The sequence below is a fragment of the Verrucomicrobiia bacterium genome (genome assembly GCA_035577545.1).
Classification (GTDB): domain Bacteria; phylum Verrucomicrobiota; class Verrucomicrobiia; order Palsa-1439; family Palsa-1439; genus Palsa-1439.
In genome coordinates this window covers 1-49,716 of the sequence record DATLVI010000016.1, presented here as the reverse complement: position 1 = coordinate 49,716, position 49,716 = coordinate 1, and the positions used below count along the sequence as shown (strand labels likewise).

The window sequence follows — 49,716 nt, the reverse complement described above, 5'->3', positions numbered from 1 at the left end:
CGCGGCTTCGTACGCAGTGATGTCGTTTGTGTAGTAGCCATCGAATTGTACCAGCCCGATCGATTGTCCCGAACCAGTAAGCGCGACACCGGGAGCGTAGGCGTTTCGGAAGTCGTACCCCATGTAGGTGCCGTCCGTTCCCGAGCCATCGGCCGGGCGGACATGGGCTGTCTTCTGACGCGGCGCCATTTTCAGATTGGCGGGATGTGGCCGCGTAAAATCGTTGAGGCCGTTGATTGCCAGGACCGGGATACCCAGTTCGACGGATGGCCCGATGTCGGGCGCGTAGAACCGGCGGGCTTCCTTCGGGTGCTGATAGACGCGCATCGTCACATGGAAGGCTCTCTCGATGTCGGCCACCGTCGCGCTTACGTCCAGCAGCACGCGATTGGGGTGGGTTGCCCTGATCTGGAAACCGTTCCGCTGGGCGAAATCCATCACCGCCTGATAATCCTGCTCGGTCGGGCCGAATTTTTCCGTGAACTGCTCCGGCGTCAGGTAGTGGCGATACTGGGGACTGGCGGGATCGTAAATCTGCTGGAGCAACTTTGTGAGTCCTTCCTGGTTGTGCAATGGGAGGCCGATCGCCAGGTTCAGCCGCGTCGATCCCGGCAGGCGGTCGACGGGTTGCGATCGCGCCACTGCCGCCGGCACGTGGCCTGGCAAAGTCCGCCGTTGCTGAGCGTGGGCCGGCGTTACCAACAACCAGAGGAGCAGATGGACTGCGGCAACGTACCTGATGACGCAGCGGAGTGCTGTGGGAATGCGTGTGACATGTTTGTGGAAGGGCGGCCTGCGAAGCCACAGTACGTGGTGCCGATTTCCCAGCCGGAATCCCATGCCAAGACCAATGTGCTACATGATGTCTCGGTCAGCAACTCAAATCGGGTCGTCGCTGTGTTTCGGGGATTCACATGCGTGCGGCAGTCCGATGTGGGGCGTCCCGCTAACTCGACACCACTTCGCGGATGCAACGCTCGGCTTGAAAAACTTGTTTCAGGGACAGCGACACGGTATAAGCGCTGGAGAGCACGGGTATCGACTTGAACGAACGAAAAGTCCTGGTGGTCGAAGACGATGCGGGGATGCGGGAAGTGCTGGAAAGCATTCTTGTGTTCGAAAACGCGCAGGTCTATACGGCGGTCGACGGTAAGGATGCGGTCCAGAAGACGCTGGCGTTGAAGCCGGATTTGATCCTACTCGACATCGACATGCCCAAGCTGAACGGGTTGACGTTTTGCAAGGCGATTCGGGCGGGCAGGGAAACCCGGAACATCCCGATCATTGTTGTCACCTCCCTGACGGCTGCGGGCCGACTCGAAGAATGCATGGAAGCGGGAGCGGATGATTTTCTGGGCAAACCGTTCGCGATGGAGGAGTTGTTGATTCGCGTTCGCGCCATGTTCAAGACGGCCCATGTCCCCGACCATGTGGAGCGTCTGAACCAATACATCGTCGCCGTTCGGGACATGCGTGAGCGCGCTTCCCGCGAGGCAAAACCGTAACGTCGGCAGGCCGTTTGATATTTTGTTTGGAGACGAATGCCACAATCGCTGAGAGATCGATACCCGCGGCGCATTGAAGTACCGTTGCTGATCCTGCTATCCTTCGTACTGCTGCTGATCGCGTTATCGCTGCCCTTGATGAAGGTAGAGAAGATGGTGCTCTGGAAAAATGAGTACTCGGTGATCGCCGGGGTGCACAGCTTGTGGGAGCAGGGTCAATATGCGCTGGCGATTATCCTGTTCTTCTTTTCGATCGTCTTCCCCATTTTCAAGCTGGCGACGCTGGCCTTTGTCTGGACCATCCGCTTGGCGGAGCAGAAGCGGCAGACGGTGCTCCATTGGTTGGGCATCCTCGGCAAATGGTCGATGCTCGATGTGTTCGTGGTCGCGATCCTGATCGTGCTCGTCAAGCTCGGGCCGCTGGCGAAGGTCGAGCCGCAATGGGGGCTGTACTGGTTTGCCGCTGCCATCCTGCTCTCGATGATCACCAGCCTCTACGTGGACAGCCTCGCGGGAAAGAGCGGCTGAACCCGTCACGCTTTGGGTGCGGCGGGCCTGGCAGTAGAGTACTTCGCCACCACCTTCGCTACCGCCTCGCGCAGGCCAAGGATGGTAACGGGCTTCCCGACGATCAGGTCCACGCCGGGGGGTTGTTCGCCGGAGGCCTGCATCATGGAGCCAAACCCGGTGAGCAGAATGACAGGTGTTCGTGGCTTGAGTTGCTTGATGGACACGGCGACCTGGTCGCCGTTCATGTCCGGCATCGCGCGGTCAAGAATCACAACGTCGAACTCCATGCGCTGGAATTTGTCGAGGGCCTCCTGTCCGTTCGCGGCGGTCTCCACGATGTGCTTGTCGCCCAGCAGAAACTCATTCAAAATCCGACGCACGAGTTCCTCGTCATCCACCAACAACACGCGCAACGGGTGGAGTACGCACGGCGCAGAATCATCTTCCTTTGGCGATTGTGGTTCGACGGCGACGGGCAATGAAAGAATGAATGTCGTGCCTTCCCCGAGCTTCGATTGGATATCAACCGTGCCCTGGTGACGCTGGAGAATACCGTAGACCATCGATAAGCCGAGGCCTGTGCCGTGCGCGCCCTTGGTGGTGAAGAACGGTTCGAGACAACGGCTTCGCACTTCCTCCGTCATGCCCGTGCCGGTGTCGACGACCTCGAGGGTGACGCGGGAGTTGTCGAGATGGGTGCGTAACGTGATCGTCCCGCCTTGTGGCATGGCGTCAACGGCATTGAAAATAAGGTTGGTGAGCGCTTCTCGCAGGTCCGCGGCGTTGCCGACGACCGCTGGAATGTTGCCCAACTCGGTGGCCAGGTGAATCGCAATGCCTTTGGCCTCCGCCTGGTTCTTCCATTTCGGCTGTGTGAGGGAGACAGCTTCCTCCACGAGGTGGTTGAGATCGACCGGGACAAAGACTTCGCCTTCCTCGCGCTGGCGGTAAAACTCACGAAGACGGTTGACGACATTACCCGCGTCCTTGGCCGCCGTGTTCATCATCTGCAGAAAACGCAGCGTCTTTTCCCTGTCGGCAAGGGTTTCCGGGCGATAAATCAAGAGTTCGGAAAAACCGAGGATCGCGGCCAGCGCGTTGTTGAAATCGTGGGCAATGCCGCTGGCCATGGTGCCCAGCGCCCGCAGGCGCTCTTGCTGGATGACTTGCTGTTGCGCCGCCTGCAACTCTGCCAGCGCCTGCTCCAATCGCTGTTTGCTTTCCCGCAGATCGTCTTCTGACCGTTTGCGGACCGTAACATCCTCAATCGTCCCGACGAAACCCATCGACTCGCTGTGGTCCGACTGCATGCGGGCGGCCCGCACATGGACGCACAGGACGTTGCCGTTGCGATGACAGACGCGATACTCGGCAGAATAATCGATTCCGTCGGTGATGAACGCCTGCCACTTCCGGGTGACCCATTCGCGGTCGTCGGCATGAATGAACTGCGTCCACCCGTCGTTCTGGCTCTCCATCAGCGTGAAACCGTAGAGTTCGCGGCAGCGCGGGTTGGCGTATGTCAACCGGCCCTGGGCGTCGGTGAGAAAAATACCCAACGGTGAGGAGACGCTCAGCGATCGGAATAATTCTTCACTCTCGCGCAGCGACGCTTCCGCCTGCTTGCGGTCCGTGATGTCCTGCTTCATCGCGATGAAATAGGTGATTTCACCGCGCTCGTCGCACACCGGCGTGATCGTCATCTCTTCATTGTAGAGGCTGCCGTCTTTGCGGCGGTTGATCATGTCGCCCTGCCAGACCTTGCCCGAATTTACCGTCTGCCAAAGGTTGCGATAAAAACTCTCATCGTGCTTGCCCGATTTCAGGAGGCGCGTGTTCTGCCCGATGGCTTCTGCGGCGGTGTAGCCTGTCAACTTCGTGAAGGCCGGGTTGACCCAGAGGATCGTCCCCCTGCTGTCCGTGAGAACGATGCCGTTGGCGGCGGACTCCAGGGCCGTGCTTTGGAGGTGAAGGCGCTCCTCGATCCGCTTGCGCTCGGTGACGTCCGAGAAGATCGCGGCAAACTGGCCGCGTTTCGGGCTGAAAGCAGCCACTTCAAAGTGTTTGTCAACGGCCCGCAAATAATTCTCGAATCGGGCTGGCTGGCTGGTGAGGGCGACCTTGCCGTAGATATCGATCCAATAATCTTCCACGTCCGGAAAGATTTCTCGCACGGTTTTGCCGACCGCTTGGCCGTGTGTGACACCCAGCATCTTCTCAAACGCCGGGTTGACTTCCAGATAGCGGTAATCACAAGGCTTGCCATCGGCATCCCAGATGATCTCGCACAGGGCGAATCCTTCCCGCATCGTCGCGAACAGGGTGCGGTACCGCTCTTCGCTCGCGCGCAGCGCCTGGTCCATTTGCTTGCGCTCGGTGATGTCGCGGGCGACGCCGGTCGTCCCGGCCACCTCTCCCTGGTCGTTCAGGAAGGCGGACTTGATGGTTTCCACCCAGGTGCGTTTCCCCGCCGCGTCCACAAAAGGTTCTTCGATGCGCCGGCGTTGGCGCAGCTCCATGACTTGTTTGTCATCGGCGACATAGCGTTCCGCCAGTTCGCGCGGCACAAAGTCAAAGTCGGTCTTGCCGACGATTTCCCCGGAGGCGTGGCCAAAGGCCTTCGCAAACGCTTCATTCACGGCGATGAAGCGGCTCTGTTTGTCTTTCACCCAGGCGATGTCAGGAATACTGTCCAGCAGCGCGCGGTGCTGTTGCTGTATCTTGCGCAACGCTTCGTCCATCCGTTCGCGCTCCGTGATGTCGCGGGAGTTGATGATGATCCCCCGTACTGCGGGATCTTCCAGAAGGTTCTTGCCGATCCCTTCGAGAACTCGCCACGAGCCATCCTTGTGGCGGAAGCGATACTCGCCGGATTCCACACAGCCCGGTCGGATCAGCCCCTCCGCAAAAACCTTTTGGATCCGGTCAAGATCGTCCGGGTGGATAAACTCGAAGGCGTTACGCCCGACCAATTCCTCAGGCCGATAACCGAGGATACGTTCGATGGACGGACTTTCATAGCGGATGCTGCCGTCTGCCTCCAGGATGGTGATAATATCGGTGGTGTTTTCAATCAGCGAACGAAAGTGCGCCTCGGTCTGGCGGGTCACGTCACCCATCAGCTTGGGCGTCTGGGTTTGGGCACCGTTCATCTGCCTGTCCGTGGCGCAACTCGTGTGCCACGCCGGAGACCGGGTGATTTTAACCTCTGCATTCATTGATTTGCCCCTCCGGTATACATAAAACAGTGTCATTTTGTCGCTAAATGGGTCAAGGGTGATTGAACCTGAGTTTGGCAGAAATCGCTTCGCAACCATGCGACGATTTGGCTATTGTCCCCACGTGATTCGGCTGCTCTACACGATCGCGTATTCGCTGGGCTTCATCCTCCTGAGCCCGCTGTTCCTCTACAAGATGTGGAAGCGCGGCAAGTACCGGGAAAACTTCTGGCAACGCTTCGGCTTTTACTCCGCGGACGCGCGCGAACGACTCGCTCACAAGAAGGGACCCCGTTGCTGGATCCAAGCGGTGAGCGTTGGCGAGGTCAACGTCGCGCTCCTGTTCATCGGCGCATTGCAGCGTAAGTTCCCCGACCTGCGCATTATCGTGACCACTACGACCTCGACTGGCTATGCGCTCGCCTACGAACGCCTCCCGCAGGAAGTCGAGCTGCTCTATTTTCCACAGGACTTCCCCTGGTCTGTCCACCGTGCGTACGATTTGATTCAACCCGATTTCATCGTCCTCATGGAATCCGAATTGTGGCCCAACCACATCTGGATGGCCGCGCGCCGTAACGTGCCCTTGTTTCTCGTGAACGGCCGCATGTCCCTCCGTTCCGAGCAGCGCTACAAACGCCTGCGCGGACTCTCCTCCCAGGTTTTCGACAAGCTCGCGCTCGTCTGTGCGCAGAGCCCGGAGGATGCCGATAACTTCGCGGCCCTCGGTGTGCCGCGCGACCGCGTACACATGACGGGCAACATGAAGTATGACGTCTCGATGCCTCATGCCGATGTGCAGAAAGTCGACCCCGTCCAGTTGCTCAAGCAAATCGGCATCTCGCCGGCACAACCAATTCTGGTCGCGGGCAGCACCCATCCCGGCGAGGAGGAGATTCTGTTCGATGTTTTCACGGACTTGCAGGCAAGATTCCCGCGCCTGTTCCTCGTCCTCGTGCCGCGGCACGTCGAACGCACGCGTGAAGTCACGGACATCGCCCGACGCAAACAAATCAAATTCGTGCTCCGTTCTGAGATCAACTCGCGGCTCGAACAGACCGCCAAGCCGTACGATTGCCTCATCGTCAACACCACGGGCGAACTGAAATGGTTTTACAAGATCGCGACCGCCATCTTCGTCGGCAAAAGCCTCGTGGGGCAGGGCGGCCAGAACATCGTCGAGGCCGCCGCCAGTGGTCATCCCGTCATCTTCGGGCCCAACATGCAGAATTTCCGAGCGATTGCCGGCGAGTTCGTCGCCGCCGGCGCTTGCGTTCAGGTCGCGGACGCCGAAGCTCTCCGCCGCGCCGTGGAGGAACTCCTGAAAAATCCCGATCGCCGTCAATCGATCGTCGCCACCGCCCACCGTGTCATCCAAGCCAACGTTGGCGCCACCACCCGCAGCGTCGAACTGATCGAAAAGGCGCTCAAAAAGTAGGGTCGAAATCCCCGCGGAATCGTTCCAAACGAACCGGATTGGAATTTCCACTGCTTTGCTTCGCATCCGATTCCACCACAATAGATTACCCCCTGTTTTCACGCTGAAATGAATCCGGTTCGTTTCGCAGAAACGCATGTTCTCTGCGGCCGCTTCTCCGTAGTGGCGCGGGCGTCCCGCCTGTTTTTTCCTGCCACCGCCGTGGGGTTGGTTGCGACTCACTCTCATATTCTCAGGTTCAGAGAACATGGCCGCACTATACAACTATCGGAAATCGATGTCCAGAAGAAATATCCCTATCATCACCCGATTCCGCGCCTGTCACCCTGAGCGAAGTCGGAGCCGAGTTGGACGAGACGCGCTTCAGCGATCTGAAGCGCAATGGTCTCTGTCGTTGCCGTGGAATCCGCCCATACCGTAGTCGCAGGCTTTAGCCTGCGTTCGACTCCTTGCTCCGCCCGGCTCCAATCCGATGGTGGGGCAAGCCGCCGTTCAAATCTGACCCTGTTTCCTCAATGACCTTGAGCCGGATAGCGCAACAGCTTAAGATGGGGCCGTTGGTTCGGTCGTCAACTGGCTGGGCAACGCTCAATGACTGCAAATACACGATTATGCGGGACTGGCCCCTTTTCTGGTAATGGCATTAGGTTCTATGCCGAATAAACCGCTCAGTATCATTTTGCTCTGCGCTGTAGTGACGATGCTTGTTCACAACGGCTCCGCAGCGACGGAAGAAGCGCGCAAGCAAGATACGAAATCGAAGGACAAAGTGGAAGTATGCCTGGCTAAAGGAGAGAAAGACGCTCATTCCTCAACGAATGTTCCACTTTCACAAATCGAGTTGGAAGATGTACCCTTATTCACTTCCGACGACGTTTTACATTATGATATCGATTCAGACCGTTTCATCTTAAATGACACAGCATACGAAGCAATCCGTCGACTCAGGTTGCCTGATGGAAGGTCGTTTGTTCTTATGGTCGGCAAGAGACGTGTCTTCAGGGGTGCTTTGTGGTGGGATTGGTCTTCCATGCCTTTCGACGGAGTAGTAATCGTCAAGCCCACACACGTGGTAAATACGGAATTGCAACTGCAATTAGGTTTCCCCAGGGAATACTTCACCGGTCAAGATCCTCGGCATGATCCAGAAGTACTGAGCATTCTGAAGGACGCTGGAAAAACCTCAGGGCTACGCTGACAGTTGGGTTTCGGGCCAAACCCTCCGGAGATACGAGGCAGTAATTGAACTCACCTCTCCGCCAATGCGAAGAGCGTTAGCGCTTTCGGGGAAAAATGCTGTTGAACCGGCATTCCACCCTGCTATAATCACGACGCTAACGGAGAGTGGGGAACATGGCTGTATTTGCAAATCGGTATCCGGAAAACGTGCCCGGGAAGTTCTACGTGGACGACCAGTGCATCGATTGTGATCTGTGCCGCGAAACGGCCCCGGATAATTTCACGCGGAACGAAGATGGTGGCTACAGCTACGTCTACAAGCAGCCGACTTCGCCCGACGAGGACGCCCTTTGCAAGGAAGCGATGGAAGGCTGTCCTGTCGAGGCCATCGGCAGCGATGGCGTGGAAGCCGCCGCCGTGACCCCCGCGCAACCATCTTCGCAGCCGCACGCGCAATGACGCCCGCGCTGCGAGCCAAAGTCCTCCACGAATGGCGGCCATCCTTCGGCGATGGCGACGCGCATGGCCAAAAGTCGGCGAATTCCGCGAACCAACTCGTCCCGCTCGTGATGAAGCAACTCGGTCTCGGAGAGCGGCTCCAGCAATCGCAGGTTTTCTTCCTTTGGCCCACCATCGTGGGCAGCGACATCGCCCGCCACGCGCAGCCGGTCAGCCTTAAGAACGGCCTGCTGATCGTCGCCTGCGATCACCCCATGTGGCTGCAGGAAATTACGCGCTACTCCAAGCCGCTCATTCTACAAAAAGTCCAGGAGCGTCTCGGCAAAAAGGCTGTCCGCGACATTTCCTTCCGCATCGGCTGATGCTCAATACTCGCTATTCTCTTTGGTTGGTAAGTTTCTTTATCTTCCTCTCAGCCGCGCCCTTTGCTCAAGCGGCGGACGACGTCCTCGATGTCCCATTCATCGCCCAGAAACCAAGCTATTGCGGCCCTGCGGCGCTGGCGATGCTCGCGAATTACTACGGCCATCCCGTTACCCAGGATGAAATCGCCGACGCGATCTATTTGCCCGACATCGGCGGCACGCTCACCAGTGAACTCGGCGAGTACGCCCGCCGCTTCAACCTTTGGGTGCGTCAGTACCGCGGCTCACTCGACGACCTCCGCGAGAAACTGGACGCCGGTGTCCCGCTTCTCGTGCTCGGAAAATTCGGTGACCAACCGCACTACTTCCTGGTGCTCGGTTGGGACAGGTTCCGGCAGGTCGTGATCGTGCATTCCGACACGCGAGCGCGGTATGAAATGCACCTGGAGGATTTTCAGCGGCATTGGGACCGCGCGGGGAATTGGACCCTGTTGGTCTGCCCGCCCGAGAAGGCGACGTGGCGTTTGTCGGCGGAGGAGCACAACGATCTGGGCCTGTTCTACGAACGCACCGACCAGTTGGGGGCGGCGACCGAGCACTATGTCGCAGCCATTCAGTTGCATCCCGAGAACTCCTACTTCCGCATGAATCTCGGGAATGTGCTGCTCAAGCAGCGGCGGCTGCGCGAAGCGGTCGGTGCTTTCATCCGTGCCCTGGAACTCGATGCGCAAAACGCGGACGCCATGAACAATCTCGCCTACACGTACTCGGAACTGGGCAGTAACCTTGATGAAGCGGCCAGGCTGTGCCAACAGGCCGTCACCTTGCGGCCAGCGCGCCAGGCCTATTACCTCGATACGTTGGGGACTATTTACCTCAAGGAAGGCAGGTTGCAGACCGCCATCACGACCTTCGAGTCCGCGTTGGCCGCGACAACGGAACGCCAGGCCTCACTTCGCACCAGCATCGAGCAGCGCCTGACCGCGGCGCGAGCGCTGCTGGCCCAACGACCGCTCACTGAAAAATAGGTACTGTTGCGCCCAACCGGCGTACGGGCCGAAATGGGTGCGCGCGAATTCCCGAAGTTCACGGGCTGTCACGGGTCTCTTGCCGTCGAAATAGATTCGTCGCAGCGCCCGCTCAATCCATACATCGATCGGGAAGGCCTGGTTGAACCCGCACGCGAACAGCAGCGTGCAATTTGCGATCTTCTCGCCCACGCCGGGCAATTTGACCAACTCTTCCAGTGCCTGTCCGTATTCCAGCGACGACAACCCGTCGAGATCGAGTTTGCCGCTATCGATCAAGCGCGCTGCCGCGAGCAGGTTCTTGGCGCGAAACCCCAGTTTGCAATCCCAAAGCTGTTGATGCGACGCGCGGGCGACGGCCGCAACGGTTGGGAAAGCGTGATGGGTGTCGCTGACCGGCTCACCGAAGCGTCGCGCCAATAGGTCAACGATCTGCCGAATCTGCACGATCTGCTTTGACGAGCTGGCAATGAACGAAGCGAGACATTCCCACGGTTCCTGGCGAATGACGCGCAGCCCATGGTGATTCTTCACCGCTTGGCGCAAGAGCGGATCGCCGGGGAACGTCGCGAGAATTTCCGGGAGCGAAACATCCAACGCGAGATACCGCGCCACGATTTTCTTCTCGGCCTGCGGGCGTGATTCCCATTCCACGGACTGGGGATGTTGCCGTAGCCGTATCACCTGCCGCCCCACAACGCCCTCAAACCAACCGTCCGCTGTCCGTGACCAGCGAAAGGCCTGCCCGCATTCCACCGTGCTGGCTAGGGCAAAATCAGAAACGTTGATTAAATTCGGCATCTCTGCTACAAGCTCGCACGGGGAACCCTAGTGATGTTCGCGAAGGAGGTCAACACCATCCATTTCGTGGGTGTTTGTGGCACTGCGATGGCATCTGTCGCCGCGCTGTGCCGCGAGCTCGGCTTTGCCGTCACCGGCAGTGACGAGAACATCTATCCGCCGATGTCCACCTTCCTCGAAGCTCACGGCATCCGCATCATGCCCGGCCACGCCGAATCGAATCTCGACCACCAGCCGAATCTCATCGTTATCGGCAACGCGATGAAGCGCGGCAATCCCGAAATCGAGCGCGCCCTCGACGAACGTCTCAATATTTGCTCGCTCCCCGAACTCGTGCGCGACCGCTTCCTTGGTGGCAAACACTCCGTGGTGATCGCCGGCACGCACGGCAAAACGACCGCCACCTCGCTGCTCGCCTGGGTGATGGAGTCGGCGGGCCTATCTCCCGGTTTTCTAATCGGCGGCCTTCCCAATAATTTCCCCGGCGGCGCTCGACTGGGGCAGGGGAAGCATTTCCTCGTCGAGGGCGATGAGTACGACACGGCGTTCTTCGACAAGCGCAGCAAGTTTGTCCACTACCGCCCCGACACCGTCATCCTCAACAACATCGAATTCGATCACGCCGATATTTTTTCGGACCTCGCGGCAGTCAAGCGCACCTTTCGCCAACTAGTCGCCATCGTGCCGCGCCGCGGCCTGATCATCGCCAATGGAGAAGACGCCAATGTCCGTGAAGTCGTCGACGGCGCGCAATGCCGCCTCCGCTTCTTCACAAAAGACAACGCTGCTGATTTTGCCGTGCCGCTCGCGGGGGAACACAATCAGCGCAACGCCGCCGCAGTCGCAATGTGCGCGGCGGAATTGGGCCTGTCGCGCGAGCAGATCCAGCGCGGGTTCTCCACCTTCACAGGCGTCAAGCGACGCATGGAGGTGCGCGGGGAAGCGGGGGGCGTCACGGTGCTTGATGATTTTGCGCATCACCCGACCGCGATTGCCGAGACGATTCGCGCCATCCGCGAGAAATATCCGCAACGGAGATTGTGGGCGCTGTTCGAACCGCGCAGCAACACGACGCGCCGCAACGTCTTCCAGCACGAATTGACCGAGTCGCTCTCACTGGCCGACGGCGTGTTCATCTCGCGCGTGGACCGGCTGCAGGAACTCCACGAGAGCGAGCGCCTCAATCCCGACGCGATCATCGCTGGCGTCCGCAGCCACGGCAAAATGGCCGAGTATTCGCCCAATGCCGACGCCATCATCAACCATCTCGTCCCGAATCTCCACGACCGTGACGTCGTCGCCGTCTTCTCCAACGGCAAGTTCGACGGCATCCACGAAAAGCTGCTGACGCGCCTACGCCAAAGCGCTTGATTTTCCGCGCTGCGTCGGTATTCTGGTCTCTGCATTCTGACTTCGGTCATGGCGTGGCCCCATCGTCTAGAGGCCTAGGACATCAGATTCTCAATCTGGGTACACGGGTTCGAATCCCGTTGGGGCCGCCAAACTTGTATGAGGGGTCTTTTCCGGTTGTAACATCTTGAAGACGGGACAGGTTACAGCGCTCAAATCTCAATCTCGCCGAACTGCTTCGGGTGCCTGTCGGTTCTCCGTCCGGCCTGCTGGTTTGAGGTCTACGTCGCTCATGGTCTGGCAATTCATCCTCGAACTTCGGCGCCATTAGAGGTAAAAAAGCGTCATGCAGCCCATCGAAACACAATGTCGAAACCATAAGATTAGCCGCTTGCTGCGTGTCAAATATGGATGAAGAGACAATCCTGGGGTGGCTTCGCTTTTTCGAGCCGCATGAGGTGTTCGTGATATCGCTTTCGAAAAACGAAATGATCTGCCGCGAAATGAGTCAACCGACCCGGAATTAGAATCCATCAGATGAGAATAAAATTACACCCCCATAGTATATTGGGTGGTGCGGTGCTGATCATCGCAGTTGCTTCCAATGGATGTTCCGCGACCGGTTCTTACGGTTCCTTCCGGACTGGCGACAAAATCCTCGTCGGTGATACGACGCGCAAGGCCTTTCAATACGAGGGGATCGATCGGCATCCGGTCATCGTGATCCCCGGGATGTTTGGCACCCAACTTACCGATCCCAAGACCAAGGCAATCGTCTGGGGACGGTTTACCGGTATGGAAATGGTGGCGAATTTCTCGGCTGAACAGTTGCGTCTATTGAGCTTGCCGATGGGGCCAGGCAAAGACCTGAAGGACCTTCGGGATGCGGTGGTCCCTTCGGGCGTTTTGGAAGTGGTGAAGGTGAATATATTGGGACTCCCGCTCGACGTGAATGCGTACAAAGATATGACCGATGCGCTGGAGTTTGGGGGCTATTACGGCGCAGATACCAAGCAGGGGGCCGGAAGAAAGTATGACACGTCTTTTACGTTTGGATACGACTGGCGGAGGGATCTGGTGGAGAGCGCCAAACAATTGCATGCCTTCATCCAGGAAAAGAAAAAATATCTCCAGAAAAAATACGAAGAGGTCTATGGAGTTAAAGATTATGACGTGAAGTTCGATATCGTGGCCCATTCCATGGGCGGATTGATCGCGCGCTATTATTTATTGTACGGAGATGCCGATTTGCCGGCGGATGGCTCAACGCCGAAAGTAACCTGGAAGGGGGCTCGTGATATCGACAAGGCGGTCATCGTCGGCGCGCCCAATGCCGGATACCTGGATGCGTTTACCGAGTTGGTAGAGGGAGTGGTGTTTGCTCCCGGGGTTCCCCGGATCGAACCAGCGACCGCCGGGACGTGGTTGACGCTATATGAAATGATGCCGTTCCCAAGTTTGGGTATGGTTGTGGATGAAAAGGGCGAAAAACTGGATCTCTATGATTCGGCTTTATGGAGGCGGATGAAGTGGGGATTGGCGGATCCAGGACAGGAAAAAGAACTGGCCAGGCTTCTGCCGAAGGTTACGAGTTCCGAGAAGCTCCGTGAGATCGCGTTGGATCATCTAACGAAGTCTCTGGACCGCGCGAAGCGGTTTGCCGGTGCTATGGGCGTGGATGCCATTCCTCCTGCGGGCCTGGGTCTGCATCTTTTCGTCGGTGAATCGATTCCGACCAACGGCCGGGCCTCCGTGGATGCAAAGACCGGGAAGTTGAAGATCGTAAACCAGGTACCGGGGGATGGCAAGGTGGCTGCCGTCAGCGCGATTCTCGTCAAAACCGTCGAAGGTCAGCAAGGTGGACCTTTTGTGGGATCTCGCATCCATTGGGATTCCGTTACGTTTCTATTCGCCGCGCATATGGGCATCACGAGGGATCCTGTTTTTATCAGCAATATGCTCTACATCCTTCTTTCGGCCCGTGATAAAACGTAAAACCGGGCCTTCTGTTTTCTTACGATTTCGGAGGACAAGCCATATCGCGAAGTCACAAAACGCCCCGTGAATTCGCACTTGCTAATATTTCGTAGACAATCTATTATTACCAGATTCGTATTGTTAAGGAAATGTCCGATGCGCAAGCAAATCAAACCGCAGACTTATGACTTCTCGTTCTTGCGCGATTTGCGCAGACGGGATGAATTGACGATCCAGGACGTGTCGACGCGCTCCGGTATTTCCCCGGCGGTTATCTCCAAGCTGGAACGCAATCAGACCAGCGCGGAACTTGAGACCTTGTTCCGGCTGAGTCGCGTGTTCGGGATGAACGCCACGGAGATGTTGGCCTTGGCGGAAGCGCGCACCGCCCAGCGCGCCACCGAGGCTTCGCATGTGGGCGGTGAATTTGTGTTTCGCGAGATCCAGTACGGCAACGTGCGCGCCCTTTTTGGGGCCGCCCCGAAGGGAGCGAAGGTGTCACGGCCCGAGATTCATCGCGATGACTATGAGGTGTGTTGGGTGCTGGCGGGCAGACTGTCGATTACCCTGCCGCATGAGCAATACCAACTCAAGACGGGTGAGGCGATCCAGTTCGACGCGATTCTTCACCACGCCTATGAAGCCCTGGAGAACTCCCAAATCTTGATTCTGCACCTGCGGAAGGGGAAACGCTTTTAGCCATGCTCCAGATTGATTACGACCTGCAGCCCTCCCATCTGAGAAAGAAGATCGATCGCCTCTGGCAGGTGTCCGCGGGGAAAATTGCCGCCATTGAAAAGCGGCGTGACGTCACGAAGGGATCTCCGGTGTTCACGGTGCGCGGTCGATACACCGCGCGCGGGTGGACGGAGTGGACCCAGGGATTTCAATACGGCTCGGCCATCCTGCAATTCGAGGCCACCGGCGAAAAGCAATTCCTGAAAATCGGGCGCGATAACACCGTGCGGTTCATGGCCGGGCACGTCACGCATGCCGGCGTGCACGACCACGGTTTCAACAACGTCAGCACCTACGGCAATTTGTTGCGGTTGATGAACGAGAGTCGCATCGCTGAGAACGCGTGGGAGCGCAATTTCTACGAGCTGGCATTGAAATGTTCGGGCGCAGTCCAGGCTCATCGCTGGACGAAAACTCGTGAGGGCGGATACATTTACTCGTTTAACGGTCCGCACTCATTGTTCGTCGATACGCTGCGTTCGTTGCGCGCTCTCGCCCTGGCGCACCAACTCGGTCAGGTCCTGATGGGCGAGAATGATAAAAGGATTTCGCTGTTGGAACGGCTGCTCGATCACGCGCGCGCGACAGCGATGTACAGCGTTTTCTACGGGAAAGGACGCGACGCGTTCGATGTGCGTGGTCGTGTTGCCCACGAGGCGATCTTCAACGTCAATGATGGCAATTTCCGCTGCCCGAATTCGCAGCAGGGATTTTCGCCATTTACGACCTGGACGCGTGGACTGGCTTGGGCGATGTGCGGGTTTGCCGAGCAGTTGGAATTCCTCTACGCCATTGGCGAAACGCGCCATCGCGCCTTGTTCGAGCAGGCCACGCGCGCCATCTGTGATTTCTACATCAAGAATACGCCGCCGGATGGCATCCCGTATTGGGACACGGGAGCGCCCTTGCTGCACAAGCTGGGTGATTATCTTGATCGGCCCGCCGACCCATTCAACGAGTTCGAGCCGGTGGATAGTTCTGCCGCCACAATCGCCGCGCAAGGGCTGCTCCGGTTCGGCCATTACCTTGGCAAGAGCGGCAAACGGTACTGGCAGGCCGGGTTGAGCATCCTTAATACGCTGTTCGACGAACCGTACCTGAGCACGAATCCGAAGCATCAAGGTCTGATTCTCCACAGTGTTTACCATCGGCCAAATGGTTGGGACTACATTCCGCCCGGACGCAGGGTGCCGTGCGGCGAGTCCAGCATGTGGGGCGACTACCACGCCCGCGAGGTTGCGCTCTATGTGCAACGAGTTGCCCGGCGGAAACCCTATTTGAAGTTTTTCCTGTGAATCCCGTTACGATCACGCGCATTCCCGGTCTGCGAACCGTTCCGTCGTTTCGCGATTATATCGACAAGCTCGGGATCGATTTGCGGATCGAAGACTCGATCGTGCAGGGTAGCACCTCGCCCTTGGTGAAACCCCGGAAGTGGAATGATCGCGTTATTGGAAATAGTTGGTGCGTCCAGCCGATGGAGGGATGGGACGGCACAACGACCGGGGGTGTCACGGGGCCGATGATTCGCCGTTGGCGGAATTTTGGCGCGAGCGGCGCGAAACTCATCTGGGGCGGCGAAGCGATGGCGGTGCGTCCCGAAGGCCGGGCGAACCCAAACCAGCTCATCATTAATGAGGCGAACAAAAAGGGCCTGGCGCAGTTGCGGGAGACACTGCTGGTGGCCCACCAAGACGGTTTCGGCCGCACTGACGACCTTGTTGTCGGGTTTCAGCTCACGCACTCCGGGAGATTTTGCCGTCCCACCGATAAAAAGCGGATGGAACCGCGCGTGGCGTACCGCCATCCGATTCTCGACAGGAAATTTGGGGTTACCAGCGACGCGCAGGTCCTTACTGATGACGAAGTGAAGCGTCTCATTGAGGATTATGCAACTGCGGCGCGAATTGCCGCGGATGTCGGCGCCGATTTTGTGGACATCAAACATTGTCACGGGTACCTGCTTCATGAATTCCTCAGCGCCCACACGCGTCGCGGCGAGTATGGCGGTTCGCTCGAGAACCGCACGCGACCGTTGCGCGAAATCACGGCCGCAATCCGCGCGGTCGCGCCGAAACTTGGTATCGGCGTGAGAGTCAGTATTTTCGATCTCGTACCATTCAAACCTGATCCTGCGCTGAGCAAACCCGCGAAACCCGGGCCGGGCATCCCGGAGGATTTCTCGCACTGCCTGCCGTATCGTTACGGCTTTGGAGTGAACCTGAATAATCCGGTGGAATACGATCTCGCGGAGCCCATCGAGTTTCTTCGCATTTGCGAAAGGTTGGGGATCACCCTGATCAATCTTTCGGCGGGCAGTCCATATTACAATCCGCACATCCAACGGCCCGCGGCGTACCCGCCTTCCGACGGCTATCAGCCACCGGAAGATCCGCTCGTTGGCTGCGCGCGGCAGATTAACGTGGTGAAACAACTCAAGGCGAAGTTTCCGAACCTCCTCATGGTGGGCACGGCCTATAGCTATTTACAGGAATACTTTCCGCACGTGGCCCAGTACTATTTGCGGCACGGGCATGTGGACAGTGTGGGCATCGGGCGGGTGGTGCTGAGCTATCCTCGCATGTTGGCCGACGCAGTGGGGAAGGGCGCGCTCGAACACCGGCTGATTTGCCGCACCTTCAGTGATTGTACGACCGCGCCGCGCAATGGATTGCCATCAGGATGCTATCCGCTGGATGATTATTATAAACGCAGCCCGGAGGCGGCGCTGTTGAAACAAATTAAGAACCCGACAAAACCATGAAACGAGTGGCCCTGATAACAGGCGGCACGCGCGGCATTGGGCTCGGCATCGCGCAAGCCCTGGCGCGGGAGGGTTTCAACCTGGCGGTTTGCGGCCTTCGCGACGAAAGCGCGGCGGCCGATGCATTGAAAAAGCTGCGATCGCTGGGGGCCGACGTGCTGTACTGCCGGTGCGATGTGGGCCGGCACGACGCGCGCGACGAGATGCTGGCGGCGATTCGCCAACGCTTCGGCCGACTGGAGGTGTTGGTCAATAATGCCGGGATCGCGCCGAAGGAACGCCGCGATATCCTGGAAGCGACCGAAGAAAGTTTCGAGCACGTGCTCCGCACGAACCTGCAGGGTCCGTATTTTCTCACGCAGACAGTCGCGAGGTGGATGGTTGAACAGAAGAAGGCGGATGCGTCCTTCGAAGCTTGCATCATCAACATATCCTCGGTCTCTGCGACGGTCGCGTCCGTGAACCGCGGGGAATACTGCATTTCCAAAGCGGGTGTGGCGATGGCCACGCAGCTCTGGGCGGCTCGGCTCGGTGAATTCAACATTCCCGCTTACGAAGTCCGGCCAGGAATTATCCAAACGGATATGACCACTGGCGTCCAAGAAAAATATGACAAATTGCTCGGCGAAGGGCTGGCAATCCAGCGTCGCTGGGGCTCTCCCGAAGATGTGGGCAAAGCCGTTGCGTCGCTGGCGCGAGGCGATCTTCCTTATTCCACCGGCCAGGTCATCATGGTCGATGGTGGTTTAACAATTCAGCGCCTATAAAACGCCTATCCTCGTATTCGTTTCTCAACTGTGGTTGGCCTAAAGCGATATATACCATCCGTTTACGCTTGCACAACATAGTGTGTTCCAACTTTTTGGGGAAATCCGCAAGATAGTTCTTGCAATTTTCCGGAGAATTTAATAATTATAAGCAGCGTCCGAAAAGCCAAAGCGAGTTGGCCTAAGGACATCTGACGGTGAGGGTATATGAAGGGCGAGAAACTTTCCGCAAGTAACAGCGAGGGCGTCGCCGGGCAACGGCAAGACATCCCGCGAAGTTATTCCCTTCGTAAAGAATTACCCCCATCACTAACCGACAAGAAGGATTAAGCCATGAAACTCCACATCTCAATCATCACCGTCGCATGTCTGGTCGCTTGCTCAAGCCAAGCGCAAACCATATTCTCCACTGACTTTACCGGGGATACACCCGGCTCCAGCCCGACTGGCTGGACCTCGGTGAGCCCTAGTGCTCCTGCGGCGCTTAACGGCGCGATTGTCACTAATGTATCGGGCAACAATGCGGTGAATATGTATGATTACTCGACAACCGCGAACGCCCGGCTCGAGCAAGACTTCACGACTTCGGCCAGTGGCCTACATCTCTCCTTGAATTTCACACGCAACGCAAATATTGCACCCGCCACCAGCGTACAGGGCTTGTATGTGGCCTTGGGCTCGAACACGCTGAGCCAGGGTACGGCTGCCAACCGTGCGGTGAACTTTCGCTTGTTCAATGACGGCAGCTACCGAGTCGACGCTGGGAAGCAGAACCCGGATGGCACATTCAACTCAAACCCCGTTGTGAGCGGGAGCAATAGCTTCGGAGAGGGGGGCACGACGTTCAACACCCATACTCTGGACATTTTTGCCTACGCAGGCACGACAGGGGGTGCTACTCTGGGCTACACGGGACCCGGAGGCACCAACGGTGTTCTGGATCCCCACTCCTTCGCTGTTTATATCGACGGCGCCTTCTTGCAGAACGCATCCACAATCACCACTGCGAACGGTGATTATGCATTCCAAAACTCCAGCTTTTACAGCCAAAGCAATCTGGGCCGCTTGGGGCTGGTGACCGGCGGCGCAAGCAGCGCCTCCGGCATCGACTTTCTGGTTGATAACATTTCGTTGTCGGTCATTCCGGAGCCGTCCACCGTCGCCTTGCTGGGCGCTGGCAGTATGCTTTTGATTGGGGTATTGAGACGCACCCGTCGTTCAGTTTGACGGAAACGCCGTCTTAGGATTCAGTCAGAATATTCCACACCCGCCTTCGGGCCGGTGTGGAGTATTCATTTCAGGATGCGGCGCGAGTTTGCTCTCTTTGCGCGGGGCGTCGACAAACCCCGAACCCTAGGTCAAAATGCCCCACTCAGTAATTGGCTGGGAACCTGATGAAGAACACGTGGAGATCGTGGGGCGCACCGGCCACTCTCATCATTCTGCTCACGCTCGTGGCGTTCCTCCCCGCACTGCGGTGCGGGTTTGTCTGGGACGATGACAATCTCCTGTTGGAAAATCATTTGATTAAGGCGCACGACGGCTTGTACCGATTCTGGTGCACCACGCAGCCCATGGATTACTGGCCGTTGACCTCAACGACGTGGTGGCTGGAGTGGCGCTTATGGGGAAAGAATCCCCTCGGTTATCATGTGGTGAATGTGGTCCTGCACGCGCTGAGCGCAGTCCTCTGGTGGCGCGTAATGACGAGGCTCAAGATTCCGGCAGCCTGGCTGATCGCCGCAGTGTTCGCTGTGCATCCCGTCAACGCGGAATCGGTGGCGTGGATTGCCGAGCGAAAGAATGCGCTCGCGATGTTCCTCTATGCGTTGACGCTTCTGGGGTATCTGAGATTCGAGGACACGAGCCGCCGGCGCTGGTACTGGCTGGCGGTGGGGATGTTTGCGCTGGCTCTGTTGAGCAAGACTTCGGTGGTCCCCCTGCCGGTTGTGCTGCTGCTCTGTGCGTGGTGGAGAAGAGGGAAGGTTGCCCGCACCGACCTCCTGCGACTATTCCCGTTTTTTGCGCTTTCGGTGACGATGGGATTCGTCACCGTTTGGTTTCAATCCAGGAATGTGATGGCGCAGGAGATTCTCCACCGGAGTCTTCCCCTACACGTGGCCGGTGCGGGATGGGCGTGCTGGTTCTATCTGTGGAAGGCGCTGGTGCCGGTTCATCTGATGACGATTTATCCCCAGTGGAGAGTCGACATGTCCTCGCCACTCGCCTGGCTGCCGAGTTTGGTCGTGCTCGGATGTCTCGGGATATTTTGGCGATACCGCCAGGGTTGGGGCAGGCCGCTTCTGTTCGCCAGCGGTTACTTCCTCGCGATGCTGTTTCCCGTGTTGGGAATCATCAACATGTCGTACCTGGCAGTGGCACCGGTGGCAGACCGCTTCCTCTATTTTTCATTGATTGGAGTCATCGCCCCCATCGTCGCCGCAGGAGCACGAATATACCGCGCTTGCCATGGCACGGTCCGTGGGATGATCCAAATCGCGGCCGCCGTTGTTGTTGTTCTGTTGGCTTCACTCACTTGGTGCCAAAGCCAAATCTACAAGGATTCGGAGGCCCTGTGGACCGTCGCTCTTGCAAGAAATCCTGGAGCATGGGTAGCACACAACGGCCTTGGGGTTGCATTTCAACAACGCAACCCAAGACAGGCGATATCGCACTTCGAACTGGCACTGCGGCTCAAGCCAGATTACGCCGAGGCGCACAATAATCTGGGCAATACCCTCCTCGAATTGGGCGATGTGACGGAAGCAGAGGCGCATTTCGAACAGGCGTTGCAGCTCCAACCCAATTCCGCCCGGGTAAACTACAACATGGGGGGAGCATTGATTCGACAGGGTAAACAGTCAGAGGCGATCGTCCATTGGGAGCGGGCACTGCGCATCGACCCCGATTACGCTGAAGCCCATAACAACCTGGCCGCCGCCTTGCTGCAGACCGGCAGGTTGCCGGAGGCCGTGGCGCATTTCGAGCAGGCGCTGCGCATCGACCCCGACTACGTCGAAGCTCATAACAATCTGGCTGCTGCCCTTGCGGAGACCGGCAGGTTGCCGGAGGCCGTGGCGCATCTTGAGCAGGCGGTGCGGATTCAGCCTGATTATGTTCAGGCACACAAGAACCTGGGAGACGTTTTGCTCTCGCTTGGAGAGGTGGCCAAGGCGACTCGTCAGTACGAACAGGTGCTCCGCCTCGCGCCCAATGATCTTGAGGTACAGAAAAAGCTGGCGCGACTGCGGGCTGCCCGATGAATCATTGGACCGGGAGAGGGGCGTTAAGAAATCGGCAATGCCACCAGTGGGGAAAACGATTGACACATTTAATACTTATTAAGACAATGCGAATTAGAAATGTTTCCATGACTGTCCTGGTTTGCATTCGACGCCGGTGTTGGTGGAGTTTACTAATGAGCGGAAGCTTGGCCGGCTGTATTTCCCTCATGGCCGAACCGTCAGCGGATGTTGCCGCCCACGTTCCTCCACAGCCGCCGCGCACCATGGTAATCGAAGGCCGTCAGAGGGACTTCCGCGCTTATTGTACCACGGGCGCGGGGGCAAAGGCGTTCGCGAAAATCAAGGCCGACTTCGACAAAGATTACCTTTCGTTTCCATTTCCCGACGAACCGGTGACCTACGGCGATCCCGATCCCAAAAACCGCGATTCGGACAAAGCCGACAAGTGGCGAAATGTTCAGGATGTCTGCGGTCGCGTCTCCGGTGTTGCCGAAGCGGCTACGCTAATTTGGACCGTCACCGGCGATGAGAAGTACCTGACAAAAGCGAAAGAGTTCCTGTTGAAATCCTGTGCCTGGCACTTCGCACCGGACTGGAAAAGCGGTCCGGTCGTGGGCGCCACCGACATTGAATATAACGACGAGGCAAATTTCCGCCTCTGGCGCAAACTGCCGCTGGTCTACGATCAGATTCGCTCGAAGCTGACGCCCGAGGAGAAAAAGATCGTCCTTGCCCATTTCAAGGAACGTGGCGACCGCACCGTGGCGTGGATCAAGGCCGCGAAGGTCGAAAAGATCCAGCGCAACTCGCTTGACGTGAACGCCGAGAGTCATCCGGTGCGGTTCATGTCCATGGTCGGGCTTACTGGCCTGGCGTTGTGGGATGACCTGCCGGAAGCGCGCGAGTGGTGGCGGTTCGCCTACGTGTTTTACCGCGACCAGTTCAGTCCGTGGGGCGGCGACGACGGCGGCTGGGCTGAGGGCAACGCCTATTGGCGGGGCACGTTCGAGCACGCGGCGTTTCAGGATACGCTGCTGGCCATCGGCGATCCGCTCGCGTATTCGTCGCAGTTCTGGAAAAACTCGCCGTACTTCGCCGTGTACAATGTACAGCCTTACCGGCACACGATATTCGGCGACACTTCCAACGCGGGCCATTTCGATCTCGATCCTGTTGTGGCCGATTACATGGAGCACGTCGCTCGCGTCCAACAAAACGGCTGGTTCCGCGCCTACGCCCAACTTTGCACCGATAAACGGCCACGCCCCATTGACAAGGGCCTCGCCGGCCTGGATCGCACGTACCCGACCGCCTGTGAATTTTTGATACGCAATTTCATTGCCAGCGGCAAGCCGCTTCCACCGGCGAAACGCCTGGGCGAATTGCCGTCCTACCGCTTCTTTCGGGATGTCGGGTGGGTGTCGCTGCACAGTGCTCTCGGTCGCCCGGCGGACGACATTCAAATCACCTTCAAGTCGTCGCCTTACGGATCTTTCAGCCACAGTCACGCGGATCAAAACGCCTTCATCCTGAACGCCTACGGCGAAAGTCTGGCGATCAATTCGGCGTATCGGGAGTTTCATCGCTCGCCGCACCACCAGCAATGGACGTGGCAGACGAAATCCAAGAATGACCTGCTCATTGACGGACTGGGGCAGAAGGCGCAGGACAAAAAGGCGACAGGGAAAATCACTCGATTTGAAACCTCGCCGCGCTACGCGTGGACGACCGGCGACGCCACCGTGGCCTATCAAGCGGGCGAAAAGGAAAAAGGCAAAATCCAACGCGTGACCCGCGATCTTGTTTTCATTGACCAGCGCTATGTCGTGTTGCGCGACCGCGTGGTGCTCGCCACATCGGGAACTCTCTCCTGGTTGCTGCACGCCGAGAACAATCTTTCCTGGGACGGCACGAACAACACCGCGTTCATCCGTGGCGACAAAGCCGCACTGACCACGCAGCTTATCGCGCCGGGCGTCGTCTGGCGCGGCAGTGTGACGGACCGGTTTCCCGTTACCGTTGACCCGAAATACACCACGGGCGAAGCAGGCTCCAGTTACGTTACCGGCAAGTGGACCAACCAAAGCCATCTCACGCTTGAAAGCGCGAAAGTTGCGACGGAGTTCACGGTCTTCGCAATTCTCTGGCCCGAACGCTCAGCGTCCGTGCCGGCTGCTCTCAAAACAGCGCTCGATGATGGCGCGCTCCGCGTTGCTCGTCCGGATGGAAAAACCGATCTCATCGTCCTGACAGACACTTCGCTGGAACTGAAATGATAGCCATATGAACCCGTTCACATCTTTGTCCCGACTAATACTGTTCGCCCTGTTGCTGTCCACGCCTGTCAGGCAAGCCCGCGCCTCGGACCCTCTGCCACCGTTCCTGCTCGACAGTAAAACATTGAACGCATCAGCCGTTGCCACCAATGCTGGCGAGGCTCTCAAGGTCCCCATCGTCACGGTTGTCGACAAGAAACGCGCTTCTCCCACCGGCGATCCGCACGATTACGTCAGCTATGGCCGCTACTGGTGGCCCGACCCCGCGAGCACCAACGGCCTGCCGTACATTCAGCGCGACGGCTACCCCAATCGCGAGCAAATGGCTTTTGGGGACCAGGATCGGCTGGGTCGCATGATCGACACGGTCGAGACACTGGCGCAGGCATGGCAACTGGAGCACCGCGAAGATTGCGCCCGTCGCGCGGGTGAGTGGATTCGCGCGTGGTTCGTCACACCCGCCACGCGCGTCAATCCTTCCTTCGAGTACGCACAGATTCACCTGGGCCGCGATGGCAACCATGGCAACAAATCCGGCCTGATCGACACACGCGTTTTCATCCGCCTAATTGACGCGTTGCGGTTGCTGCACGGTTCGCCGGCCTTCACCGACAAGGACGAGGCGGCAGTTCACCAGTGGTTTTCCGATTACCTGCAGTGGCTCACCACCAGCAAGAACGGCAAACTCGAGCACGAAGCCGCCAACAACCACGGCTCCTGGTTTCTCAGCCAACTCATCGCCATCGCCCGTTACCTCGATCGCGAAGATGACGCGCGGCAATTTGCCCGCGAGGATTTTGCGCGTATTGCCAACCAGTTCGCACCCGACGGCAGTCAACCGCTGGAGCTGGTGCGTCAGGATGGCTTGGGCTACTGTGCCTTCAATCTCGAGGCCCAATTCTGTGTTGCCAGACTTGCCGCACCGCTTGGCGTGGATCTTTGGCACTATGAGGGAACCAACGGGGCCAGCCTGCATCGGGGACTCGAATTTTTGATCCCTTACAACACGGCCCCTGAAACCTGGCCGCACAGCCAGTTGAAAACACTCAAGCCGGGCTTCCTGCGGCCCCAGATCGACCAGGCCGCGCGCATTTGGCCCGAGACGAAAGCCGAATCATCGAGTGCACCCGCCACAACCCCCGTCTCGCTTCCGGGGGCGGAAACTTTCATCTATCGCGACGGCAAGCCCGACCCGATGCGACTGCATGTTTTCAAACCGAAGAACTGGAAGGCCGAAGACCGTCGCCCGGCGTTGGTTTTCTTTTTCGGTGGCGGCTGGACCAGGGGCACGCCGGAGCGCTCGGCGAGCTATGCGAAATGGGCGGCCACACTCGGCATGGTCGGCATTGCGCCCGACTATCGCACGAAGGAACGATTCAACACGTCGCCACTGGAGTCGGTGGCGGACGGACGCGCCGCGTTGCGCTGGATTGAAGACCACGCGGACAGATTAGGAATCGATCCCAAAAGGATCGTGGTCGGCGGCTCTTCTGCTGGCGGTCACGTTGCATTATGGACCGCAATTGAGCACACGCCGCCCGGATCGGCCACTAATGAAGCGCCGCTCATCAAACCGTTCGCGCTGATTTTGGTCAGTCCCGTTTCCGATACTTCGTCGGCCGTCGGTTACACCCCCAAGCGTTTTGGTGATAAAGCGGAGGCGCTCTCGCCGGTGCAACAACTGGACGCGAAGATGCCACCGGTACTGGTATTCCATGGCGATGCAGACACGACCGTGACCAATGCCCAATCCATCGCGCTTCACGCCGGGCTCATTGCGAGCAGCAACGTTTGTGAATTCATCACCGTGCCCGGAGGCGAACATGGCTTTCAAAGCCAGTTGCCGGAGTGGAAGGACAAATCTCGCATTGTCATGACGGACTTTTTGGCGAAGCAAGGAGTGTTGCCGGTAGCGGTCAAATGATTCATGCGCCGGACGCTATCCAGCTGAAAACGATGGAATCTGGCCCTGCAGTTGATAGCGTTGAAGGCGCGCTCACCCAGTCACATGAGCCGTATGCGATTTTGCGGAACGGTGATTTTGTTTATTTCCTTGTCGGGCGGTTCGTCTCGAGCTTTGGCCTGCAAATGCTGACGGTCGCGGTCGGGTGGGAACTGTATGAACGTACTCATTCGGCGCTCGCCTTGGGGCTGGTCGGGCTGACGGAGGCCGTAACCATCTTCCTGTTCACCTTGCCTGCCGGCCATTTGGCAGATCATTATGATCGCAAACGCATTATCAAGGCGGCGGCGCTACTTGGCGCAGCCAGCAGCGCGGGCCTGGCAATTGTTTCCTGGCTGCAAGCACCGCTGGTCTGGTTCTATGGCTGCCTGTTCGCCGGAGCAGCGGCGATCACATTTTTGCGGCCTGCCGGCATGTCGTTCCTGACAGGACTGGTTCCACGCGAGAAGCTTTCGAACGCGATCGCGTGGAACAGTAGCATGTTTCAATTGGCGTCGGTGCTTGGTCCGGCAACCGGCGGCGTACTCATCGCGCTCACGCATCACACAACCACCGTTTTTATTCTCAACGCCGTGGCGAGCTTGATCTGGTTCGCGTTGCTTTGTTTCATCCGCACGGAACACATCGTGACGAACCGGGAAAAAATGACGCTGGCCAGTCTGGCCACCGGATTCAAGTTCGTTTTTGCCAACCGCCTCATCACGAGCATGATTACGTTGGATGTGTTTGCGGTGTTGCTCGGCGGCGCGGTGGCGCTGCTGCCGGTGTATGCGAGGGATATCTTGCGCGTTGGACCAGCCGGTTTGGGGCTGTTACAGGCAGCGATGCCGTTGGGATCGGTAAGTTGCGCGTTGCTGCTGGCGCATCGGCCGCCGCTACAACGCGCGGGCCGGTCGGTGCTTTGGGCGGTTGTCGGATTCGGCCTGGCGACCATCGGCTTTGGATTGTCCCAATGGTTTTGGCTGTCGCTGGCGATGCTTTTCGTTTGCGGGGCCATGGACAATGTTAGCATCGTAGTCCGACACACGTCCGTGCAACTGCTCGCGCCGGAAGAGAAGCGCGGTCGCGTCTCGGCGGTGAACGCCCTCTTCGTCGTCGGCGCTTCCGACGCGCTGGGCGGGTTCGAATCCGGTCTGGTCGCGCACTGGCTGGGGCCGGTGATGTCGGTCATCTCCGGCGGCGGGGCAACGATTCTGGTTGTTCTCGCCGTGGCGACAATCTGGCCGGAGATTCGGAAATACGGACGCCTTGAGTAGTATCCCGCCGACGCTTCTCACCTTACCCAAAGCACCGGCTGGGTGATCGCAATGTTGCGGCGGACTTCGAGGTTGGTCGGATCAGGTGGGAGGTTCCGCCACAGGTCGAGATACGGCTGTTGACCCAGCGCGAGGCCGGCGAATAGCAAACTTGGTTGGCGCGAAGGCCAATCGGCCCACGCCTGCACGTCAGGTTTGAGTGGCCACTGCGATTTATCCGCCAGAAACGGATAGAGATACGCCATAGCCTTGCGAATACCGCGACCGTCAGCAAGCTCAAACGTCCACAAGTCGTCATGGTCGGTCGAAAGCACCTGACAAAGAGTGGCCATGTTATCGAGTTGAAAGATTGAGTAACCGTAAGGTTTGGTGCGCTTAAGCTCGGCTGGGAAACTTCCGTCTGCCGCCATCTGATTGGGAACAAACACTTCCTTGAACTGCCGACGGCACTCCGCAAGTTTCGCTTCGTCGCCCGTGAAGCCAGCATAGACCGCGAGTTGCAGATAGAACGCAACAGTGTGGTTGTTTTTGGTGCCAGCTTCCTCCCTGCCGTTCTTGCTCGTTATCATCCATTCCGCCAATTCGCCGAACCACTGCTTCAATCCAGCCAATACTTCAGGCGGAAAGGCAGATGACTTCTGCATCGCCTGAATCGCGAACGGCACTTCGATCAGATGCAATGCATCAATAATACCGATGCCGCGACCGGGAGTCTTGCCGGGAATCGCTTGTGCGTATTTTAGGTGCGGATTCATCCGCGTTTGCGGATCGAGGAAAAACACGCGCAGCAACTCGACCGCCTTCGTCACGTAACGATCGTCGCCGGTGATCTTGTAAGCAGCTGCGAGCGCGGCGACTGCGTCGCGCAGATCGCGCATGGCAAGCCGATGCTGTGAAAAGTTATCCGGGTTCGATTCGCCGTCGCGCTCGATGTAAGGTAAACCGTCGGACTTCGTCGGGTCGGGCCACCAGTAGTCGCCGTTGGAATAAAAATCATTAGGCCCACCTTCGCTCAACTTGGTCCGGAACTTCGTGATGGCCAGCGGCTCAAGCCCAAGCGCGACGTTGGCGGCTTTCAGAATTCGCTCACGGTCAATCGCCGCCACGTCGAGCGTCAACATCGTTACGGCAGTCGGCGTGTTGGTCATGCTCAGAAATTGCGTTTCCAAACCGGCACTCGCCACGCTGACGACGGCCCTGCCACTGGTGAGCCGCAGGCTGATCTGCGCGCGGCCGTTGTAAAGCTGCACCACGCGTGAACCAATCGATGTGCCAAGATTATCGAGCAATCGACCGTCACCCGCCAAACCGAAGCGGACGCCATTGGTTGCGTCAAGGCAGGACACGCCCTCCTTATCGAACATGCATGCCTCGACGGTGACGATATCGCTGCTCCGCGAAATTTCCCTGAGTGCGAGCTTGGCTGGCTTGTCCCAAACCGCTGTCTGATAGCCGACGGAGATGTCGTCACTCACTTCAACTCCGTCGCGGCGACCTACGGCCCGTAGCGCGTTCGGTCCTTCCTTTAATTTGACTGGCCAGCGCAAACCCGCTGCCGGAAAATCCGCACTGTTACGCTGCTTCACGCCCGCCGAAACACCGTTGACGAACAATTCCACTTCGCGGCAATTGGAAAACACTTTCACCAGTTTTTCCTCACCGAGTTTACCCCAACGGACTGGCCAGGTGTGCCCGTAAATATGGACCATCGGCTTCTCGGCGCAGTAACTCTGAAAGACGTAGTAGCCTTCCTTTGGCGTGCCGTCGCGCTCGACGAGGCCCTTCTCATTCACGCGCGGAATGGGATTCCCCGGACGCAGCGGCGTAGCGAAGTCCTTGAAAATCCATTGCGCGCTGCCTGTCAGGTTCGTCATTTGCTCCTGTTCCTTGAGGTGCCAGTCGAAGAGATTGACGATGTAGCTCTCCGACCAATCGCCGTCCCGTGACGCGCGCGCCTTGCCGCCAGTCGGCTTGTAGGCTTTGCCGGTTTCCGCGGTGCCCTCGCCGGTACCAACTTCCTGCAGGAAGTTTTCCGGGTCTTCCGAATGACGGCGCGCGTGGCTGTCGCCGCCCCACTCGGCGTGGAAAAACCTGGGGACGTTGCCAATCCATTTCTCCACCGACGCGCGATACTCGGTGTACCGGCCCGAATACCAACCCGCCCAAATGCTCGGGGAATACACATCCGGGATGTCCTCGCAGAAGTCGCAGCGGCGGATGCACGTCTTGCGCGACGGGTCGGCCTGATGCGCGAGCGTGTTCAACTCCGTCATGAACGCGCGAATGGCATTGGTGTTGAACGTTTCGAAATCACCGGGCCAATCGTTCTCGTTGCCCAGGCCCCAAAGAATCACCGACGGATGGTTGTAATGCTGTTCAATCATGTTTCGCAGCATGTCGCGGCCCTGTTGTTGGTAACGCTCGCCGCCGAGACCGCCGCGGCACCACGGGATTTCCTCCCACACGAGCAGCCCGAGTTGATCGCACATCTCCAGCACGAGCGGTGATTGCTGGTAATGACCGAGTCGGACGAAATTCGCACCCATGTCCTTGATCTGTTGGAACGTCTTGCGGACGACATCATCCGGCACGGCCGCGCCCACGCCCGCGTGGTCTTGGTGATATTGCGTGCCGCGTAATAACAATCGTTCACCGTTCAGTTTGAATGGCCCATGCTCGACCCACTCAAAAGAACGTACGCCGAACATTTCTGTCATTTGCTGTTCGCCTTGGGGCGACTTTAGCGTGACGGCACAACTGCAGACAGCCGGTGATTTTGGTGACCACAGTTCGGGTTTGGCGATTTCAAACGAGGCAACTTCCTTCTCACCGGACCAAGGCGAGAGTTTGTTTGACGCGGTCTGGAGGACGTTGCCTTGTGGGTCGCGGACTTCGATCGCGAGTAGGACTTCGCCGTGGATTGCCGTTGGATTGTGAAGTCGGGCCCGGACTTTGATGGAAGCTCTGCCATCTGCCGTGAGCGTGGGCTCTACGTGGACACGCTCCAACGAAACCGCCGGGACATATTCGAGATAGACGTGACGGTAAAGACCCCCGTAGCGGTTGAAATCGCTCTGGTCTGACGGAATCATCTCCGCATCGCGGGAATTATCGCAAAGCACCGCGACAGGAGTGGCGCCCTTAAAAAGCGAATTCGTTGCGATGCGAGCGCCGGCGTCGGTAATGTCCACAGTCCATTCGTCGTAGCCACCGACATGTTCGCCGACCTTTTCCATTCCAACAAAGACCCGTGATTTTTGCCCCGCGCCGTCGAAGTGCAGCAAGGTTCGCCCGTTTGGAAATGGATTCTCCACCTTGAGTCGCGTGCGATACCAGCCCGGCCCCTGGTAATAGGGCGTGTCAGGATCAACCGAGTCGCGGGCGTTAAAACAGTGCGGCAGCGTGACGGGCTGCCAGGTAACGTTGTCGGCAGCCCTGTCGCCGCGCCAGATTTCCCAAGTACTACCGAGTTGGCCCTGATAAAATTCCCAGCCGTTGTCGAGTTGCTGGCGTGACTGCGCAAAGGTAAGGCTGGCACAGGCCAACAGAATTCCAAAGACTAGAGATTCACGCCGCATACACTCCTCCGTTGATGTCGAGCGTCGCGCCGGTAATGAATCCGTCGAATTCCGAGGCCAGATAAACCACGGCGCGCGCGATGTCTTCCGGCGAGCCGGCACGGCCGAGTGGGATTCCGTCAACAGTTTTTTTCGCGCTGTCCTCGGTCGTGTGCGTCTCGTGGAAACGTGTGCCCAAAATGAATCCGGGCGCCACGCAGTTCACGCGAATTCCCTTGGGCGCAAGTTCATTGGCCAACGCACGTGTCCACGTGAGGACCGCGCCCTTGGCGGTGGAGTAGACGAGTGAGCCGGGATGACCGCCCTTGCGCCCGGCGAGCGATGAAAGATTCACAATGCTGGCTTGTTTGGCTTGTTCCAGCCACGGCACGGCGGCGCGTGTGACCCACAGCACCGAAGTAACGTTGACATTGATGACCCGCTCCCAAAACGCGGCGTCCACTTCCTGGATCGAACGCCGCTGGACGAGGTCGCCCGCATTGTTCACCAGCACGTCGAGGCCACCGAGAAAGTTCGCGGCGCCGTCCACCAATGCGGCTGCTTCCGTTTCCTTCGTCAGGTCGGCGCGAAAGATTTCAGCCCGGCGACCGCGCTTTTCGGCGAGCGACTTCAGTTCACGCGCGCCGGTCTCGCTGGAGAAATAATGGACAGCCACGTCCGCACCCGCGGCGAGCAGGTGTTCCACGATGCTGTATCCAAGTCCCTGGCCGCCGCCGGTGACGAGCGCGCGTTTTCCGTTGAGGTTTCCCATAATATTTATTGAGTTGGTGGTTTTCGGGTAAGGCGAGTGTAATTCCAGTAGAGCAAGCCGCCGACGCCCAGCATCGTGCCGGCGCAGGTGAACATCCCGAGCCGGCCGACCGGCGAGTTCGGGATGAGCACCAGCAACGAAATGAACGCGCCGTAAACCAGGCTCAAAAGCCCAAGGGTGCGGTATTGCTGCGCGTCGTTGCCCGCACCTTCTTCTTTGTGAAAATCCACCGGCGTTTTCATGCGTTGGAAGAACTCTTCCACACGTTCGATTTCCTGCGTCGAACGCCTGCGCGCGAACAGGCACGCACCCAGGAACCACGCGGAGCAGACGATCACGGCCAGCAACACGCCTAGCAGCAAAAACCAATCATCGCTTTCGCGCACGGTTAGCGGGTGCCCGGTCCAGCCCGTAACCTTCTCCAGCCACGCTGGATTCAGATATGTGTCGGCGGGGTCAAGCATGGGCAAATGCAAGTGTCTGGTGATCCACAGCATCCACGATGGGGTCGTAAGTATTTTGACAGTCAGCGAGGTCGCAAACCCGACCACAGCCGTCGTCCAGCCGGCCCAGGCTGGCGCGCGTTTGATGAGCGTGCCCCAGATCAGTGGCATGCAGTAAGGGAGGGCGATCAAGCCGCCAAATTGCAGCATCAGTTCAAACAGCGGTTTCTTCCCGGAGCTGAAGGCCAGCGCCGCGGAGATCACCAGGATGCCCAACAGGAAGGTCACGAGTTTGCTCACGATCAACATTTCTTTTTCGGGCGCGTGCGGGCGGATGAGGACCTGGTAGAAATTCTTCACAAAGAAGCCGGCGTTCTTGTTCAAGCCGGTGTCCATGTTGGACATGGTGGCGCCGAAGATGCCGCTAATCAACAGGCCGAGCATGCCGGCCGGCATATTGTCCAATCCGGCCACGACGAACGCGCCCTCCGCGGGGTTCTTCAGGTGCGGAAAAACCGTGTGGAGATCCGGATGCACAATCCTCGCCACCATCGGCGGAATGAACCAAAAGATCGGCCCCACGACAAACAGGATCGAGCCCAGGAGCGCGCCTTTCCGTGCCTCCCGACCGTCCTTTGCGTTCAGGTAGCGCGAAGCCTCCAGCATATTATTGGTGGAGGTGAATTGTTTGATGATGATGGCGATGATCCACAGGTAGAGGATTTCCGGTCGCGCGCCCTCGGTCCAATGCAAATGGTGGTGGGGCAGTTTGTCCAGAAAACTGCTCCACCCGCCGACTTGCGCGATGGCCAGAAATGCCGTGACCAGCGTGATGGGCATCAGCACCAGCGTCTGAATAAAATCTCCCGCGGCGACCGCCCAGGATCCGCCAATGACCGCCATGATTAACACCACCGAACCCGTGACGATGACTGTCAGGTAAAGGTCCATGTTAAATGCCGCTGAAATGAAAACCGCCAGACCGCTCAGCCAAATGGCGGCGTAAAGCACGCCGACGGGCAATTGCACCCACGTAAAAAACTGTTCGCTACCGTTGCCAAATCGCGCCTTCACGGCCTGGATGGATGTGATTACGCGCATCTGCCGGAACCGCGGCGCAAAGAAGGCAAAGTTGCAGAAAAAACCCAGCGCGTTGGCAAAATACAGCACCATGATCACCGGCCCATCCTGATACGCCTTGCCGGCCGCGCCGGTGAAGGTCCACGCGCTGAACTGCCCCACGAACGCCGAGCAGCCGGTCATCCACCAGAGCATCTTGCCGCCTCCGCGAAAATAATCGCTTGTGTTGCCGATGAACTTGCGGCAAACCCAACCGATCATCGCCATGAACGCAAAATAAAACCCGATAACCAGATAGTCGTATTTCGAGAGCATGAAGTTCAGGAGTGCCGGGAGGATGACCGAGCCACGGGCAATTTGGCGAGGAGAATTTCCCAATCGCCCGCCGGTTGTGTCCAGTTCCACGATTGCCCCGCGCCCGGCAGCAGCAACGTTTGACCGGCCCGTACGGGTTGTCGTTGGCGGCCGCACACCAAATCCGCCTCGCCCTTGATAATAATGAGCAGCAACAGCTCGCCACCCTGCCAACTCGCATCGCCGTGCCCGCGTAGTCGGTGCAACCGGAAGTATTCATGGTAGGCCGGCCCGATCAATTCCTCTTCGCAATAGGCGCTGGTACGGACCAGTTCTCGGGGTGATTGTTGAAAGATGCGCCTGACTTCCGCGAGGGAGTAGGGTCGGTAATCAAACACTTCCATGCAGGTCTCCAGATCGAGTCCCATGAAACACGCGTCCGGCGCCAGCGTTAAACCGGCATTGGTCGTCTCGCAGCGGACCACCCAGTCGGTCGGCTCCATCAGCTCCATCATGAAAACACCGGCGCCGATGGCGTGCGGCGTTCCGGCGGGGACAACGTAACAATCGCCGGGCTGAACACGGATTTTTTCAAAGCACGCGAGCATTTCGTCAACGCGCTGTTCCCGGATCATGCGCGCCCATGCTTCGCGAGAGGGTGAATGTTGGAAGCCAAGATAAACATGGGCTTCTCCGCGTGTGCCGAGGATATACCAACACTCGGTCTTGCCGGCGGGGGAGTTGAGATGCCGGCGGGCGAACCGGGCATCCGGATGCGCCTGGAATTGAAGGCGAACAGAAGAATCCAACAGTTTCCATAACACGCCAAAGGCCGCTGAATCCTGTCGGGCCCGTTGACCTGCTCCAAACCAGAACCCCGGCTTCTGTTTCAGCAATTCGATGAGCAGACCGTTATCGGCACTGGAAATCCGGCTCAGCCCCTCCCTCACTCCCTGGGAATTCTCGCCGTTCCGGGCGAGGACGGTCGAGGCCAGCCAGTCTTCGGGAAAATGGTCGTCCCCGGTGCCGGGTTGGCCCCGAAAAGCCCGCAGAACACTGCCACCCCGATAGCTTCGCCACACGGGATTGGGACCAAGTGGCAGGCCGGATAGGAATTCGCGGCTCATACGGTTGATTAATAATTATCAAAAAAAGTGTTGACCGCAAGGCCAAAATCCGCTAAAGATATAGTCAACAGCTAAGAACGGCTTCGATGCGGTGGAGGATGACACCGCGATAGATTCAGGGAAAGACAATACCATGAAGCAAAGTGACGCCAAGACACAACGTGGTTCTGCCAGCCGACACCTGCGGGCCTTTACGCTCATCGAATTGTTGGTGGTTATTGCCATTATTGGCATTCTCGCCGCAATGCTCCTGCCCGCGCTTAACAAGGCACGAGAGAAGGGTCGCATGGCAGTCTGCATATCCAATTTGCGCCAGATCTCCGTCGGCATCAGTCTCTACACCGACGACAACAGCGGATACATGCCGACGGCTTCCTATGGAGCTAACGCGACAGCGGGTCCCTGGCCAAAGCTCCTAGCCACCTACATACCACACAGGGATAACAACACCAACGCCACATCAATGGCCAACAGGGTCTTCATCTGTCCCAGTGCCAAGTTTCCAGGATTCCTTAACTCGGACATCAGTTATTCGTATTCGTGCACCGGAGCGATGTTAGGATTTCCGGCTAATGGCAGTGGCTTGACTTCTGCGCAACCCCGTAAAGAAGTCCAAGTCACGACCAACCCCTCGGAAACGCCGCTGATTTTCGACACCCAGAAGGACTTTCTAAACCCCCTCAAGCCGGATAGCCGATCCAATATTCCTTGGGGCAGTTCACCACCTTCCGCCAATTGGGACCTGAACACCTCCGGAAGTCCGGACGCCTGCAAGTCCTTGGATTTTCGCCACAGCAATAGTTCAATGAACATCCTCTACGTCGATGGCAGCGTACGCAATGTGACTTGGCTGCAGGCCAGGCTGTTTACCCAGTCTCTCTGGGAAGGGCGGTAAGGCTCATTTCCCAAGCCCCCTCCAGCGGGACAACAGCAATACTCTGCCGAATTCCTCTCTTGTGTGGTGTAGGACGCGACCCGCAGGTACCACGCCTTTCAGGCACGGGGCACGCCGGGCATTTATCCCCCACCTGCACGTAGCAAAGCACCGGATGCCTCTTTTCTGGCGGAGCACTGTTGTACCGAACCCACGGCAGACGTCTGGCGTACTTTCATCTTGGAAACATCTGGAATGGAATGAGGAAGAGCACAGCCGGGGATAGTTCACCGAGTCGTGAACGTGGCTTTGTTGCTGTTTGGTTGCTGTTCAGTCCTCACGGCTGCACTCTTCCAAGGGGTATTCATGGCACCAGCACGCGGACCCGGTAGTAACGCGACGGCGTGTTGGTCGCGCCGCCGGCATCGACCATGTTGGTCACGACGCCGTTACCGGTCCCGCCACCGAGAATGTTGGTCACATTGGCGCTTATGAAATTGCTCGAATAGCCGCCATCTGGGGCCCCTGCAGTGAACTCCAGCACATTGGTGCGCGACGCGATGCCCGGCGACCAGCTACTGTCGCCATTGGCCCCAAGATAAATCACGTTCATGTCCGTGCTGTTCGTGTTGGCGATGCTGATGATGTGCAGATACGCCGCCGGGTTGGTGGGGTTGAAGCCCACTAGAAATTTGTTGGTGTTGCTCATGCCGGTGCCGAAGGGATCAGTCGAGTCCCCCGATACGCCGTAGGTGTTCGACCAGGATTGCAGCGGGGTAATAACATTGATGTATGCGGTCTTGGTGTTGGTGCTCGACCCGCCAGAATTGCTGGCGATCAGTCGCACGGTGAAAACGCCGGCGGTACCATAGTTATGCAACGGGTTCTGCAAGGTGGAAGTCCCAGTGTCGCCAAAATTCCAAACCCAGTTTGTAGGGGAACTGATTGAGGCGTCGGAGAAGGTCACGTTCAACGGCGCAACGCCGTTGGTTGGGGTTGCCGTGAAGTCAGCGGTTGGCGGAAATGGGTTCACGGTCAACACGGCGACGCTGCTGGTGACGACCCCCGTGATATCCGTGACGATGACCGAGTAATTGCCCGCGTTGGTGAGCTGCACATTGGGAAGCGAGAGCGTGGTATTGGTTGGATTATTGTTGAGCGGCGCCCCGTTAAACGCCCAGGCATATTTCAGGGGCGGTGTGCCGAGGGCTCCCACGCTAAGGGTCACATTACTGCCCACTGTCACAGTCTGCCCGGCTGGCTGGTTGGTGATGCTGGGCGCGTGGAACCTGGTCAATGAATAGAAGGCCACTTGGGCGCCATCGGTGGAGCAGTTGCAGGTGTCGACAGTCTGGTTGTAATCGCCGGCTTTGAAATACAGGGTGTTGCCTGAGGCAAGGTCCCAGTTCTGGGCGATATGGCCATTGATATTCGTGCCGCTTAAGAGATTCCACGAATTGGAGACGTTATTGACCACGATCTTCAAGAGCCCGTTCACCATGGACATGGTGTAATTGATCGTGCTGTTCGTGGCGACGCCAGAGCCTGAGATAAGCGTCTGACTAAAACTGCTACTGACGTTTCCATCCAGATTGATATTCACGTAGATTTTCTTATTGCCGAAATCGAACATGATCATTTCCTCATTGCCCACACTGGCGCTACCGTCCGGCTTGGTGTTCGGCTCATGCATCTGACCGATGCAGACCTTCTGCGTGTCGGAGGGCACCCGCAACACCTTGCATTGGCCGGTCAGGATGTGCGTGCCGAAGACCGTCCAATTCGTACCGTCATTGCCCGGAATTAACTCTTCGCGCAACTCGCTGCGCGGATGGGTGCTACCACTGGTGGTGGCCCCATCATCAGGGCACCAGAAAACCATGGAGCCATCAGAACCAGTGTAAAAGTAGGCATTGGTAAATCCCACCAGTTGGGCAGGCTTTATTTCGTCGACGCTTCCGCCAGTGCCGGTCAGCACTCCGTTTGAGGTGGGTAGCTGCAGTTTCCAATGACTCAAGTCGAAGTTGCCGCTCGGTGGCAGATTGGGATCCAACGCCCACGCCGTCGCGCTGGAGAACCAGAACGACCACAAGAGAACCAAGGCGAACGTACTGAAACGATAGCGACGCATAACTCGGTTACCGATAGCGACGCGGCCACCAGTCGCCAGGATGTTACGGCACCAGCACGCGGACCCGATAGTACCGCGACGGTGTGTTGGTCGCCCCGCCAGTATCCACCATATTGGTCAATGTGCCAAGCCCAACCCCGCCACTGAGGATGTTGGTCACGCCGGTGCTGACGAAATTATTGCTGTTATAATTGCCGGCTGTGCCCGCGGTGAACTCCAGCACGTTGGTGCGTGAGGCAGGCCCGCCCGTATAGGTGCTGTCGCCGCTGGCGCCCAGGTAGTCCACTCGGACGTCGCTACCACCGTTCGTCTTGGAGACGCTGGTGATATGGAGGTACGCTGCGGCATTCGTGGGATTGAATCCCGCCAGGAATTGATTGGTGTTACTCATGCCCTTACCCAACGGATCCGCGCCAGGGGCTGAATTCAAGGGGCTGCCGGTGAAGTATTGCGTCTGCCATGTCGTGAATGGATCGCTGCCGCCGGTCGCTTGCAGGATCACCGAGCCGGCTGTGTTCGTGTTGATGACGTAAGTCAAACTGCCGTTGGGCGTGGTGCCAACGGTCAGGGTACCGCTGGCGCTCAGGATGCCAGTGTACGTAAACAATGTGTAGTTACCGGGGCCAAAGCCGCCGGCATTGGCGATATTGAGCGTGCCGCCCAATTTCAGGTTGTCATTGACCGTCACCGAATCGCTGCTGGTGCCCAGGTCATAGTTCAGCACGGCGGAATTCCCAAAGGAAAGGCTGTTGCTGCTGAAAATCGAGCCAACCGACCCGGCGAACCCGGGAACGAATGTGCCCAGGACGGTGATGGTGCCGGTCAACGTGCCGTTGCCCCGCAGGGAGGCGCCGTTGGTGACAACGAGACCGGGGGAACCGAACTCGTGATAGCCGGTGTCGCCTGCCGCCATATCGTAAAATGCGGCGCTGGTGCCATCGCCGACGATAAAGACGTTGCTGTTGTTGGCGCCCGAGTCGGTCTGCATGCTTCCCGCGCTGAGCGTGCCAGCGGCAAACGCAAAGGTATTCGTGGGCCGAACCCGAACCGTGTTGGCCACGATCGTCCCGCCGTTAAAAAAGAGAGTGTCGTTGAGTCGGTTCGTGCCGGGACCGCCGACGTTGAGGGTGTCACAGGTCAAACTGGCATTTGTAACTGTCAGCGTGTTTCCGGATGTCCCACTGACGCCACCAACATCCACGAATCCACTATTGATAATCACCGCAGGCGCCCCCGGACCGCCGAAGATAACCGAATTGAACGTGGAGATAGCATTGTCACCAATATCCAGAGAGCCATTGTTAACAAGGGTAGCACCATCCCGAACCACCAAGCAGTTGTGGCCGCTGCTAACCACATTGCCGCCGCCGATGGAAAGGGTATTCGTGTTGAGATAGCTGACTCCGGCCGTGACGTTCGACCAAATCGACCCAGCGCCGGCAACAACTCCGGTGCAAAACGAACTGCTTGATCCGATGGTGCCGCGTTCCGAGAGCAACTTGCCCCCGTTGGTAATAAGCATCGAACTGGCGGTGCTTAACGAGCCGTCGCCGATAACAACGCCCATGAGATTGCTGCTGCTGACGGCATTGATGGTACCCCCGTTAATGGTGAGGACGCTGCCTGGAGAGGCCATGGTCAGCACGTTCGTTAGCGTGGCGGACACTGCGTATTGATTGCTCAAGATGAGCGTTCCCTTGGAAAGAATAGTCGCGTTATTGCCACCAATCCCCTGGATTGCCATCGCGCCTGCGGTTAATACCGCATTTGTCACAAATATCGCGCTGTTCTGTGCACCTGAATTATTCCTAATTGAGGTCCCAACAATACCGGTGCTCATGGCTCCCGTCCCGCCCATGTGAACTGTGCAGTTATTACAGGGATTCGCGTTGGGGAAGGTCAATGTGCCGGTGCAACTGATAAAGGCACCGTCAGAAACGATCAGATCATTGTTGCTGGCGTTAGCCGAGCCGCCCAAGAGCAGACCCCCGGGGGACGCGATCAATTTGGATCCTGCGCCGACGACAACCCCGGTATTGAAGGACGAGCCGGTTCTGCCGATGGAGATGGTGCCTTGAGCAGTAATTACCCCCCCGTTGCTGACGATCAACATGCTGTTGCCCAATCCGGCGGCACCACCGATAGAAACACCGGCGGCACCGAGATTGCCGGGGTCGAGATCAGTGATAAGGCTGCCGGGGCCCGAAACGAGCACCAGACTGTTCGAGATGACGTGCGTAGAGCCAGACCCAAACAGCTTGCCGCCGTTGGTAATGATCAGTGCGCTGCCTCCCGTGCCGACACCGGCATTCATGGCCAGGGTGGCGGTCCCGCTAATGCTATTCGTGACGACGCCGGGGCCGCTGATGACAAGCTTGCCCGCGGAGGCAACGTTACCCACGAGAAGACCTCGGAAAACACTGCTGCCGGGAGTGTTCTGGTCATAGAACACCGTTCCATTGGTCACAAACAAAGTGCCGACGGAGTTGGTACCCTGGCCAATTTGGACAACACTCCCATGGTTTGCGTTCGTGACGGCGAGAATCCCGCCCGCCCAGTAGACCGTTGCCGTAGTAAAATTGTCGGCTGCGATCCTTAATGCGTTGGTGACCGTCAACGTCGACGCACTGCCACTCATCGTGACCAACGTATTCGAGAACACGAGGGTGCTCAGGCTTGCCGGGGCGGTGACCGTGACGTTGGGACTCGAGTTGTTTGTGAAAAACGCCGTGTCGCCCGTGGAGGGGAAGCCGCCCGTGCCACCGACGCAGGTGACGGTGGCGTTGGAAACAATCCCCGCCGAGCAAACCACGGGGTTACCATTCGTGTCGAGACCAGTGGCCTGGTTTGTCGTCCAGGCAGTCGTGCTGTTCCAGACGTCGTTGCCATTGGTCCAGGTCAGGCTGAACGCCAAGCCGCGCGAGGCGCTGGCCAGCAATCCCAGAGCCATGACAGCCGCAACGAGGGCTGGGGTTGATTTACGAAAGATCCGGGTGAGAGGTTGCAACTGAATCATGTTATCCATCCCTTGCCATTTGTAGAGCACTAGTTTGCTCCTGGGTTCCCAAACGCCCTTGCATCAACTTCTGGCACGCGTGTGCCGCGATTTCGGCCGGAATAAAAAAGCCTTCCCGTTACTCTAGCTTTATAAATATTAACCATGGTGTTTCGGTAATGCAAGCGAATTCTTTCCTGTTTTCGAGCCTTTTCCACAAGACAACCCTGAAATAGCGTTTCCCATGCCGTGACAAGGAAGAAAACCAGCGGAACCCCCAAAACCCCGCGCCAAGCTCGCCAATGAAGTCAATTTGTCAGTCATAATTATCAAACGGGCTGGATCGCCCGCTACACCACGGGCAACGCTGGTAACTCCGCGTGCGTTAGGTGCCACTCTCCGAGCGCGGGATGGCGTAGCGTCAGTTTCCCTTCGGAACTGGATTGAACCTTCCAGGGAGCGCGTTCCTTATCCGTCCGTCCAACCCAAACCAATGCCAGCAAGTGTTGCTCCCCGACTATCTTTTCCGTTTCCCCCGCCAGGACGAGCGAGTGCCAGGCAAGGATGTGTGTGCGACGTTCCGGATCGGACTCATGCGCTTTGGTACGCCGGAAACCCAGTAGCGGTTGGAATGCCACGCCACACTCAGCGGTATTGGCGCGAGCGAAGCCGTCGGCAATCGCCAGTTCGCGGTGCGTGGCATCTTTCAGCGGCAAACTGTACGTGCCCAGCCGAAAGATAGCCGGTTGATAAGCGACCACGCGGTGCCATTGAAATTGCCAGCCGCCTTTCCACCAGAGGTAGGTCTCCACGCTGGCATGGTTCTGGGCGAAGCGGTCGCCCAAACCGTACGCCGACGCGCAATGATCCGCTGCCACAGCAATGGGCTGGCATTGGTGGCGGCCGTATATCGTGCCGTTCGCGAATTCCGCCGTAAGTGCCGCGTCCAGCGGGTAACGCGTGGCGGACGACGCGATTTCGCCGCCAACGCCGGACCGGAAACTCAGCTTGCCCCATTTCCACGTGCCGAACGCGATGTTGCCCACACTGATCCCATTGGAACTGTTCAAGACCTCGACTTCACCATCATGGCCGCGCACGACCAATCCGGCTTGCGGTACCGCAATTTGGAAATCTGATTGTTCGGACGGCAGAGGTTCGTCCTTCGACTGCCAAAACCGGTGTTTCGATGGCAGCAACAATGGGGAAAACCCTTTGGCAGCCCAATACGGGGAACTTGCGCAACTATAAGCCTCGGTGATTTCTGGAAATTCGTCGGTCCAACCGAGGGACAACGCTCCTTGCTCCTGTAACACGTGGTGGCGTAGAAAGAAATCCAGGTTGCGCGTGCAGACCCGCCGGGCCTGGCCCGAGGGGATCGCTGTCACGCCGCAAAATTCTGCGAGACCGAACGGAGCGGATGAAGCAAACCGGTAGCATTGAGATCGTCCAAATGGAGGATTCTCGCCACTGGCGGCAAAGAAGTGGATGTAATCCTTGAGAAACTGCCGAGTCCAGTCTTTCCAGCGGCGGGCGCGTTTGGGGTCGGTGTAACCGTAGAGCCTGGACCACCACAGCCCGTAATAATGAAAGGCGTAGGCCTGATAGTAATCCACTGTTTCGTTCATCCCGTCAATGAACCATCCGCCGCCCAACGCCATGCTTTCGAGCACATCCAGCAAATGGCGCATTACCGGCGCATCGCTGCTGCGGGCAAAACCTTCCTGATTCAGGAACGCCAGCGTCATCACGCTAAAAAACATGTGATTGTTGCGGTGTAATCCCCCGCCACGAATGCTGGCAAACCAGTTCGCCACCTGTACGCGTTCCGGTTTCGTCAGCGGCTCCCATAGGGAAGGGTGGGCGATTTGGAGGGCCAGGGTCAGTGCCGCCATTTCGACGGTGTGTTGGTGGTGATTGGCCGTTGGGCCCCAGTATTCCGGGCTGGAAGGGTCGGTGCCAGCCAGCAATCCGCGCCGGAACCACGCCGCAATATCATCGCGGGAAAGCTTTTCGGCCACACCCGGTTCGCTCGCCAGCCAATGAGACGCCAAGAGGCACGGGCGCGCGAAAGATTCGAGCCGATCCGCTTGCGCACCGTGGTTGCTGGCCTGCCCGCGCAACGGCAGATCCGCCTTGCCCGGCCTCATCAGGGCGGCGAGCGGAACGAGAAGGTTCTCGGCCGCGGAACGCCACCACGCGTAGGAACCTTCCGTCGCCGTGTTTACGGGAACGTACGCGGTTGCCGCGGGGGAATTAACGGGTGATGGCAGGAGATTGGTGTTCATTGACAGCCTTCACAGAACCCACAAACCATGGCTGCGCTTCCAACCGCGTCAACGCCTCGCGCAACGGCGGCAGATACGGATGCCAGAGACGCTCCCATTCCAGTGAAACTGCCCCCGCGAATTGATGCTCAGCCAGCAGGTTGACGATTTGTCCTAGTGGCATTTCGCCGTCACCGGGCAGAACGTACGTGTACGGATGCCGTGCCGAGGGTTTGGCGATGCTGTCTTTGACATGAACGTGACGAATCCACTTGGAGAGTTGCGACCACGATTCGCGCGGGGATTCGCCCCCGAGCCGCCAGGTGTGATGCGAGTCCCAGATAATGCCGATCGGTTCACGCAATCGGGCGAACAGCTCGCGGCACGGACCCGAAGCGGAGAATCCGTCGTGTGTTTCGAGCAATAATTCAATGCGCCAGCCGTGCCGCTTTTTTTCCTGTTGCCACCATGCGACCGTTTGGGCCGCTTGAGCATAATCCGCTTCATTCAGCGGATGTCCCCACGCACCGCCGCCAAAGGCGCGGACGTATGGCGCGCCCCAGGAGTCGGCCCACTGGCAAAACGCCAGCATCTCGGCCCGGGACTTTTCATCGTTGCCGACGAGCTTGAAGGAAGAACCTGCAACACGGAGTTGGATTCGATGGTGCGCCAGCAATGCGGTGGCCCGGAGCGGCATCCAGCCCTTGTCCGCGGACCATTGCGGCAGGTCCATACGTCCATCCACGGCGCGAATTTCCAGTTCGCGTAGATTAAAGGCATGGAAAAGTTCGCAGATTTCCGGGAGGGAGAGCTCCGCGCAACCGAGAGTGGAGGCGCCCCACGACAAGCCGCGCCTGCTAACTGCTTCGGTCATAAACCTCCAGTGTCACGACAGCGTCCAACGGTTCACCGCGTAAAAAGGCCCGAAGATTCTTCAATGCGAACGCCCCGGCATCGCGCCGCCGGTCACGTGTGGGACCGCCGAGATGGGGCAGGAGTGTGACGTTTGGCAGTCCGCGCAGGGGTGAATCGGCCGCGAGTGGCTCTTGTTCGAAAACATCGAGCGCGATTTGCAGCCGACCTTCCCGCGCAACGCGAAGCAATCCACCCTCGTCTATCACACAACCGCGGCCGACATTTACAAATACACCACCTTCGGGAATCAGCCGCAGATGACTCTCGGTTACGATATGATAATTCTCCGGCGTTGCCGCGGCCAACTCCACCACCACGTCGGATTCGGCAAACAGCTCCTCCAGCGATGCCAACCGTTTTACGCCGAAACTGGAGAAAATTCCGTCCGGCATGCTCGGTGAAAAGGCCTGGATCTGTGAGGTGAACGGTCGCAGCATCGGGACCAAACACTGACTGATTGAGCCGAAGCCGTGAATCCCCACGCGCCGGCCCAGTAAGCTTTGGGTGAAGCTACTCCCGTTTTTCCATGCGCCGTCCCGATGCATCGCCACGGCCCAATGCGACGCGCGCCGCAGAGCCATCAACGTCAACATCAGCGTGCATTCGGCAACAGTTGCGCTGATCGAACCGCCCCAATTCGTGACCACCAAGCCCTGCTCGATCAACTCGCGGGGGACGAGCTTGCGGATGGTGCCTGCCAGGTGGCAGACGTAACGCAACGGCTTCAAATCCACCGGTTGCAGGGTCGAATTGAGGGAGGGCGTTTGCCATGCGGAGATGAGTATATCCGCCGGGGATCCGCGCCACAGTCGCTCCCAATCGTTCGGACCGGCGAGCGGGAGGGGGATGCGCTGGTATCCCGGTACGAGTTTTTCCAATTCTCCCCACATCGGGCCGGGGAGGAAGTCGGCAATCTCGAGGTCGCTCAAGGCGATAATGGCGCGATGGTTGGACATCATTTAATACTTATCAAGTAATCGGCCCACTTGCAAGTGGAAAGATTTATAATCCCCTGGGCACTGGCGGCACTTTCTGCTTTCAACCGCGGTTTTATTGGACTAAATTCGGGATGTGAAGAAAAAGGAGAGTGTATCACAGCAACGAATTGCCCAGGATCTGGACGTTTCGCAGGCATTGGTTTCCATGGTTCTTAATGGGAAGCGGGAGAATATCAGCCCGGATTCCTATCAGCGGATTTGGGACCATGCGATTAAAATCGGGTATCGACCCAAGGGTATGCAGCTGAACGGGGACGGTGCCCTGGTTACGAATGTGGGGTTCATTCTGCGCAGCGGGCTGCGGCTGCACACCCAGAGCAATTTTTTCAGCCATGTCCAACACGGGTTGCATGCGGGCTTGCTGGCGCACGGGTATCACTCGATGTTTTTGGGGTCCGAAGACGACCTTGGGGTCCGTACCGTCCAGCAAAAGCTCCGGCAAAACCAGGTTTTCGGCCTGGCGATACTCGGGCAAGTGGACGAGAAATTCCTGAAAGCCATCAAGGCGGTCCAGCCAAATCTGGTGGCCATCTCCGTAAGCTATCCCGGAATTTGCCATTCGGTGATGCCCAATGAAAAACAGGCGCTGAGTCTTCTGGTGGAACACCTGGTGGAACTGGGGCATCGCCAGTTTGCGTGGGTGGCTGGCGACAAGGGCCTTCATTACAATATCCGTAGGCGCGCCGGATTGGTTGAGGCGCTAAGCCAGCACGACTTGAAATTGGCGGACAGGTTCACGATGAATGTGGAGCTGGGCGACCGCCTCGGCGGGTGGAAAGCGGGCGAAATCATGCTCGGCCAAATCTCCCGCAAGAGTTTCCCCACCGCCTGGATTTGCGCCAACGGTTTGATGGCGCGCGGGGTGATCAATTGCCTGATGCAAAATGGGTGGCGTGTGCCGGAGGAAATCAGCGTCGTCGCCGTGGATGCCACACGGGTTTGCGTCGAGGAACATCCGCAGATTACGGGCGCCCATGCCGATCCTGAAAAAATCGGGGTGACCGCCGCGGAGCTATTGCTGAAGCGCGCTGATTCGGAGGAGGATGAAAGCCTCATGGATGTGCTGCTTCCCTCGCATTTGACGGTCCGAGAAACTTCCGCCAAGCCACCCGTTACTGCGTGAAACGCATTAAGGTGGGCGCCGCCAATTTCCTCCGCGCATTTCACTACTGCTGGCTGGCTTGCTGTTGCTGAAACTCCGGGAAGAACGGGTTGTGCAGTTTCTCCTCGCCCACCGTGCTCAACGGCCCATGCCCGGGACAAAGAATCGTCTCGTCGGGCAGCGTAAAAATGCCCTCGCGATTTGTCCGCAACACCTCACCGTAATCCACCATCCCGCCGCCCATCGAACCCGCAAACAGCGCATCACCCACCAACGCCACCCGCCGCGCCAACCCCGTCACCACAAAGCTCGTCCCACCCCGCGCATGCCCGCTCGTCCGCCGCGCCTCGATCTTCAATTTCCCCACCTCAAAAATCTTCCCATCCTCAAACGCCTCCGCCCCCGCCAACACCTCCCGCCCGCTCACATACGCCCTCGCCCCCGTCGCCGCCTTCAACCGCCCCAAATCAAACACATGGTCCGTATGCACATGCGTCAATAAAATCATCTCCACCCGCAGCCCCTTCTCCCGCGCGAATTCCAACATCCCATCGCAATCCGCCCCCGTATCGAACGCCGCCGCCTCCCGCGTCTCCGCGTCATACACCACATACGCGTTCACCGTCATATCATCGAACGGCGTATTGAACCGCCCCAACCCCCGCACCTCCCCGACCTCCCGCGGCCGCCACGCCCCCCGCGCGCTCGCCACCAACGCCTCCGCCCCCAACCCCAGCGCCCCCGCCACCTTCCGCAACACCGCCTCATCCACCTCGCCCCGCCGCACCGCATTCACCTCCGCCAGCGACACCCCCGCCCGCTCCGCCAACGCCGTGCCCGACAGGTTCAACCCCCGCTGCGCCTTGCCCACGATATCCGTAAAATTATCTTCCAGCGGAATCACAGCCACTTTTTCACCGGTTTTTTTCAACTTGCTTGCCATTGTTAAGCGTCGTTGGCTGTCGTTCGCTATCGTTGAACGTCGCTGGCCGCTTGAACCCACGCCGCAGCCGTTGTAGGGCGACCATCTTGGTTGCCGTCGTCCTCTCGCGCCTGCGTCTTGAAAGTTGAGCGTTTCGCGTTGGACGTTGAATGTTAATTCGTCCAACCATACCCGAACCCAGAGCGCGTGTCCAGCACAAAATATCACTTTCCGATAAATAGGCAGACATGCCCGCTCAATTGTAGATGTACCGGTGGTAGAGCGCGCGGAACCAGCCCTTGCGTCAATAGTATCGCAAGTAGCGGATGCGGTATCTCGGGCCGCTGCCGGGCGGGTTTTCATAACGCTCCACCACCGCTTGCGCCTTCACTTCGCCGGTAATAAAGTCATTGCCGGTCGCCATCCCCGGGGGTGGATTAGCAGGCGGGTTGTATTGCCCATTCCCGTCTACGTCCTTGATGCTCTGGGCCCACACCCAAACCGTGAACATACTGGAGCGAACCGTAATGTCATTGGCAATGCGACGAATGACAGCTTCCCTGTCGAAATCATTCCCGCCACCGTTGTCCAAGCCGTTGACTTCGCAAATCTCCCCGGCGGTATCAAAGATGCCGTCCCGACCGTTCCGCATGCCGTACGTATCGATGGCGGCGCGGCCAGCAGGAAAATCATCAGCGTAGATATTCTGTGGGACCGTGCCCAGAGTGGTGAGCGCGTTGTTCAAGAGCGCGTTCAATGGAACCAGACGTGTTGTGCCAAAGACCGGTGTACCGGCGGTGATGCCGCCATTGATATTAATGCGCCCGGAAGTTCCGCCGCCGACGGTAAATAGATCAAGCATCGCCCAGTCGGGAATTTGTTGTGTCGCCTTTTCAGAGGCCGGTTGCGGCTGCAATCGCACGTACTGCCAGGAGCCCGTTGTATGGATAAAACCAAGTTCGCCGAGCGATTTCATCGGCGCGGCGCGTATAACAGCCTTCGACATGTCGGCCCCGAATGGATAACCGGCGGGTCCCGGCGTGCCATCGAACGGATTCGCTCCTTGCCAAATGTTGCGCCTCCCAAGTGTGCCGACAAACGGACTGGTGTATCCTTCCCATCGTCCGGGCAGCGCGTCCGTATCATTCACGCACGGATCGGCCGCTTGAGCACCATACCAAACGGGACCGGGGCTTGCCGTATCGAGAGTCAACGCTGGAAGCGTCACACCGGAATAATCCAGACGACGAGGCGTTCCTGCATACGGACGGGCATAAGTGATTTGAATGGATGTGGCGGGAAGAATCGCGGCTCCCCCCAACGCCACGGGCAGTTCTGCGGGAGTTTCGGTGAAGACGACGTAGCTTCCACTGGCGAACGTTCCGCTCACTGGAATCGTGACGGGTACGGCGCTGAACCCCGGCCCGGCCGGCAAACCAGAAATTGTAATTGTGTCTCCCGCTGCTGTGTATGACGTGTCGTACATGTAAAACAATTCCACCGACACGCTTCGCGTCACGTCAGCCCCTGTGACATTATAGGCGACTTGCACCTCGTTGATGTAGGGCGTTTTGGCCAGCCCAAGAAAGACCGGTGGTGTACCGCCGCCATCAAGTGGAAACGCCTGAGGATCGACGAGGCTTTGGGGATCGTGCTGGTAGGCAATGATGTTAGCGACGATTTGTCTGAGGCCATTGGCGCTATATTTGCCGTCGAACGTTGCGAGCGGACCGCTGAGGGAATACATGTTCCCCAGTGCGGGATCCGATAGGTGGGCGTACGCGTTGTTCGTGCCGCCGCCGCCCGAGCCGTTGACGTCGCGTATGTTGAGTGTGGAAAGAACCGACCGCTCGCGGTCAAGAGCGTCGAAGTCGTCCGCGTAATCCGGGTAATTCGCGTCGTTGGAATAGGTGGTGAGATAGAATTGATTATTGGTGAAATCACCGCTGGGACTTCCACCCACATCAGCACGCTTCACCTCTTCAATGGTCGTAAATCCGGTCAACCCTTGTGTGGCTTGGATTGAACCTGCGGAAGCGCTAAGGCCCGCCTGCAGCATGTTTAGATCAACTTCGCTGTTTGTGCTGTACCCGTATGCGTCGGGTGCCGTCACGGGTCGCTGCCCGGCTGTCTGAATATTGACCTTGGTTGCCTCATCGTCCACCCAAAAAGCGTAGCGACCAACTAGATGATTGTTCGCGGCCAACGGAGGCGGAGCGACAGCGCCGTTTTCGCCGACATACAGCCAGCCCACGTTAATCTGCACATTGGCTGGGGTGCTGTACTCGAGAGGATTTTGCCCCGTGATCCAATAGCCATCGTTCATATTGGTTGGATCGGCTAAAGTGGGGTCGGAATAAAGGTTCACGAAACCGACGGTGCCGTTGTAATTCGTCCAGATCACCCCGGGAAAAGTTACGTATGTGGAGAAGAGCGTAGGGGTCGCGATCCGTTGCGCGGTGGCGCTGGCAATGGTGGCAACCGCGCGGTCAATGGCGGCTTGGGCCAATAGCTGGGCTTTGGATTGGTCGTTGAAAGCTTTCGCGGAAATGCGCTCCGTCCGCATGCTGCTGACGAACGCCAAAAGCAGGATGAGAATGACGGCCAATATCGTCAGTGTCAGGATCAGCGCAATGCCGCGCTCGTCATTTTGCTTTCGCGTTTTCATCGCTGGGGAATTCTCAAATAGACATCGAAGGCGCGTACAGAGTTTGTCATCAGATTTGCCGAGGCGATCGGATTGGCTGCCATGTTTCGGAGAACTCTGGCAGTCTTGGAGTCCACGACTTCCAAATGCACGTTAACATATGCAGGCGGAAGGCTGAGCATAGTGGTTGGGCTTGCTGCTGCTGGTGCAGTGAAGCCGAGGCCATATGCTTCTGTCCAACCAGGGACGGACGTAGAATTCCAGGAGACGAATTGGGTGTTTTTAGCATCGTAATAAGTCACCGTAAAATTAATGACGGCATCGCTGACCACGCTTACATTATCGGCGGTTGAAGGCCAAGTAGTTGGCTGTGTATAGATATCCCATTGGCTGCTTGCAGCAGTAGTGAAACGCCGCTTCAGAGTGAACGGCGGTGCCGTCTCCGGGCCGAGCACGTAGGCGACCTCGGCTAAATCCGCAACATTGGGGTTATCGCTCACGGGTGCCATGAACGCCAAACCATTTGTGATGCCATAGAACTGGATCTTCGGCGATACGACTGCCTGGCTCAGGTCGCGGGCCATCAGGTCCACCGTGGCCCGGGCCTGCTGATAGCGATCCACATCTTTTTCGCCCTGCTTCCAGGCTACGGAAGCCGAGTTGAAGGCAACCGCGAGGAACCCGACCATGACCAACAAGAGTGTCATGGACGTCAGCAACTCCAGAAGGGTGAATCCCCGTTGGGACGAAGCT

Annotated in this window: 35 protein-coding genes and 1 tRNA gene; 21 read left to right on the top strand and 15 right to left on the bottom strand. The window is 58.1% G+C overall.

Annotated elements, in window-relative coordinates; all coding sequences use genetic code 11:
* Positions 1-642 (bottom strand): protease pro-enzyme activation domain-containing protein (locus tag VNL17_05580; GenBank protein ID HXI83545.1); only part of this gene is annotated, 642 nt, incomplete at its 3' end.
* Positions 643-1,043: 401 nt separating this feature from the next.
* Here VNL17_05580 and VNL17_05575 point away from each other — a divergent pair.
* Both VNL17_05575 and VNL17_05570 read left to right on the top strand, forming a co-directional pair.
* Complete coding sequence (locus tag VNL17_05575; protein HXI83544.1) at positions 1,044-1,505, top strand: response regulator; 462 nt, start codon at positions 1,044-1,046, stop codon at positions 1,503-1,505.
* Between the two features lie 36 nt (positions 1,506-1,541).
* Entirely contained in the window at positions 1,542-2,033 is a 492-nt protein-coding gene (locus VNL17_05570; protein ID HXI83543.1) for a paraquat-inducible protein A, read from the top strand.
* 5 nt (positions 2,034-2,038) lie between these two features.
* On the opposite strand, the gene VNL17_05565 is transcribed toward VNL17_05570, so the two are convergent.
* On the bottom strand, positions 2,039-5,233 hold the full coding sequence (locus tag VNL17_05565; protein ID HXI83542.1) for a PAS domain S-box protein: 3,195 nt from the start codon (positions 5,231-5,233) through the stop codon (positions 2,039-2,041).
* A gap of 97 nt (positions 5,234-5,330) precedes the next feature.
* On the opposite strand from VNL17_05565, the gene VNL17_05560 reads away from it, so the two are divergent.
* From VNL17_05560 to VNL17_05540, 5 genes are all read left to right on the top strand, one after another.
* Positions 5,331-6,671, top strand: a complete 1,341-nt coding sequence (locus tag VNL17_05560; GenBank protein HXI83541.1) for a 3-deoxy-D-manno-octulosonic acid transferase — start codon at positions 5,331-5,333, stop codon at positions 6,669-6,671.
* 652 nt (positions 6,672-7,323) lie between these two features.
* Positions 7,324-7,869, top strand: a complete 546-nt coding sequence (locus VNL17_05555; protein ID HXI83540.1) for a hypothetical protein — start codon at positions 7,324-7,326, stop codon at positions 7,867-7,869.
* A 155-nt stretch (positions 7,870-8,024) separates the two neighbouring features.
* The gene (locus tag VNL17_05550; GenBank protein ID HXI83539.1) at positions 8,025-8,309 is read left to right on the top strand and encodes a ferredoxin; all 285 of its coding nucleotides are present in this window, start codon (positions 8,025-8,027) and stop codon (positions 8,307-8,309) included.
* Positions 8,306-8,671 (top strand): DUF721 domain-containing protein, encoded by a 366-nt coding sequence (locus VNL17_05545; protein HXI83538.1) that lies wholly within the window; start codon positions 8,306-8,308, stop codon positions 8,669-8,671. The genes VNL17_05550 and VNL17_05545 overlap by 4 nt, the downstream gene beginning before the upstream one ends.
* A gap of 26 nt (positions 8,672-8,697) precedes the next feature.
* The gene (locus VNL17_05540) at positions 8,698-9,702 is read left to right on the top strand and encodes a PA2778 family cysteine peptidase (GenBank protein ID HXI83537.1); all 1,005 of its coding nucleotides are present in this window, start codon (positions 8,698-8,700) and stop codon (positions 9,700-9,702) included.
* On the opposite strand, the gene VNL17_05535 is transcribed toward VNL17_05540, so the two are convergent.
* On the bottom strand, positions 9,625-10,503 hold the full coding sequence (locus VNL17_05535; GenBank protein HXI83536.1) for a DNA glycosylase: 879 nt from the start codon (positions 10,501-10,503) through the stop codon (positions 9,625-9,627). The two genes, VNL17_05540 and VNL17_05535, sit on opposite strands and share 78 nt — an antisense overlap.
* 33 nt (positions 10,504-10,536) lie before the next feature.
* On the opposite strand from VNL17_05535, the gene mpl reads away from it, so the two are divergent.
* The 12 genes from mpl to VNL17_05475 all read left to right on the top strand — a co-directional run bounded on the left by mpl (position 10,537) and on the right by VNL17_05475 (position 26,839).
* Positions 10,537-11,874 carry a UDP-N-acetylmuramate:L-alanyl-gamma-D-glutamyl-meso-diaminopimelate ligase gene (gene mpl / locus VNL17_05530; GenBank protein ID HXI83535.1) on the top strand — a complete coding sequence of 446 codons (1,338 nt, stop codon included), beginning with the start codon at positions 10,537-10,539 and terminating at the stop codon, positions 11,872-11,874.
* 55 nt (positions 11,875-11,929) lie between these two features.
* Positions 11,930-12,005: transfer RNA gene (locus VNL17_05525), tRNA-Glu, on the top strand.
* Between the two features lie 643 nt (positions 12,006-12,648).
* Positions 12,649-13,848: a hypothetical protein gene (locus tag VNL17_05520; GenBank protein HXI83534.1), complete on the top strand. Its 1,200-nt coding sequence runs from the start codon at positions 12,649-12,651 to the stop codon at positions 13,846-13,848.
* A 138-nt stretch (positions 13,849-13,986) separates the two neighbouring features.
* On the top strand, positions 13,987-14,529 hold the full coding sequence (locus VNL17_05515) for a helix-turn-helix domain-containing protein (GenBank protein HXI83533.1): 543 nt from the start codon (positions 13,987-13,989) through the stop codon (positions 14,527-14,529).
* Between the two features lie 2 nt (positions 14,530-14,531).
* A complete protein-coding gene (locus VNL17_05510; GenBank protein ID HXI83532.1) occupies positions 14,532-15,863 on the top strand; it encodes a glycosyl hydrolase in 1,332 nt (443 codons plus the stop codon).
* Positions 15,860-17,332, top strand: a complete 1,473-nt coding sequence (locus VNL17_05505; protein ID HXI83531.1) for an NADH:flavin oxidoreductase — start codon at positions 15,860-15,862, stop codon at positions 17,330-17,332. Before VNL17_05510 ends, VNL17_05505 begins: the two co-directional genes overlap by 4 nt.
* Positions 17,329-18,099 carry a 3-ketoacyl-ACP reductase gene (locus VNL17_05500; protein ID HXI83530.1) on the top strand — a complete coding sequence of 257 codons (771 nt, stop codon included), beginning with the start codon at positions 17,329-17,331 and terminating at the stop codon, positions 18,097-18,099. Before VNL17_05505 ends, VNL17_05500 begins: the two co-directional genes overlap by 4 nt.
* A 333-nt stretch (positions 18,100-18,432) precedes the next feature.
* Complete coding sequence (locus VNL17_05495) at positions 18,433-19,326, top strand: PEP-CTERM sorting domain-containing protein (protein ID HXI83529.1); 894 nt, start codon at positions 18,433-18,435, stop codon at positions 19,324-19,326.
* 167 nt (positions 19,327-19,493) lie between these two features.
* On the top strand, positions 19,494-21,362 hold the full coding sequence (locus tag VNL17_05490) for a tetratricopeptide repeat protein (protein ID HXI83528.1): 1,869 nt from the start codon (positions 19,494-19,496) through the stop codon (positions 21,360-21,362).
* Positions 21,363-21,517: 155 nt separating this feature from the next.
* Positions 21,518-23,620 carry a heparinase II/III family protein gene (locus VNL17_05485; protein HXI83527.1) on the top strand — a complete coding sequence of 701 codons (2,103 nt, stop codon included), beginning with the start codon at positions 21,518-21,520 and terminating at the stop codon, positions 23,618-23,620.
* Between the two features lie 7 nt (positions 23,621-23,627).
* On the top strand, positions 23,628-25,544 hold the full coding sequence (locus tag VNL17_05480) for an alginate lyase family protein (GenBank protein ID HXI83526.1): 1,917 nt from the start codon (positions 23,628-23,630) through the stop codon (positions 25,542-25,544).
* Between the two features lie 32 nt (positions 25,545-25,576).
* Complete coding sequence (locus VNL17_05475; protein ID HXI83525.1) at positions 25,577-26,839, top strand: MFS transporter; 1,263 nt, start codon at positions 25,577-25,579, stop codon at positions 26,837-26,839.
* A 17-nt stretch (positions 26,840-26,856) separates the two neighbouring features.
* Here the strand turns inward: VNL17_05475 and VNL17_05470 are convergent, their stop codons facing one another.
* From VNL17_05470 to VNL17_05455, 4 genes are read right to left on the bottom strand one after another with little or no spacing between them, the layout of a single operon-like run.
* Positions 26,857-30,417 carry an alginate lyase family protein gene (locus tag VNL17_05470; GenBank protein HXI83524.1) on the bottom strand — a complete coding sequence of 1,187 codons (3,561 nt, stop codon included), beginning with the start codon at positions 30,415-30,417 and terminating at the stop codon, positions 26,857-26,859.
* On the bottom strand, positions 30,407-31,168 hold the full coding sequence (locus VNL17_05465; GenBank protein HXI83523.1) for a glucose 1-dehydrogenase: 762 nt from the start codon (positions 31,166-31,168) through the stop codon (positions 30,407-30,409). The genes VNL17_05470 and VNL17_05465 overlap by 11 nt, the downstream gene beginning before the upstream one ends.
* Positions 31,169-31,173: 5 nt before the next feature.
* Positions 31,174-33,096 carry a transporter gene (locus VNL17_05460; GenBank protein HXI83522.1) on the bottom strand — a complete coding sequence of 641 codons (1,923 nt, stop codon included), beginning with the start codon at positions 33,094-33,096 and terminating at the stop codon, positions 31,174-31,176.
* Positions 33,012-34,112, bottom strand: coding sequence for a class I mannose-6-phosphate isomerase (locus VNL17_05455; GenBank protein HXI83521.1), 1,101 nt, complete (start codon positions 34,110-34,112; stop codon positions 33,012-33,014). The genes VNL17_05460 and VNL17_05455 overlap by 85 nt, the downstream gene beginning before the upstream one ends.
* 133 nt (positions 34,113-34,245) lie before the next feature.
* Between VNL17_05455 and VNL17_05450 the strand changes: the two genes are divergently transcribed.
* Complete coding sequence (locus VNL17_05450) at positions 34,246-35,007, top strand: type II secretion system protein (protein ID HXI83520.1); 762 nt, start codon at positions 34,246-34,248, stop codon at positions 35,005-35,007.
* Positions 35,008-35,350: 343 nt separating this feature from the next.
* Here the strand turns inward: VNL17_05450 and VNL17_05445 are convergent, their stop codons facing one another.
* The 5 genes from VNL17_05445 to VNL17_05425 form a co-directional block, all read right to left on the bottom strand.
* The gene (locus VNL17_05445; GenBank protein HXI83519.1) at positions 35,351-37,117 is read right to left on the bottom strand and encodes a polysaccharide lyase family 7 protein; all 1,767 of its coding nucleotides are present in this window, start codon (positions 37,115-37,117) and stop codon (positions 35,351-35,353) included.
* Positions 37,118-37,160: 43 nt separating this feature from the next.
* Entirely contained in the window at positions 37,161-40,133 is a 2,973-nt protein-coding gene (locus VNL17_05440) for a hypothetical protein (GenBank protein ID HXI83518.1), read from the bottom strand.
* Positions 40,134-40,462: 329 nt separating this feature from the next.
* Complete coding sequence (locus tag VNL17_05435; GenBank protein ID HXI83517.1) at positions 40,463-42,400, bottom strand: DUF2264 domain-containing protein; 1,938 nt, start codon at positions 42,398-42,400, stop codon at positions 40,463-40,465.
* A complete protein-coding gene (locus tag VNL17_05430) occupies positions 42,369-43,253 on the bottom strand; it encodes a TIM barrel protein (GenBank protein ID HXI83516.1) in 885 nt (294 codons plus the stop codon). Before VNL17_05430 ends, VNL17_05435 begins: the two co-directional genes overlap by 32 nt.
* Entirely contained in the window at positions 43,237-44,253 is a 1,017-nt protein-coding gene (locus tag VNL17_05425; GenBank protein HXI83515.1) for a hydroxyacid dehydrogenase, read from the bottom strand. The genes VNL17_05430 and VNL17_05425 overlap by 17 nt, the downstream gene beginning before the upstream one ends.
* 112 nt (positions 44,254-44,365) lie before the next feature.
* Between VNL17_05425 and VNL17_05420 the strand changes: the two genes are divergently transcribed.
* Positions 44,366-45,415, top strand: coding sequence for a LacI family DNA-binding transcriptional regulator (locus VNL17_05420; GenBank protein ID HXI83514.1), 1,050 nt, complete (start codon positions 44,366-44,368; stop codon positions 45,413-45,415).
* A 43-nt stretch (positions 45,416-45,458) separates the two neighbouring features.
* Here VNL17_05420 and VNL17_05415 read toward each other — a convergent pair whose 3' ends face one another.
* The 3 genes from VNL17_05415 to VNL17_05405 form a co-directional block, all read right to left on the bottom strand.
* Positions 45,459-46,337, bottom strand: coding sequence for an MBL fold metallo-hydrolase (locus VNL17_05415; protein ID HXI83513.1), 879 nt, complete (start codon positions 46,335-46,337; stop codon positions 45,459-45,461).
* 283 nt (positions 46,338-46,620) lie between these two features.
* A complete protein-coding gene (locus VNL17_05410) occupies positions 46,621-48,984 on the bottom strand; it encodes a hypothetical protein (protein HXI83512.1) in 2,364 nt (787 codons plus the stop codon).
* Positions 48,981-49,716 (bottom strand): prepilin-type N-terminal cleavage/methylation domain-containing protein (locus VNL17_05405; GenBank protein HXI83511.1); only part of this gene is annotated, 736 nt, incomplete at its 5' end. The genes VNL17_05405 and VNL17_05410, both read right to left, overlap by 4 nt.

Coding starts and splice junctions, on each gene's coding strand:
- VNL17_05465 (HXI83523.1), bottom strand. CDS start 31,168: ATGGGAAACCTCAACGGAAAACGCGCGCTCGTCACCGGCGGCGGCCAG.
- VNL17_05495 (HXI83529.1), top strand. CDS start 18,433: ATGAAACTCCACATCTCAATCATCACCGTCGCATGTCTGGTCGCTTGC.
- VNL17_05440 (HXI83518.1), bottom strand. CDS start 40,133: ATGATTCAGTTGCAACCTCTCACCCGGATCTTTCGTAAATCAACCCCA.
- VNL17_05545 (HXI83538.1), top strand. CDS start 8,306: ATGACGCCCGCGCTGCGAGCCAAAGTCCTCCACGAATGGCGGCCATCC.
- VNL17_05470 (HXI83524.1), bottom strand. CDS start 30,417: ATGCGGCGTGAATCTCTAGTCTTTGGAATTCTGTTGGCCTGTGCCAGC.
- VNL17_05500 (HXI83530.1), top strand. CDS start 17,329: ATGAAACGAGTGGCCCTGATAACAGGCGGCACGCGCGGCATTGGGCTC.
- VNL17_05455 (HXI83521.1), bottom strand. CDS start 34,112: ATGAGCCGCGAATTCCTATCCGGCCTGCCACTTGGTCCCAATCCCGTG.
- VNL17_05410 (HXI83512.1), bottom strand. CDS start 48,984: ATGAAAACGCGAAAGCAAAATGACGAGCGCGGCATTGCGCTGATCCTG.
- mpl (HXI83535.1), top strand. CDS start 10,537: ATGTTCGCGAAGGAGGTCAACACCATCCATTTCGTGGGTGTTTGTGGC.
- VNL17_05480 (HXI83526.1), top strand. CDS start 23,628: ATGAACCCGTTCACATCTTTGTCCCGACTAATACTGTTCGCCCTGTTG.
- VNL17_05560 (HXI83541.1), top strand. CDS start 5,331: ATGCGACGATTTGGCTATTGTCCCCACGTGATTCGGCTGCTCTACACG.
- VNL17_05430 (HXI83516.1), bottom strand. CDS start 43,253: ATGACCGAAGCAGTTAGCAGGCGCGGCTTGTCGTGGGGCGCCTCCACT.
- VNL17_05485 (HXI83527.1), top strand. CDS start 21,518: ATGAGCGGAAGCTTGGCCGGCTGTATTTCCCTCATGGCCGAACCGTCA.
- VNL17_05435 (HXI83517.1), bottom strand. CDS start 42,400: ATGAACACCAATCTCCTGCCATCACCCGTTAATTCCCCCGCGGCAACC.
- VNL17_05570 (HXI83543.1), top strand. CDS start 1,542: ATGCCACAATCGCTGAGAGATCGATACCCGCGGCGCATTGAAGTACCG.
- VNL17_05510 (HXI83532.1), top strand. CDS start 14,532: ATGCTCCAGATTGATTACGACCTGCAGCCCTCCCATCTGAGAAAGAAG.
- VNL17_05415 (HXI83513.1), bottom strand. CDS start 46,337: ATGGCAAGCAAGTTGAAAAAAACCGGTGAAAAAGTGGCTGTGATTCCG.
- VNL17_05425 (HXI83515.1), bottom strand. CDS start 44,253: ATGATGTCCAACCATCGCGCCATTATCGCCTTGAGCGACCTCGAGATT.
- VNL17_05515 (HXI83533.1), top strand. CDS start 13,987: ATGCGCAAGCAAATCAAACCGCAGACTTATGACTTCTCGTTCTTGCGC.
- VNL17_05565 (HXI83542.1), bottom strand. CDS start 5,233: ATGAATGCAGAGGTTAAAATCACCCGGTCTCCGGCGTGGCACACGAGT.
- VNL17_05475 (HXI83525.1), top strand. CDS start 25,577: ATGGAATCTGGCCCTGCAGTTGATAGCGTTGAAGGCGCGCTCACCCAG.
- VNL17_05555 (HXI83540.1), top strand. CDS start 7,324: ATGCCGAATAAACCGCTCAGTATCATTTTGCTCTGCGCTGTAGTGACG.
- VNL17_05490 (HXI83528.1), top strand. CDS start 19,494: ATGAAGAACACGTGGAGATCGTGGGGCGCACCGGCCACTCTCATCATT.
- VNL17_05535 (HXI83536.1), bottom strand. CDS start 10,503: ATGCCGAATTTAATCAACGTTTCTGATTTTGCCCTAGCCAGCACGGTG.
- VNL17_05445 (HXI83519.1), bottom strand. CDS start 37,117: ATGCGTCGCTATCGTTTCAGTACGTTCGCCTTGGTTCTCTTGTGGTCG.
- VNL17_05550 (HXI83539.1), top strand. CDS start 8,025: ATGGCTGTATTTGCAAATCGGTATCCGGAAAACGTGCCCGGGAAGTTC.
- VNL17_05450 (HXI83520.1), top strand. CDS start 34,246: ATGAAGCAAAGTGACGCCAAGACACAACGTGGTTCTGCCAGCCGACAC.
- VNL17_05520 (HXI83534.1), top strand. CDS start 12,649: ATGGAAATGGTGGCGAATTTCTCGGCTGAACAGTTGCGTCTATTGAGC.